Below are 56,825 nucleotides of genomic sequence, written 5' to 3' on the forward strand. Positions count from 1 at the left end.
ATCTCAAGGTTTGCCAGCCACCAGTTGCCGTGTTCGTTGTTCACGTCGTTCGAGCCATCTTGCAGGAAGATGCGTAGCGGTTTGTTCGGCGTCTTCCGGATCAATGCGTGATAGACATGGCCGCCGCGGATGTTCGTGAAGCTGCCGACGTGGCTTAGCACTTTGCGAAACGCGTCGGGCCGTTCCCAAGCGACCGTGAACGCGCAAATGCCGCCCGACGAGATGCCGCAGATCGCTCGCTGGTTCGGATCGTCGGTCAGTTTGTAATCCTTGCCGACGGTGGGGAGGATTTCGTCGAGCAAGAATCGCGAATACTGATCGCTGAGCGTGTCGTATTCAAAGCTACGATTGTTCGCCTGCCACGGGCTCTCGGATTTCAGCTCGCCCTTATGACCGGGATTGATGTAGATGCCGATCGTCACCGGCATCTTCCCTTTCGCGATGAGATTATCGAACACAATCGGCGTGCGGAACTCGCCCTTCACATCGGCGTAGGCATTGCCGTCTTGAAAAACCATCACGGCCGCGGCTTGTTCGGGTTTGTACTGCGCGGGAACGTAAACCCAGTAGTAACGCTTCGTACCTTCGAAGACTTTGCTCTCGTGCTCGTAGCGCTGCAGCTTGCCAACCGGCACATCGGCTTGACGCTCGGAATCAGGGCCGAGTTTGAACTGCTCGTCGGCAGCGAAGATGGTTGTGGTGAATAACGCGATGAACAGGCAGCAGAGGGAGCGAAGCATGATGTTCTCCAGTGAATGTAGGCCGGAACAAGCGGCACTCCGCGCAGTTCCGGCAGGAAGCTGCGATCGACGTCCAACTGCTCAAATGCCGGAACTGCGCTGAGTACAGCTTGTTCCGGCCTACCGCTATTAAACCTTTTGCAGAATCGCGTTTGCATCGGTGCACAGCTTCGCTGCCGCGTCGGCTGTCGGCGCTTCGGCGATGATGCGCACGATCGGTTCAGTATTGCTGCCGCGGATGATCAGCCAGCGGTCGGGCCAGTCGAGTCGCAAGCCGTCGAGGCGATCTGCGGTCGCTTCGGCAAAATGCTTTTGCAGCGCAGCGTACGCGGCGGGAAGTTTTTCCGCGGCGAGGGGCGTCGTGGTTTTGTGAATGTGATAGCGCGGTAACTCGGCGACGAGCTCGCTGATCTTTTTGCCGCGACTGGTGATCGCGGCCAGGATCTGCGCCATGCCGACGAAGCTGTCGCGGACGTAGACGATGCGCGGATCGATCGGGCCGCCATTGCCCTCACCGCCGAAGACAGCGCCGACTCGTTTCATTTCGTCAACGACGTTGGCTTCGCCGACTGCCGATCGGCTGAACGGCGCTTGGTATTTTTCGGCAAGGTCTTGCGACATGCGACTCGTCGAGCAGTTGGTCACGACCGGGCCGGTCTTTTGACGCAGCACATGATCGAGGCAGAGAGCGACCGTGTACTCCTCGCCGATGTAGCGGCCTTGCTCATCGATCACGGCCAGGCGATCGGCATCGGGATCCTGACAAAAGCCGATATCGGCGCCGGCGGCGACGACTTTTTCTTGCACCGATTTCAGATTCTCCGCCGTTGGTTCCGGCGGGTGAATGAATCGGCCGGTCGGATCGCCGCCAAGAATTGTCACCTGGCAACCGAGATTTTGCAGCAAAGTTTTTCCCAGCAGGCTCCCCGCGCCGGCGTTGCTATCGAGCAGCACCTTGCAGCCGCGGGCTTTGATGGCAGCGACGTCGACGGTCTCCAGCAGCAGTTTCAGGTGCGGGCCGGTGGTGTCCGATAGCGGCCGGATCGTGCCGATCTTGTCGTGCGGGGCCCAGGCAAAGCTGGCCGCGCGATAGCCATCGAGCACCTTTTTGCCCGCAACGGCGGGGATTACTCGGCCTTCATGGTTGAAGAGCTTAAGGCCGTTATAGGGGAGCGGATTGTGGCTGGCGGAAATCTGCACGCCGCCGACCGCGCCATAATGCCGGACTAACACACCTAAAGTCGGAGTCGATGCGACGCCGGCATCCCACACGTCTTTGCCGCTGGCGGCGAGGGCCGACTGAACAGCCGCTGCCAGCATGCTGCCGGTGGTGCGGCCGTCGCGGCTGACAATCACCGGTCCGGGCGGCAGCGTCGCCGCGAAAGCAGCCACATAACGGACGGCCAGGTCGGGCGTCAGACTTTCGCCAATCACTCCCCGCAAACCCGAAACACTGATGATTGGCTCTGCCACGATTGTCTCCTCCGTGTGACGACTCAAAAAGACTTCCCCCCCAACGGCCCCTTAGTATAGAATCGCGCCAGGCGGTTATTACAGCGGGCGCTCATGGAACGGTCGTCCTAAATACAGCAACGGGCAATAGGAACGGTGGGTCATGCAGAAGGTGTTAATGTTCTGGCGGCAAGATCCGGGCGTAAAGCAGCCGGCAGAAACGATCTCACAAGAGTTGAGCTTCGGTGAAGACGTCGAAGGGCTGGTCGACCTGCCCATCAAGGACGTGATCGACCGGATCAAAGCCGAGTTCACGGGCATCGACGAGAAGCCCGGCGTGTTGTTCGGCCGCGGCCATGCCGGCAAATTCGAAGTCAGCTGGAGCTGGCAGTTCTTCCGCATCGAAGGCCCGCACCTGGAAGAAGACGACCGCCAGAAGTTCCTCTCCATCGGCCGCGACTTCGGCTGCCAGGCGTATGAGCCCAAGCCGACGTTCCCGATGAAGAGCTAGTAGCGAATTGCTCCTGCGATCGCTGAATCTGTTTACAAATCAATCGCGTGCATCATCTGCACGCGATTTTTTTGCGCGCTGTAGCTGTAGCTGTAGGCCGGAACAAGCGGTACTCCGCGCTGTTCCGGCAGGAGGCTGAGATCGACGTCCCTCTACAAGTCATGCCGGAACTGCGCTGGGTACAGCTTGTTCCGGCCTACGTCATACGTTGCTGCAAGATTCTGGCGACTCCTCGGTATATCCCGGCAGATACAATCTGCCACAATCAACGGGAACGAGGAGAGAAGTCATGAACACTCAAGCACCAGTCGTCGTGATCACGGGCGCCTCGCAAGGAATCGGCGCGGGGCTCGTGCAGGGTTTTCTCGCCCAGGGCTATCGAGTGGTTGCCAATTCGCGCTCGATCAAAGCCGATAGCAATCCCAATGTGCTGACCGTGGCTGGGGATATCTCGAGCCCCACGGTTGCCGAGCAAGTAATCGCCGCCGCTGTCGAAAAGTTTGGCCGTGTCGACACGCTGGTCAACAACGCCGGCATGTTTCTCGCCAAGCCTTTTACCGAATACACGGTCGAGGATTTCAATCGCGTCATCTCGCTCAATCTGGGCGGCTTCTTTTATGTGACACAGCAAGCGATCGGCCAGATGTTGAAACAGGGTGGCGGCGGACATATCGTGAATCTCACGACGTCGCTCGTGCGGCAACCGATGAAAGGTGTCTCTGCCGCGATGGCTTCGATTACCAAGGGTGGTCTCGACGCGGTGACTCGCGGCCTGGCCATTGAATATGCCGACCAGAAGATCCGCGTGAACGCCGTCGCGCCGGGCATCATCGAAACCCCCATGCACGCTCCCGAAACGCACGACTTTCTCGCCAGCCTGCAACCGCTGAACCGGATGGGTTCGGTGCAAGAAGTGGTCGATGCGGTGCTGTATCTGGAGGGGGCAAAGTTCGTGACCGGCGAGACTTTGCATGTCGCCGGTGGAGCCCAGGCAGGGAAGTGGTGAGACGGCAATTGTGCTGGGCTCGCTTGTTTCAGTCTGCGTTACTGACGCGCCAAACTTCTTGACATGCCACCGCAGATTTTGTACAATTGAACAGTACTCATTGCCGATGAGCGTTACCAGCGGATGCACTTTGGGGCCATCGGCTGATGCGCTTGCGTTGATCTATTTTCGACGAGAATGATCGATCGTTTGCAAGTTGTTGTTGAAAGGATAATCAAGTGGTGAGAAAAGGTTGTGGTGCTGTTTTGGAACTGTTGTAATCACCCTCCCTTGAGGGATGAAAGTGTTGTGGGGATTTGGCGGTCGTTTTCGCTAAGTGATTTACTCAGAATGGTTTGTGGATTTCGCAGAACTGAAACAACTGTTGTGAGAAATCGAGCTCCATTTGCCCTCGCTGGTTTCTGCCGATGCCCTAAAATGACAGGCTGCTAGCAGCGACTGATTCGACCCGATTGGCCGATCTGTCTTCTCCCTTACTTTTGCAAGGATGCCCGCATGTCGCGCTCGTTCGTCCACCTGCATTGCCATTCGCATTACAGCTTGCTCGATGGCGCCTCGCCGATCGGCAAATTGGTGCAGCGGGCCAAGGACCACGGCATGAACGCCCTGGCCCTGACCGACCACGGCAATCTGCACGGGGCCCTCGAGTTCTATAACAAAGCCAAGGCCAAGGGGATCAATCCGATTCTCGGTTACGAGGCCTACATCGCCCCCGGCAGCCGCTTTGAAAAGAAGGACGCCGCGAACAGCAAGGAAGCCAGTTATCACCTCACGCTGCTCGCCCAGAATCGCGTCGGCTTTAAGAACCTGATCAAGCTGGCGTCGCACGCGATGCTCGAGGGTTTTTATTACAAGCCGCGCATCGACAAGGAAATTCTCGAGGCCCACAGCGAGGGAATCATCTGCCTTAGCGGTTGTGTGTCGAGCGAGTTCAGCACGGCGATTCTCCGCGGCGGCGACGGCGAGGAAGCCTTCAAAAAGGCAATGGAAACCGCGGCCTGGTTTCACAAGCTCTTCGGCGATCGCTACTTCGTCGAGATCATGAACAACGGCGTCGATATTCAACGGCTGCAGTTGGAAGGGGCCGTCGAAATCGCCAAGCGGATGGGCCTGCCGCTCGTCGCGACGAGCGATGCGCACTACGTCGACCGCGACGATGCCGAAGCCCAAGACGTGATGTTGTGTGTGAACACCGGCAAGTTCCGCACCGACAGCAACCGGATGAAGATGGAGAACGACTCGTTCTATCTCCGTTCGCCGGAAGAAATGTATGCGCACTTTCCGGGGCTCGAAGATGCCGTGGCGCGCAGCCAGGAAATCGCCAACAGCGTGTGCATCGATCTCGAGCTCGGCAAGCGGCACTTCCCGGTCTATGCGTTGCCGGAAGGGCGCTCGACGGCGGAGTATTTGCGCGAGCTGTGCATCACAGGTCTGAAGGATCGTTACAGCGACGATCCCGAAATGCTCAAGGATGATGTACTCGCCGATGTGGTCATCGCGCGTCTCGATCGCGAGCTCGACGTCATCAACAAGCTGGGCTTTCCGAATTACTTTCTCATCGTTTGGGACTTCGTTCGCGAAGCCCGCGACAAGGGCATTCCCGCCACGGCGAGAGGTAGCGGTGTCGGCGCGCTCGTTTGTTTTGCGCTGTATTTGAGCCACGTTTGTCCGATCAAATACGACTTGCTGTTCGAGCGGTTTCTCGATCTGAATCGTAAAGAAGCGCCCGATATCGACATCGACTTCTGCAAAGAACGTCGCGGCCTGATCATCAATTATGTGAAGGAAAAGTACGGCGAAGCCAACGTTGCCCAGATCGGCACCTTCGGCACGTTGCAAGCTCGTGCGGCGATCAAAGACGTCGGCCGCGTGCTCGGTTTGCCGATGGATCGCGTCAACAAAATCACGTCGCTCGTGCCGGACGTGCTGCACATCTCGCTCGAAGAAGCGCTCGAGCAATCGGACGAACTAAAGCAGCTCAGCAACAGCGATCCGGAAGTTGCCGAGGTGCTGAAGCTCGCGCAAAAGATCGAAGGCCTGGCCCGCAACATCGGCACGCACGCCGCGGCGGTGGTGATCGCCGACAAGCCGCTCACTGAGTACGTGCCGCTGGGCAAAGTCAGCGGCAAGAACGACATCATCACGCAGTGGTCGATGGGTGACGTCGAAGCAGCTGGCCTGTTGAAGATGGACTTTCTCGGCCTCCGCAACTTGACCATCCTCAGCAAAGCCGAGGAAATCATCCGGCAGACGACGGGCATCACGATCAACCCGTATAAGTTTCCGCTCGACGACAAGGCGACATTCGCTCTGCTGCAGCGCGGCGAAACGAAAGGCATCTTCCAGCTCGAATCGGGCGGCATTCGCGACCTGCTGCAGAAGATGAAGCCCGACCATTTCCGTGACATCATCGCGACGAACGCGCTCTATCGCCCTGGTCCGCTCGAAGGCGGTATGGTGCGCGACTACGTCGAAGTGAAGAACGGCCGGCAGCAAGCGAATTACATTCATCCCGTGTGCGAAAAGGTTCTCGGCGAAACGCACGGCGTGATGGTGTATCAAGAACAAGTGATGCGGATTCTGAACGAGCTCGGCGGCATCGAGCTCGCCAGTTCGTACACCTGCATCAAAGCGATCAGCAAGAAGAAAGAAGAGCTGATCGCGAAAAACAAAGATCAGTTCCTGAAAGGCTGCGGCGAGAAAGGTCTTGCCAAGAACGAAGCCGAAGATTTCTGGAACATGATCATCAAGTTCGCGGGCTACGGCTTCAACAAAAGCCACTCAACCGCCTACGCCCTCATTGCATATATGACTGCGTACTTGAAGGCTCACTATCCGGTTGAGTTCATGGCCGCGCTCCTTTGTGGTGATATCGAGGGCCGCAATTTCAAAACGAAGGATGCGCTCGTCGAGCATCTGGAAGATTGCAAGCGGATGAATATCGAGGTCGTGCCGCCGGATGTGAATAGCAGCGATGTGGAGTTCACGGTCGGCGACGGCAAGATTTATTTCGGCCTCTCTGCGATCAAGGGTTGCGGCGGCAACGCGGGCGAAGCGATTGCAACCGCGCGGAAGAAGGGTGGGCCGTTCAAGGACTTGTTTGATTTCTGCGAACGGGTGGATTCGAGCGGCGCGAGCAAGGGTGTGATCGAAACGCTGATCAAAGCCGGCGCGTTCGATTGTTTCAAAGCGAAGCGGTCGCAACTCGGCGCGATTATCGAACGAGCCATTCAGGCCGGTCAGAGCGTGGCGTCGGATCGCAAGAGCGGCCAGAAATCTTTGTTCGGCGCGTTCGGTGGCGACGAAGAAGCCAAGCCCGCCGTCACGATGCCGGATATCGCCGAGCTCGTGCCGAAAGAAATGGCGCAGGCTGAGAAGGAAGTCCTCGGCTTTTATCTGTCGAGTCATCCGCTCGATGAATTTCGAAACAAACTCGCCATGTATCGTTCGCATACGGTGACATCGGCGAAGACGCTGCCGGAAAAGCAGGAAGTGATTCTCGGCGGCATGCTCGCGGCGCTGAAGTATGGCAATTCGAAAGATCCCAAGCCGGGCATGCCGTCGCGCTGGGTGATGTTCGACTTGGAAGACGTCGAGGGTGGCGTGATTCGTTGCACGATGTGGCCGAGCACCTTTGCCGAGTACGGCCAACTCGTCGCTCCCGATGCCATTCTCATGGCTCGCGGCCGCGTCGATCGTCGTGGCGGCGAAGAAGCGAATCTGAACATCGACGAGCTCACCACGCTCACCGACATCGACGAGCGGAGCACCAGCGGCATTGAGATCCGTTTTGACGAACGGCAGCACGGCCCGGAAACGGTGAAGAAGGCCTACGAAATCATCCGCGGCTATCCACCCACTGGCGAGAAGCCTGGCGTCCTGAAGATGCAGGTCATTACCGAGGATCGCACGCTTGTCGATCTGCGAGTGAAGAATCGCTTGAGCATTACGAAAGAACTCGAAGCGCGACTGCAAGATCTGCTCGGTGCGGGTTACTTGCGATTGCTCAAGTCACCGCCGAAACCATCTGCCGACCGGCCCAAACCACGGTTCCAGAAAGCTGGCGCGCGGTAGGACTCGCGTCCCAAATGTGCCCAGCCGAAGGCGGCTGGGTTCCTCCGTAGCAATCCGTTGTCTCACCAGCGACAATCGACGTGACTTCTTCACGGAGATTGCTTCATGGCCAGCTGGCGGTATTTCGGCGCGATTGTCTGCGCGTTTTCACTCGGCGTTATCGCTGCGGCGCAAGAGGACGAAGAGGAACCCTTTCTGCCGGGGCTGATCGCGCAATTTCAACAAGCCAAGTCATCGCCGGTGCAGCGACTCGAAGCCGTCGTGGCGGCCCATTGGAATGCACGGCCTGATGAACGACTCCGGCCTGGCGAACTCTTTACCGTCACCTACCGCGGCGTGCTCGATGTGCCCGACGATGGCCAGTATCAGCTGCACTTGCACGGCAATGGCCAGGCCCGCGTGCTGCTCGATGGCAAGGAGTGGATCGCCGATCAAAAGCTTTCCGGCTGGGCCAGTTCCACGACTCGTCAGCTCACGTTCGGTCCACTGCCGATCGAAATTCAATTCATCGCCACCGCCTGGCCGGCGCAGATCGGCTTGTTCTGGTCCAGCGATCGCTTTGAGCGGGAACCGGTGCCGGCGCGAGCTCTTCAGCATGCGCGCGAGATGGTGGTGTCGGACTCATTCGAACGTGGCCAGGTTCTCGCGCGAGCTCTGCGCTGCGAAGCATGTCATTCTTCCGGCGAGCAAAACCGCGAGCCCATGCCGGCGCCGGCCCTCGATCAACTGGCCGGCAATCTGCAGCGCGATTGGCTGGTGAATTGGCTTCGCGACGATGGCACCCACGATCAGTTCAGCAACATCCGCAAGTCGCAGCGGCGGATGCCGTTTCTCAACATCGCCGCGGATGAAGTCGAGCTGCTCGCCGACTGGCTGCTCGCGGGAGATGGCAAAAAACCGAAACCTGTCGCCGAAAAACCACCCAAAGCCGATCCCAAGAAGAAGCCGCGCACCACGGCCGAGCTGCATGCGGCCGGCGAGAATCTGCTGCGAACCAAAGGCTGCCTCGCCTGTCATGAAAGTGGCGAGTTCGGCGAGAGTGGCCTCTATGGCGGCGGCGATCTGACCAACATCGCCGCGAAACGCCCTCCAGAGTTCTTCGCGCAATGGCTACAAAAGCCGGAGACGCTAAATCGCGATCATCGCATGCCTGTGTTCGATCTCACCGCCGACGAACGCGAAGCTTTGTCGACTTATTTGAGTAGTCAGGGAAAGGGAGCCGAACGGCGCGAGTCGCGAGATGAGGCAAAGGAAAGAAATTCGCGTGCGCGGGAGATCGCGCGCAAGTATCGCTGCGACGAATGTCATCGTTTGCCCGAACAAGAACAAATTGCGAAGCTGCCAGCAGCCAAGTCGCTTGCTGATTTAACGGCAACATCGAATTGGGAGAAGTCGTGTGTCCGTGAGACGGCAAAAGATCCTAGCGGCCAGCCGTTGTTCACGCATGCTGCGCCGGTCAGCGATGCGCTGAAGGACTATTTCTCGCAGCGAGTCGCGCCCGACAAGACCTCCCTTAACAAACCCGACGGCGCGCAACTCGTCATCGAAAATAACTGCCTCGCTTGCCACTCCCGCGAACCGCAACTCGCCGGCGTGCTGCCGAAAAAGTTCGGCGATAAGCTCGTGCGCCTCGCCGAGTCCGATCCGGAACTCGCGCCACAGATTCCCGCTCTCACGCCGCCGTCGCTCAACAGCGTCGGCGACAAGCTGACCGATGCGGCGCTGGCTGGAGCCATCACGCGCGCAGGTCCAGCGCATCGGCCTTATCTGCAAGTGCAGATGCCGAAGTTTCGCTTGTCGAAAGCACAAATCGAGCAAGTCAGCGCGCACTTCATCGGCAGCGATCGCATTCCCGATTACGAGCGAACCAAACATCCGGAGCCGCAGCCAGCGCAGCTCGCCGCGCGAGCGCTCGCCGGCAAACGACTGGTCGGCACCGACGGCTTTAGCTGCACTGCTTGCCATCAAGTCGGCAGCGTGCAGCCGGTGAAAGCGCCGCCAAACGCTCGTGGCCCGACCCTCTCGATGCCGCAGAATCGGCTCCGCAAAACGTGGTTCGATCGCTGGGTTCGCAATCCTGCGCGGATCGTCCCGCGGATGGAAATGCCCTCGGTACAAACGCCCGTTCGCGGCGTGCTGCAGGACAATCTTCACGACCAACTCGCCGCCGTCTGGCAAGTCCTCAGCACTCCCGGCTTCGAACCGCCGTTGCCCGCGCCGGTTCGCACGCTCCGTTTTTATTCCAGCGAAGACAACTCGCAGCAACAGCCGCTCGTCGTTACCGATCTGATCGAATACGAAGGCCAGATGCTGGAGCGCGCCGCGCTTATCGGTTTGCCGAATCGGCAGAACGTTCTTTTCGATTTCGCCACGCACCGGTTGCTCGCTTGGAGCCAAGGGGATCTCGCGCGGCAACGAACGAAAGGAAAGAATTGGTACTGGGAGCCGGCGGGAAGTGCGCTACTGACGACGGGAATCCAGGAATCGGAGTTGGCCGTGGAAATCGACGGCCGACTATACTTCGCAGTCGCTGACGGACAATGGCTCGCAGAGCCCGAGCAATTTCGATTGAGCAGCGATCAGGCCAGCATTAAGTACACTCTCCGTTTTCGTCGCAGCAAGGAAGATGCCCAGCCGCCGTGGACTGTTTCGCTGCGAGTGCGACAGGACTTGAAGCCGGATTTCAACGGGAATGGCTTGGTTCGCCACTTCGAACTATCCGGCGTTCCAGAGAACGCCAAAATTCATTGGCGACTGCTCGATGCCAAGAAACATGGCATCGAGCCGAGCGAAATGGAGACGAGCCCGCGCGGATTGAGTTTGAAATTGGCCAATTCGGGCTCGATCCAAGTCTCGGTCGACGGCCCGACGGAGTTTGGCTGGCTCAAATCGGACACAGCGACTATCGAGTTCAAAGGGCTGGCTCAAAGCAAGGTTTCTTGGAACGCGAGCTACCGTTCGCAGCTCCCTGCCGACGAATATCACGTGCCACGTTCACCGGCCGTTCCTTTCACGCAACCGCCAGTCACCATCGCGCCCGGCATGACCGGCGAGCGATTGACGCTCTCCACCGACATCATGCCAACCGCACTTGCATGGCGGCCGAACGGTGAACTCGTGGTCGCCTCGCTCAAAGGTCAAGTTCTCGCTTTTTCAACCAACGCACAAGCGACGGCGCAGCTGCAAGGAGAGCTTCTCGCCGATGGCTTGGCCGCCCCCTACGGCATTCAGGCAGGGCCTAATTATGTCGATGTCGTTGCGAAATATGGTCTGTTAAAAATCGTTCGCAATCGGGATGGCAGCCACGAAACGAGCCTGATCGCCTCTGGTTGGGGATACACCAGCGACTACCACGACTGGGCCGTTGGTTTGCCGAGTGACAGCAGAGGCAACTACTACATCGCCTTGCCCTGTTTTCAGGACAATCGTGCGGACGCGGCGAAACGGCTGCGTGGCTCGGTTCTGAAACTAACTCGGGCGATCGACGAGCAGCACCATCACAGGATGTACAATTTTGAAGTCCTCACCCACGGCCATCGGTTTCCGATGGGAATGGCACTGAATGCCGAGGATGAATTGTTCGTCACGGATAATCAAGGCAACTACAACCCGTTCAATGAGCTGAATCATGTGCAGCCGGGGAAGCACTACGGCTTTGTGAACAAGGGCGAGGAGAAGCCGCAGGAACTCACACCGCCGGCGATCGATATTCCGCATCCTTGGACGCGGAGTGTGAATGGCATCTGCTTTTTGAACACGCCGCGGACTCTGAATGACAAGCAGCTGACAGCAGTGCGCGGCAGTGTCAGCATCTTTGGCCCGCTCGAAGGACATCTCGTCGGCTGCGAGTACGACACGCGGCGACTCATTCGCATGAGTCTGCAAAAAGTCGACGGCGAATATCAAGGCTGCGCTTATCCGCTGACCGTTCCCACGCCCGCCGAAGAAGCGCCGCTAGGGCCGATCTGCTGCGAAGTGAGCCCCGCCGGTGAACTCTTCGTCGGCAGCATTCGCGACAGCGGCTGGGGCGCGGGAAACAACATCGGCGAAGTGATCCGCATCAAGGTCGATCCGGCTAAACTCGGTTCCGGCCTGGCCGAGATGCGGGCGATCGTCGGCGGCTTTGAACTTGAGTTCTTCGTGCCGGTTGAGAAGGAGTTGGCCGAGCAACTCGAGAGCTATTCCCTCAGCAGCTACCGCCGGGAATCGACACCCGCGTACGGCGGCAACGACATCGATCGACGAACGGAAAAAATTGCGAAAGTCTCGCTCAGCCCGGATCGCAAACGAGTGATCTTAGCGCTCGATCAACTAAGAACGGGGCACGTCTACGAACTCCGGATAAAATCACTGGCACCTGCCGAAGAGACATTCTTTCCCGCCGAAGCGCACTACACGCTGCGGCGAGTTCCCAAGTAGCAGGTTGCCATGAATTCACCATCGATTGCCCGTCCAGCACCGATCGCAGGCGAGGAGCTGCGCGTCCCGCTCTCGATGGCCGTTGGGATCATCGGCATGGGCTTTGTCGCCTTAATCTTTGGCGGCGGCATTGCGTTGCTCACTTGGCGGAGCTTTACGTTCGGCGGTCCAGCCGGCGAATATACCTTCACCGACTACGCAGGTTGGTTTGGCCTGTTCCTCGGCGTGTGTGGACTGCTGCTGATTCCCGCCGGCGTGCTGCTCCTCTTCAATCGCGGCGCTCTGGTGCTCGGTCAGGACCGGCTGCAATACGTCGTCAACCGTCGGAAGGTGATCACGCAGATTCCTTATCGCAACATCGCCCGCATGGAGATTGCCACGGACGAAATCGGCGCACGCTTCATCGGCATCGAACTAGCCAATCTCGCCGATCCGGAGACCTATCATCCTGACGCCACCGGCTGCCAAGATCTTTCCGGTTGGCACTACAAGATCGAGAACAACTCGCCGCGGTTCCCTCTGGAGCAGATCTATCAGCATATCGCGACTCAAGCGAACGCGACGCGACGGAGTTAATCGTAAGCCACCACCAGCTTCGTCTTGATCCCCGGCTTCTTGGCAAACGGCACGGCTTTCAGTTCTTCAATGTTCTTGATGATCGGCAACGGCTGTTCGACATCCGGAAATTTATAGAGCGGCGTCATCTCACCGGTCGCAGGATTGAAGATCGAACTCGCCGGCGCGGGGCCTGCTTCGCCGCGATTGAATTTGAGATAGACGAACTTCTTGCTGGCCGGATCGAAGGCCGTGTATTGCTCGAACCGCCGACCGCCGCCGAAGTTCACTTTATACGTGACTTCGTCTTCACCCTCGCCGCTGCTGATCACGTAGCCAGATCCTGCCGAGGCCACGTTCACCGCGAGCAGCGAAATCAACAGCCAAGCCGACGTGCGAAAGTAAGTCGCGTTCATGTGAGCTTTCCGGATAAGAGAAAACGGCCTCGCCGATCTGGCGAGGCATTTCGTTCTCAACCTCGAATATCCGGCCGTTGCATTTGAACGTCAACCGACCGCTTCCGAACGCGTCGCAATAATCGGCTCGCCGTGCGTGATGATCACCGTGTGCTCAAACTGTGCGGTGCGGTTGTGCGGATGACCAATCAGCGTCCAGCCGTCAGCGGCTTCGTTGACTTGTGTGCAGTGTGTGGAAAGAAACGGCTCGACGGCAATGACTTGACCCAGCCGCAGCCGCCGACGATCGCTGTGGTTGCAATAGCTGACGATCCCTTCCGGCTCTTCGTGCAACTTCCGGCCGATGCCGTGGCCGGCGAGGTTCCTGAGCACTTTGAAGCCGTGCGACCTGGCAACTCGTTCGATGACCCTGCCCAGCTGATTGATGGCAGCTCCCGCGCGAGCATCGGCCAGCGCGGCATCGAGTGCCAACTTCGTCGCGTGGCACAGCAGCGAGTTCGACTTCGCAGCCGGCGGCACCACCACCGTGCCGCCCGTATCGGCGAAGTAGCCAGCAAACTCGGCCGAGACATCGACATTCACAATGTCGCCAGCCTCGATCACTCGCGCCCCGGGAACGCCGTGCGCGGCTTCCTCGTTCACGCTGATGCAGGTGTGGCCGGGGAAACCATAAGCAATTCTCGGCGCCGACCTAGCGCCAAAATGCTCCAGCAACTTGCCGCCGATTTCATCCAGCTCGACCGTCGTCATGCCGGGCTCGACGGCTGCCAGCATCGCATCGCGAACCTTGGCCACGATCCGCCCAGCCCGCAAGATGCCGTCGAGATCACTTTGGTTTTCAATAGTCATCGATTTCTTCCTTGCTCGCCGTTCCGTTTCACCTAGTTTGTCCAACGATGCCTGAATTGTTGGGCGTCCCTCTATACTCGATCCTATCGAGCAACCTCCTACAACACTTCGGCCCGCAAAGCCGCAAATCGATGCCTGAACTGCTAGCATCGGCCCTTCGGTTCATCTAGGTTGCAATCAGTCGTTATGCTATTTTGGCCGTGAGCATTGATGATGTCCGATTCCGAAGACAGTCACCGCCCGCAGCGTAAACGGCGGACGCGCGAGCATGTGCTGGAAGATATCAGCGAGAATCACTTGGAGCGATTCGTTCTGCTGACAGGGCACATCCTGCGACGTCCCCGGCGCGACTATGGCGTCGATGTCGCGATGTTCCACTTTGCGAAGGATGGTGCGATCGAGAGCGGAGAGGTTCGTTTCCAACTCAAGGCGACCGATGCTTTGAATTTGATCCAGCAAGGATCTGTCATTTCGATGACGATCAAGACCGGAGACTTGCACTATTGGCAACTCGAAATTTACCCCTTCATTCTGGTCGTCTACGACGCGGCAGCCGACCGCGCCTTCTGGTTGCACATTCAAGAGTATGTCGGGCTGCATCCCGATTGCTTGGATCCTGACCAGGACTCCGTTCAGGTTCATATTCCAACTTCCAACCAGTTGACGATTGAATCCATCGCAGCTTTTCGCGAGATGTCACTTCGAATCGTACAAGAGCTCACAGGTTCCGAGGAGCGTCCCGATGACCGCCGAAAACCAAGATGAGCTGACGTTTGACGGACTCCAAAAGTTCTTGTTTCGCGTGGGTTTTGAACAACCGGCCAGGGTCAAACAATCGCTTGCCTTTCGTCATCCTGCGTCGGGCACGATCATTGTCCTCTCGATCCCAGCCGACAACCGAACGGTCCGCCCCGCAGACCTGCTATCAGTACTGATGCGGCTGGAGTACGCGGGTTTGGCGAGCGACGCTGAATTGCTGCAGTTTCGCGCAGGCAAATTGCCGCTGGCTTCTTAAGAACGGTTGCACGAAGTGCCTGTTGCGGACAATTAACGGCTCCGCGAGAACCACCCGCGAATGAGGCCGGCTTGATAAAACTGCACCGGCGCCGAAAACCAGCCGAGCTCGATGATCGACTCGATCGCCGCGGCGGGCAAAATCGCGACATCCTGGCGATAGGCTTCGCGCATCTTTTCAATCGTGGCAGGCGAGACTTCGGGCGTCGTCGCCATCATCCGCACCCACGGCCTCAGCAACTCTTCGAACTGCTTCGTCTCCGTCGCCGCCGATAGTTCGGTATTTACCAGCATGCCACCGGACCGCAGCCGCCGCGCGATCGAGCGAAAGAATGCGGTCCGCGCCGACGGATCGAGAATGAACTGCGAGACGAGGAAGCAGGTCGCCCCGTCGTAGGCCTCTGCGTCCGGCAGTGAATCGACGGTTCCTTCGTGAAAAGAACATCGCGCCAAGAACCCGCCGGCCTCGGCTCGACGACGGCAAGCCTCAAGCATGGCGCCCGACAGATCGAGCGCCATGAAATCCCAACCTGGAAATGCTCGCGCTAGATGCTCGAGCTCCGCACCGGTGCCGACACCAACGCAAAGAACCCTCGCCCGCGCAGGCAACTCGGCAAACAGCGACTCAAGCAGTAAGTGAAGCGACTCTCGAATCGGCGCCAGCTTCGCCCATCGCGCGTCGTAACCCGCTGCTTGTTGATCGAAGAGGTGTTTGAGTTGTTGGTCGTCCATGAGAAACTGTATCAGAGTATCAGAGAAAACAAACGCAATACTCAAACAGCAGGATAAGACACTCGCCCTTGTTGAGGATCGTACACGGCCAAGCCGTTTTTGTGGGCGAGTTGGGTGACGAAGCGTTGCACGTTCTCGGCTTGCGACCAGACACAGGCCATGATGACATGCCCTGGAGAGCGATCGAGCGCACAACTCCACGGACAATAGTCGTGATCATCAACCATCTCGTCCGAGATCGAATCGATTTCGGGATAACGCGCGGTTAACTCCTCATAGAACGCGTCGACCGCTGGATGCGGCGTCACGCCATCCCGCCGCTCCTCGCACAGGTCGGCATATAGTTTCTCGGCCTGCTTATCGGTCAGCCGCTTGGTGGTGTGCCAGACGCCGAGATCGAAGCTCATGGAAGGTCTCCAGTCTAGTGTGTTGCCACACCGAGCACTTTAACAACATTCCATACGCAAAAAACCCGGCTGATCTCTCAACCGGGTTTCGTATTTTTTTGATGGGAAGCTTTATTCGCTGCTCAGCCCCTCACCCCAACCCTCTCCCCGGAGTACCGAGGCGAGGGAGTTAGGAGAGGAGACCGAGCTTAATCGAGGAAGCCGACCAACTCTTGGCTGCGGCTGGGTTGCTGCAGTTTGCGGACGGCTTTGGCTTCGATTTGGCGGATGCGTTCGCGGGTCACTTTGAAGATGTGGCCGACTTCTTCCAGCGTGTAGCTGTAGCCGTCGCCGAGGCCGTAGCGGAGCTTGATGATTTCGCGTTCGCGGTAGCTGAGTGTTTTCAAGACTCGGTTGATGCGATTGCGGAGCATCTCTTGCGAGGCGCCGGTGGCGGGGCTTTCGGCAGTGCCGTCCGGCAGCAGGTCGCCGAAGTGGCTGTCTTCGCTGTTGCCGACAGGGCGATCGAGGCTGATCGGGTAGCGGCTCATGGCGAGGACGCGGCGAGCTTCGTCGACGGTCGTCTTTGCACGGCGGGCCGTTTCTTCGATCGTGGGCTCGCGGCCAAGCTCTTGGAGGAGCTGGCGCGAAACGTTGCGCACGCGGCTCATCGTTTCGACCATGTGCACCGGAATGCGAATCGTCCGGCTTTGATCGGCGACCGCACGGGTGATGGCTTGGCGAATCCACCAGGTGGCGTACGTACAGAACTTGAAACCGCGGCGATATTCGAACTTATCGACGGCTCGCATCAAACCGGCGTTGCCCTCTTGGATCAGATCCAGGAACGACAAACCACGGTTGCGATACTTCTTGGCGATCGACACCACGAGACGCAAGTTGCCTTCCGACAGTTCGCGCTTAGCTTGCTGATATTCGGTGTAGACCACCTTCAGCAACTTGACGCGAGCCTTCAAGCTCGAGGGAGTTTCTTGAGCAGCAACCAGGATGCTGCGGAGTTCGCTCTGCCACGGCTTGCGGTCGGCGGCGGGTCCCTTTTGCAATTCGTGAGCATGAATCTTGGCGCGAAGTTCTTCGACGCGAGCGTGGAAGTCTTCGAGCGTGCGAATCATCTGTTCAATGCGTTGGGTACGTAAACCCAATTCTTCGACCAGGCGAACGCACTTGCGACGGCGACGGCTGAGGCGAACCCAGGCAATCTTGCGCTTGGTCTTGGGGGCCGATTTGCTCATGGCGAGCAAATAGTCCTTGCGATTGCGCTTCAGCAGGATTTCGAGGCACTTCAGGTTGTGGGGCAACCGGCCGAGGATTTGATCCTTTTCGAGGCGGTCGGTCACCGAGACCTGCACGGTGCGGTCGAAGGGCAATTCGCCTTCGTGCACGCGCTTCAGCACCTTGTAGGCTTGTTGGATCACATAGTCGCATTCCAGCAGTTTGGTGCGGAAGCGGCGACGGGTGACTTCGATCTTCTTGGCGAGATAGATTTCCTGCTGCCGGGTGAGCAGTGGAATTTCGCCCATTTGGGTCAGGTACATGCGAACCGGGTCGTCCGACCACGATTCGGAGTCCTCACCCAGGCTCATCAGTTCTTCGTCATCCAGCTTGACGGGCGCATCGGCATCGGCGGCGCCATCGACGACATCCAGATCCGCAGTATCGTCATCCAGTTCGAGTTCGGCGACGGCTTGTACGGCAAAGCCTTCGTCTTCTTCCGGAGTACGGACTGCGTCGTCATCAAATTCATCGAGCATTGCGTCGAACAAGGGGAGTGCTCCTACGGCGTTTCAAACGGGCGGCTACGAGTGAGGGGAAACAGTCGCAGTTACCGCCAGAGTGTGTTCAAAAATACTGTGTGCGAATCAGCCAAATTGTTTCAGGCGAATCAGTGGGTCAGGGAAACAGGTTGAAAACTCATTCGGTGATTGGAAAGGTACGCATCGAATTGTACGCAGGCGACAGGTGTCTGGATTGCTGCGAAAAGTTGATTTCGCAAACGGAAGGGTGGCGGACTAACGCCAAGGCCGGTTTCGACTGGCAATGTCGACTTGCGACATAGCCAATAGAAAAGCAACGGGCCGATCTTCCCACAATGCAAACAAATGTAACACCGATTCGAATCGAGGCTGCCTCACGTGCTGAAATGGAAGGAGATTGCGAAAGGGTAAACTGTAGTGGCTGTGTTTTGCTGCGAGTACGCAGGAGGTCTTCTGCATCCCTCTCAACTTAACTCAACCGATCAGCCGTACGTCTTACGCAGGCCCACCAGTTTCGGCACGAGGAACATTTCTCCAATCTGGACCGAAGCTTCAGGATCACTAACCGACATCCAATAAAGGAACACCGCGGCTCGGCTGGGCTCGGTTCAACGGGTCTGAGTGACTCAGACGACGATGAACAGGAACGGCGGAGCGGGATTCTACTTGGGTTGCTCAGCAACAGGCTGTCGTTCAGTGGTGGGTCGCTTCAATCTCGAACGGGTTGAGTGATGGAATCAGGCACGTCCTCTCGGCTGGTTGTGGTGGCCGTCGGATGCTTCGCCGAAGGAAAATATCGAGCGAAACAAACGAACAAGCAGTTAACCCACAACTTGGCCTAAGAACATGCCCCCGAGTGCCTTCTGTTCCCATCCTCAGCCACGCAAGCTGCCTTGGCAGCGCCAGCCTGAGCGATGAATCCACATTATTGGTGGGAAGGGATATCAATCGCGGCTTGGCCGTGGCTTGCCTAATTCTAACTACGGTAAGTGCCAGGGCTAGTAGCGATGATAAGGAAAAGGACAGAAATCTGACGTAGGGGGTTCGGAGTGAGTTCCCCGCATTTTCGGGCGAAAAAGGAGGTTGCGGATTGACGCGGCGCATGTGCGGAAGTGCTAGCGGCTGGGCAGAGAGCATGCAGATGTGAGAAGACAAAACGCAGAACCGAAAGGCGAAAACCGGCAATGGAAAATTAGCCTACGTTAGCATTCCGTTTACGCAACTCAACTTCGCCTCCTTGCTCCTGAATTCTGCTTTCTTCGTTCTGCATTCGCCTCGTCTTCCGCCTCCCGTCCTTCACCTCCTTCCCCCCGTCGTCGCCACAGAGCAAAATGAGCCAAACTCCAGTCCGCAAACCACTTTGAAGAAAACGTCCGCCATGTCTGCTGTTGATCTGAAGGGGCAAGTCGCCGTCGTCACCGGCGCTAGTTTGGGAATTGGCGAAGCCACGGCTGTTGCTCTGGCGCGGGCTGGGGCCAGCGTGATCGTCAATTACCGCTCGCATCGCGAACAGGCCGAAAAAGTTGTCAAAGAGTGCGAAGCGGCAGGTGGACAGGCCGTTGCCGTCGCGGGCGATGTCGCTGAACAAGCGGCCGTCGAGAATCTAGTGGCCGAAGCGGTGAAGAACTTCGGCAAGCTGACGATCGCCGTCAGCAACGCGGCGTTCAGCGATCGCGAGGTTTTCTATCAGGCCGACATGGCTGGTTTTAAGCGGACAGTTGATGTGACGATGTGGGGCGCGTTCTACCTGATGCGGGCCGCCACTCAGCAGATGATCAAGCAGGGTGAGTCTTCGCCGGGAGTACCCGGAGGCGGCTCGATCGTGCTGGTCAGTTCGCCGCACGCGTTCATCCCGGCGCCGCGGGCGATGGCTTACAACATGTCGAAAGCCGCTGTCGAGCACATGGCCCGGACCGCTGCGATCGAGGTTGCTGAGCATCGCATTCGGATCAACGTCATCCAGCCCGGCTGGACCGACACTCCCGGCGAACGAAAGTTCGCCAGTGAAGACACATTGCAAACGGCCGGCGCAAAAATTCCGCTCGGCCGTCTCGGCACCCCCGCCGAAATGGCCGAAGGAATTTTGTTCCTCGCCGATCCGAAGAACACGTATCTCACCGGCGCCGCACTCCTCATCGACGGCGGCATCAGCTTACCGTGGTGGGCGAACCGGGGCTCGGCAGCACCTGGCTAGTTGGGAATGTAGAATGCAAAACGCAGAATGCAGAATGAATTTGCATTCCCTCGTCTCCCATCTCTCGTCCCTCATCCCTTTGGCCACTCATGCAACTCTATCTCGTCCCTTGCCACTGTGGTCAGCAGGTTCGCGTCCGCCCGAGTCAGGCCGGCGAACAATTGACTTGCCAATGTGGCGCGACCGTCTCGGTGCCGACGATCCGCGGCCTGAAGCAGTTGAAGACGGTCGACGATGAGCAGGTGCAAACGGCTCCTGCTGCGCCCATGTGGCAAGGCCCCGCTTTCGCGATCGGCTTGCTTGCGCTCTTCGCGGGCGCGATTGTGCTCGCCGCCAATGCAATTTATGTCCCGGCTGAGTTGGCTTACCAACCACAGCACCTCGGCTTGACCGAAGAAGATATCAAGCGAGCCGAAGTTCCCGTGGCCGACCTTGGCATTGACGATCTGTATAAAGAATTCCGAGCACTTGCCACGCATGGCCGAAATGAAAACAGCGAGTACCTGGCCAGTCAGGCCGATCAAGCGCGCCGCAGTGTGCGACAACGGCAGACAACGGGCCTGGCGTTGACCGCCATGGGAGTGTTGTTGACGATCGCGGGCCTCGCGCCGCTGTTGGTAGGACGGACCAGTAGTCCGGCTCGAGCAGCGAAGTAAGACGCGTGCTTTCACGGAGTGAAAGCCGACAGTGCGACAGCAGTGCTGGCAATAAATTACGGTCTATCGCGAAGTTACGGCCTCTAGGGGTGCTGCTGAATCTGCCGATGAACTCAGCATGCCCGCCTTTCATTGCCCACCTCTACCGTCGTCGTTCCGCCACGCCCTGCGCGCAACCGCGCTCGGGCTGGGTGGCTGTTTGCTCGCAGCAACTTCGTTTGCGCAGCAGCCGGTGAATATCAGGCCGGTAGCGCATCAAGAGCAACCGCCGCCGGCGGTGCATCAGCTGCCGCCACAGGGGCAACTCGCGCCGCCGCAACCTCATGCGGGGCTCGCACTCGAGCAACTCGAGCAGATGGCGCTGCACAACAACCCTTCGCTCGGCCGTGCTCACGCGCAGGTGCAGATCGCGAAAGGGACCTGGGTGCAGGTCGGCTTGCCGCCGAATCCCTCGGTTGGTTACTCCGGCCAGCAGCTCGGCAGCAACGGACTCGCCGAACAACATGGCGTGTATGTGACGCAGGAAATTGTTCGCGGCGGCAAACTGAATCTCAATCGTCAGGCCGCCGCGCATGAAGTGGCTCGGGCCGAGCAGGAGTTGGTCGCGCAGCAATATCGCGTGCTCACCGATGTCCGTACCGCCTACTATCGCGTGTTGATCGCGCAGCGGCAGATCGATCTGACTACCGATATTGCCCGGATGTACAGCCAGGCACTCGACACAACCAACAAACTGCTAAAGGCCCAGGAAATCAGCCGGCTCGATCTGCTCGATGCTCAACTCGATTTGGAAAATGCCCGCGTCGCGCTGCAGAACGCGCAGTACAGCCATTCGTCCGCCTGGCGCAGTCTGACTGCCGTGCTTGGTCAACCCGATTTTCAACCGCAACCGTTGGCCGGCGATGTGACAGTCGCGGCCAAGAAGCTCAACTATCAGGAAATGCTGCAGCGAATGCTGACCGCAAGCCCCGAGATCGCCGCCGCGGCGAGTGAAATCGAACGGGCGCGCTGGGCCTATCAACGAGCGCTGGTCGAGCACAAAGGCAACGTCAACCTGCAAGCGCTTTACAACTGGCAAGACAACGGCATTGGCGGCCGGCCCGACGGCGCGCTCATCGTCGACATGCCGATCCCGATCTGGAACAAGAATCAGGGCGGCATCGTGAAAGCGCAGGGCGAAGTGACCGTGGCCGAGCACAAGATGGCGTTGCTAGAGCTGGATATTCAGCAGCGGTTAGCACCGGTCTTCGAGCGTTACGAAAGCTCGGCCAACCAGGTGGAGCGGATGCAAGGGACGATTCTCAAGCTCGCGCAGGAGAACGTTGACCTTTCGCGCAAAGCTTATCAGGCCGGTGAGCAGACATACCTGGAAATGCTCGACGCGCAGCGTAAGTACTCAAACGCACATTCGATGTATCTCGATGCCCTCCGTGATCTGCGGTTGGCCGAAGCCGAGATGGAAGGTTTCTTGTTGCAGAATAGCTTGCAGGCTAAGTAAACGCCGCCGTGTCATCCGCGACTCGCCTACGCTTCGTGTATAATACAGACTCGCCTTGCTGCCGCTGACCTGCGCGGCGCTCTCTCTTCCGGCAAGCACGCGAACCTATGTGTTCGACAGTTTTTGATTGGTCATGTGGCCGATCTCAGCCGGCGGTCCACACTTCATGCTGATCAAAGTTGGTTACGAGATTGCCTTCGTTTCGCCACAGCCGGCGCCGATGGTGCTGATGCTCTATTTGCATCCCACGCGGGCGTTGACTACACGTCAGCCCGATCGACTGGCCATTCGGCCGCCGCTGCCGGTGGCCGAATACCACGACTTGTACGGCAACAAATGTGGGCGGATTGCCGCGCCGGCCGGTCGCGTGGTGTTCCGCAATGAAGCCCTGGTTGAAGACTGCGGCCTGCCCGATTTGCAAGCACCGCAGGCCACGCAGGCGCAGGTGCAAGATCTGCCCAACGACGTGCTGCTGTACTTGCTCGCCAGTCGTTACTGCGAAGTCGATAGCGAACTCAAGGATGTGGCCTGGCGGCTATTCGGCGAGACTCCGCCGGGTTGGGCTCGCGTGCAGGCGATCACCAACTTCGTCCATCGGCACATTCGGTTCGACTATCAAAAGGCTCGCGCCAATCGCACGGCGCTTGACGCCTTTCGCGAGCGTGTGGGAGTCTGCCGCGACTTCATGCACCTGGCGATCACGTTCTGCCGTAATTGCAACATTCCCGCCCGCTACTGCACGGGCTATCTTGGCGACATCGGTGTGCCGGCGGTGCCGAGCCCGATGGATTTCAGCGCGTGGTTCGAAGCCTATCTCGGTGGCCAATGGTATGCCTTCGACGCCCGCAACAATGTGCCGCGCGTCGGCCGCGTGCTGATGGCCCGGGGTCGAGATGCCGCCGACGTGGCTCTTACGACGACCTTCGGCGTGAATACACTGGAGTCGTTCAAGGTCTGGACCGACGAAGTTCGCGGAAACTAAGCGTGCGTGACGATGCCGATCAGTGGTACTTCGCCTACGGCAGCAACTTGCTCGCCGCGCAGATGATCGAGCGGACCGGGCCGATTCGCACCGAAGAAGAACAGCCTCGTCGTGCGCGGCTGCCGAATCAACGCGTGGTTTTCAACATGCTCGGCAGTGATGGCGAAATTTACGCCAACATCGAGCCTGCCGCTCACGACGTGCTCGGCGTGGTCTATCGAATCGGGCCGCCAGGGCTCGCTAGTTTGGATGAGTTCGAAGAGGGCTACGAGCGGCGTCAGGTGATCGTAATCACTGACGACGGCGTTGAACTGGCAGCGATCGTGTATGTCTCGCTGCCAGAAAACGTAACCGCGCCGCGGCAGCCGAGCGAGGAATATCTAACGCGGATCATTACCGGCGCGCGCGAGCAAGGCTTGCCTGGCGAATACATCGAAACGTTATTGGCGAACCTAACAGTTACTCATCGCCAACGGTAACGTTGATCGCATCGCCGGTCGGCCTCTGCGGTGTTGTCCTTTGCGCACTCGGATTCACAGCTCCCTTGCGCATGTATTGCTGAGTTGTCGGCGGCGAAGTCGAGGGTTGATTGGCCGGCTTATTCCAGCCGTCGCCACCCATGGGCCACCAAGGCATCGGTTGGAGGCCACCGTTGGGCGACAAGCAACCGGTGGCAGTGCTGAGGGCGGCAATGACGATGATCGAGAGTCCGATTTTTTTCATGGCTTTATTCGTTGGGTGACTTGGGCTGCTCATCGCGAGAGCATGAATCTGCAATCTGAAGTTTGAAATCTGCAATTCCTACTGATCGCTGTAGACCCGCGTGCTCTCTTCGCGCGTGACTGGCGTGGGCCATTCGGCGCTGCTGATCTGCACACGGATGATGAAGTCGCCCGCTTTCTGAGCGTTGGCTTGAATTCGGAAGACGGCTTCTTCTTGTGGATTCAAACGAGCGAGAGGTTCGAAGATGACGCGCGAGCCATCGTTGGCGGCCCGCGTCGGCCCTTCGCCGGAAAGTGCCTTTAGTTCCGCCGGCAGGAGCGCGGCCAGGCGGATGTTGGTCGCCGTTTTGGTGCCGACGTTGCGAACTCGCACTTCGTAGGTCGTGTCGCCGCCGACTTCGATCGGATCCGAGAGATCGGCGATCGAGTGGACGAGTTCCGCCGAGGCGTCGACGCTCACCACTTGTTCGAACGCGGTGTTCAAGCCGAGATCCGCACGGCCTTCGATGCGAAGCTTTTGATCGCCGACTTCCAGCGGCACAGCGGTCAGCTTTACATTGCCGGCCTTCGTGGCCGGAAGTTCTTCCAGGCTCCAGAAGACGGCGTGTTGCTGAGCGTCGTATTGTCCTTGCGCGTCGGTTTCGACGAACTTCATGCCGCGGGGGAGATAGGCGACGAGTTCGACATCGCGAGCTGCCGCGGTGCCGGGGTTGCTGATCGACAGTGTGTAAGTCGCCGGCCGTTCGAGGAAACGCTTCTTTGGGCCGTTGATGCCGACCTGCAGTTGCGGGGCGACGACTTCGATATTGATCGCATGCTGGGCCGCGAGATTTCCATCGCCACGAACGACGATCGTGTTCTTGATCACGCCGGCCTTGTCAGCGCGGAGCGTGAGTTCCAGTCGCTTTGACTCGCCAGGGCGCAGCGTGCCGATTTCGTATTCCAGTTCGTTGCCGGCGACATGGGTCAGCCCCTGCGGCACGTCTTCTTCCACGACGATGCCCGTCGCGGCGCCGGTGCCGGGGTTGGTGACGGTGATCGTCATGTTGAGCGATTCGCCGATGAGCAGTTTCGCCGGAGCAGTATGTTCGATCTGCAGCATGGGCCGCGTGCAAACCGAGCGGGCCGTAGCCGAGGCGGCGAACGACACCTGGGCGACGCTGCCGATTTCACCTTCTTGCTGCGGCATCACCTGTAGTTGAATGACTTGTTCGTCACCGGCCTGCATCGTGCCGAGCGGCCACACCAGCGTGCCATCGGCGGCGCGTTGGAATTGCGGCTTCGATTCGACGAGTTGCGTGCCCTTCGGAATGTGATCGGTCACTTGCACTTGCTGAGCCGCGATCTGACCGACGTTTTTCACGCGCAGTTCAAAGGTCGCCAGTTTGCCGATTTGAATTTCCGCCGGCGCGATCTTCTCGAGCGTCAGCGCGGGAGTTTGTGCGCCTTCGAAGTGACGTTCGCCAGGCGTTCCTTTGCCGGTGGCTTCGCGGCCGGCCGTCATTTCGCTCGTCGAAGGATTCGCTGGTTGGCCATAACCACCGAGACTGCGAGGCGGTGACGACAACGATCCAGCCGACGGACCAACTGGACTTGGTGACGACGGTTGATATTGTTCGACCGGCGCAGCTGCCGGCGGCGGACTGGCAAAGCGATTGAGCGGCGCTGGTGCGGCGTAAGACGGAGCCGGGGCTGGCGCTGCATAGGACGGAGCCGGGGCCGGTTGCAGGTGCGTTGGCGCCAACGAAGTCGGCGGGCCGAGCGGTTGCGGCGGCCCCAGTTGTTGTGGCGGTGCTGTTTGCTCTGGCTGCGCGTAAGCATCGGCCGGCGGTTGCTGCGGGAACGGCGCGGGCTGTTCAGCGGCCGGCTGTTCGGCCGGATCATTGTCGGCCACGCCAAAGCCACGGATCGGATTGACGGGAGCTTCAGCCGTATTTGTTTCAGGCTGCGTAGCATCTGGCGGCGGACCAAACGCGGGCGCTGGCCCGGCAACCGGCGGTTGATACGGCGCGGTGTGTCCACCGTCGCCGTACGCAGGCTCCAGCGGCGCGGGGGGCGCGCTCGACGGCTGACCGTAAGTCGGGTTGTTGTTGAATGCGAACGGCTGCTGTGCGGTGGGCGGCGGCGGCGGTGCGTTCGGATCGAAGGCCGGCGACTCGGCGGATAGCTGGGCGACTTCGCCATCGCCCACGCCGGTGACGACTTTCTTCGGTTCTGGCAGCGGCGCCTTTTTGCTGAAGCGCGAGTACGCCGCCCACGCCGTGAACACGCCAGTGCTCATGACGACGAGGATGAGTGCGAGCTTGATGCTCACCTTTGCACGAACCCACTTGAGCATTCCCCATACGCGGTTCATGTCAGTACGCCTCTGGCCCTGGGCCCAAACTTGAGTAATTCCGCCGACGAGTTCGCGCAAAATCGCGATCCGGCGGGTAATTAGCAAAACGAGGCGAAGCCGGAAAGGGCAAAGGAAGGCAAGAACTAAGAAGTCAGAACGCAGAATGGAGCGATGAACGCTAGCGATTTGACTTTTGCCTATTCAGTAATTTATCGCGGCGAAATCTCCCGCGGCTGAAAATCGACGTATGTTTTAGATGGGTTTGGCCGCAGCAACTGTCGCTGGTTTGCTGCGGTCGCGCTCGCCACTTGCTTGCACACACAACGCTCTCGCGTTTCACCGCGCGAGGGTAGTTGTGTGGGCGGCAGACCTGAACCAGGGGCGCCAGCGCTCCCTCCCCGAATCGAGGCCGTCGCGTATCCGCTGCGCGACGGCCTCTCTTTGTTTCTTGCCTGGGCCCGACTTATCGCCTTACTTGGCGGGAGCTGGTTCCGGCGGCGGAGCATTTTGATCGACGGCCGGAGCCGGTTCGGCCGCAGCCATGTTTGGATCGGCCATGGCTCCGTTGTGATAGCCGTTCACTTGGCAGCCGGTCTGGCAACCATAATGTTGGGTCGCGCAGCCGTTGCCACAGCCGCGGCGCGATTGACGGCCGCCGCAACGACGACCAGCTTCGGCGTCGAGCGAGGTTAACAGGGTAAACGTGCCGACCAACGCCAGCAGGAAGAGGTTCTTCATCTCAATCACTCCAAAGTATTTGTGCCCTACGCCGGCTAAGAGAGGCCGGCTCGGCTCGCTGGTAAAGCAGATGCGATGCCAAAAGATGCGCACGGCAAAATTGGTGAGCAGACTGCCCCATTCAGCGGAGAGCGGCAGTGATTCAGAGCCGCGCTATGGATGAGAAGATGGAGATGGATTGATCCTTTGCCGTTCGGCTTGAGCGCGCGCGAACCATTTTCTCTGCACCGCCTGCGAGCTAGCAGCGCATTCCTTAGAATGTGCCGCAGCAACCTCGAATCCTCTCACTGGAGCACGACACATGGCAGATTGGCTTGAAGAAGGCACCAAGGCCCCGGCCTTCACTTTGGCGGACGACAACGGCAACAAGGTGAAGCTCGCCGACCTCAAGGGGAGCCCGGTCGTTCTCTACTTTTATCCCGCCGACGACACCCCCGGCTGCACGCGCGAAGCCTGCGCCTTTCGCGATCAACAAGCCGAACTGAAAAAGCTCGGCGCGAAGGTGCTCGGCGTGAGCCCCGACGATGTCGCCAGCCACGGCAAGTTTCGCGACAAGTTCAAACTCAACTTCCCGCTCCTCGCCGATCCGGATCACGCGGTGGCCGAAAAATTCGGCGCTTGGCGCGAGAAGAATATGTACGGCAAAAAGTCGATGGGCATCGCCCGCTCGACGTTCTTAATCGACGGAACGGGTGTCATTCGCAAAGTCTGGCGCGCGGTCAAAGTCGACGGCCATGATGCGAAGGTGCTGGAAGCGCTTCAGGCGATGATCGAAGAGTAACTCTCTTCGTAGGACGGACGATTGGTCCGTCCAAGAAGCGGGTACTTCGCCCATCTGACTGCCAGAGCCACTCTAGACGGACCAATGGTCCGTCCTACGGATCGGGTCGCCGATCAATAGTTAATCCACCCCAGCTGATACCAATATTCAAACAGCCACGGCTGGGACCATGGATTGAGCGCGGCGTAATTCGCCGAGAAGACGCTGATCGCAAAACAAATGACGGCGGCGATTCGGCCCCAGCGTGAATTGGCGGTGGCATCGGCGGCGGGGATGATCGCGAGCAGCCACAGCGGAATCAGCCAGAACAACCACCTCAGGCCACTCGTCACACCGCCGTAGTTACGATCGATGAGCGGTCGGCTGAAGTAAAAGGCCAGCACGACGAGCGTCAGTAACGTGATCGCCGCGGCAAGAAACCACCGCGCGTCGCGTGGGCCGCGCAACCACAGGAACAAACCCCACACGCTGAAGAGCCAAATCGGTGTGAGGGAAAACAGGCCGTGGTGACCAATCAGGCAATTGAAAATGTAGACCGCGACCGACGGCTCGCCCTTATCGACGCCCTGCAGACGATCGGCAGTCCAATATGTTCCCTCGTAGTCATACCAGTCGTCCCACGCGCGGATCTCGATCTTGTCGGGCTTCACCAATTGCACGGCCAGGCGGTCGTGGCCATCTTCATCCCAAATCACCCACCGCTCGCCAGCAGTGCGTGGTTCAATGATCGTCTTCGGCGAGAGCTCGATCCCCTTGGCTTTTACTTCGCTAATGGCAACCGGCGGCAGCTGACCCGCTTCGAATTTTGCGGCCAGATCGGCCGGCAGTTGTGCGAGGACCGGGCCGTCTTTGTAGCGATGGGCGTAGGCCGGTTTCAAACTCTCATGCGCGAGGTAGTTCGTGCCGAGGGCGGCGGCAAATACAATCACCGCGGCAGGAGTGAACGCCACGAGTGTTTGCAGCGGTGCTCTCCACAGAATCACCACCGCGAGCATCGCGAAAAAAGCCAGCGCCGGCAACTCGCAAGTTACGGCAAAAGCCGCCGCGAGGCCTGCGACTACAAATCGCCACCAAGCCTTTGAATCGTTGGAGAAAACGGGCCACAGCGCCGCGAGCGCGACGATCACCGCCACGGCAGCGACGACGTGGTTATTGAGCGTGATGGCAAACGTTGACAAAAAAGTCGCCTGCGTTGCGCACGCGACGACAAAGATCCGGCCCCATTGGCTCGTTCCCAACTTCTCGGCAAATAGCGCCACCAACCACATCGCTCCGATCAGCGGCAGCACATGACTGAGCAGCAGCATGAGTCGCGCGACATAAAATGTCTGATGCTTGTTGCTCAGCGACGCCCCGGTTGTGTTTTTGATCAGCCAATACTCGCCCGCCATCAGCGTTGGCAGGAGCGTAGGCTTGCTGGAATAAAAATGTTCCTGGCTGTCGCGGCCGCGATGCTTTACGAGGTCGATCGTGTGCCACGCCCGTTGCCGATCTCCCTTGGCATTGAAGATGACATCGTCGATTGCATACGTTCCTTGATCACCGAGTGAGCGGATCGTGCACCAGCGACTTCGGTCGTTTGCACTCAAAAACGGCGAAGGATCGGCGATGCTCGTCGAGCGCACCTGCATCAACCGCGACGCCATTCCTGCCATCGCTACCGCGATCAGCAGCGCATACACGCCCCAGCGAATGGGTTGCCACTCATCCTTTTTCAACGCCGCCGTTTCCGCCATGGCCGTTGCCGTTCCTTCGTTAAGCCCGTTCGTCCGGCTTCGTTGCCGCGATGCCGATCCGATCCTTGATCGAATACTGATTCACATTCCGCCCGTAATATGCCGTGATCAACTCGGCGAGAAAACCCATCGAGATCAACTGCGCGCCGAGCAGCAGCGCTCCCATCGAATACATCACGGCAGGGCGGTTGTGCAGGTCTTCCATTTCCCAGGCGGGAAAGATTTTGTCGACGATCCAATACACAGCCAGGTAAAGCAAACCCATGCTGCCGATGAAGAACGAAAGGATACCGAGCGTGCCGAGCAAATGCTGAGGCCGTTCCTTGAAACCGGTGAGAAAGTAGACCGTCAGCAAATCGAGAAAGCCCTTTACGATCCGCGACACGCCGTATTTGCTATAGCCGAACTTGCGAGAGCGGTGATTCACGACCACTTCGCTCACGCCCCAACCTTTTGCCGCGGCGAGCACCGGCACAAAGCGATGCAACTCACCGTAGATCCGAACTTCCTCGAGCACCTCGCGGCGATAACACTTGAACCCGCAGTTGTGATCGTGCAGCTTCACGCCGGTCAGGCGGCCGACCAGCCAATTGAACACGCGCGACGGCCCGACTTTGTGCCAGGGATCATGACGCACTTGCTTCCAACCGCTGATCACGTCAAAGCCCTTGTCGAGCTCTTCGATAAACCGCGGCACTTCATGCGGATCATCCTGCAGATCGGCATCGAGCGTGAAAACCAAATCGCCCTTCGCCGCTTCGAAGCCAGCCGACAGCGCTGCCGCCTTGCCGAAGTTGCGCCGAAAGCGAATGCCGCGAACGCGCTCATCCTCGGTCGATAGCGTCCTGATCAAGTCCCACGAGCCGTCCTTCGAGCCATCGTCGATGAACAGGATTTCCATCTCGTATTTTTGTTCCGCCGAAACCTCGCACAGCTCTTTGTGCAATGCGCGCAGGCTCTCGACTTCGTTGTAAACCGGAATGACGAACGTCAGCATGGCGGGAACGAACTTGGAGGGAGTAACTCGGAACTGCAGATACGATAATCCAAATCCGCTCCGCCCGTGAGGCTCGGCCGGCCGCAGCGGGCTGCGTACGTGGCCATTCAAGCGGCGCTTCTGACCCACGCTCGCGATTGCTGCGACCACGAGCCTTGTACCAGCGATGAAACGCCCCCTCTTTCGTACCCCCAGAATATAACAGGCAATACAAGCCACCATTTCTTTCGCAAGTCGTTTCTGCGAAAGACTTAGAGACATAAATCGTCTGCAATATCGCCTCTCGAATATCACACTTTATTGCCGCTAATTCGGGTGGCTGGCAATGGGCTGGTGGAGAGCACGCCATCTGCGCACGAGGCCGTTGGCCTAAGTGCCGCCCTGATGGTTGTGCGGTTTCGACCGTTCCATAACGGTTTGGGAACGAACTACTGGCGGCAAGTCGTTCTGCAGATTGGCTTTCAGAGCGCGCTATTCGCGGCAAGTCGCTGAAAACGGGTTGTTGCGAACTGTTGTGAGAAAATGCCGGTCTGGAGCCAGAATTTCGCACAAGCCTCAGTAGAGTCGAGACTTAGAGAAGCTACGAAAAGCGCGCACAAGTGTTGTGAAGCTCACCGGCGCGCGGAGCTAAGGGATGACGTCGGCCGGAACCTGTGGTTCCGGTTGATTTAGAGATTGACGTCGCTTGGCCTGCTTGCCGGAACTCCGCGGTACCGCTTGTTCCGGCCTACCGTCATTACTGAGCGGCTTGGCGGCCGGCTTGTTGAGCTTCCAGGTCGGTCTTGTAGGCCTTCATCGCCGCGGCTTCACGCTGCAGCTTGAATTCCGGACCCGGCGGGAAGTATTGAATATCGTCTTGAATGTAGTACGCGCTCGGGAGGGTTTGTCCCGCTTCCACGACCTGGCAACCAGTGTTGGCCAGGGCCAATACCGCGAGGCTCGAAGCAGCCAGCGTCATCGTCAGCAGGCGGTGAGAAGAATTGTTCATCGCAGTCGTCTCCAGTCGCAATACCAGCGGTGCTAGCGAAGCAGCACTTAAACTTCCAGCCGCCGGCAGACCTTGCGCCGCCGTTACAACCGGAACGTGTTACAGCAGTCAGTATCGACGTGCTGGCTGGCAAACTTTGACGAAAGGAAAGGCTTTTCGGGGAAAACTGTAGGACGGACCATTGGTCTGTTCCAAGGCCGGTCTGGCAACCAGATCGGCGTGGTACCCGATTCTTGGCCGGACCAATGGTCCGGCCTACGCAGTTACTTCTTGCCCTTGGCGAGTCCGCGGTCGACGATCTTTTTCACTTCGTCGCCGATGTCGATTTTGAATTCCTCGTCGGGAACTTCGGCTTCGTCGGCGAGTTCCTTGGCGCCGGCGATGAAGGTTTTGATCTCTTCATCGGTCAGCGTCGGCTTGATTTGCTTCTCGCCCTTCGGGCCGTCCTGCTGCAGCGGGGCGAGGAGCTCATCGAGGTCTTCCTGGTCGATTTTCTTATCCATGCCGCCGCGGACGAGTCGCTGCAGTTGCTTGCGGGCGTCGGCTTTTTCCTCGGCAGAGAGCCCCGACTTGTCGAGGTATTGCTTCTCGATGCCGAAGCAGACGAAGAGCGGAATCAGCGGCGACTCTTGCAACTCGTTGAGGATGTTCTCGGCATCCTTCTCGTTGATTTCGCCCTTCCTGTAGGCATCGACCAGGCGATCGACTTCGGCGATGACTTGCTTTTTGTCCTCGGCAGTGAGTTCCGATTGCTCGATCCCTTGCACGACGACAAACCGCACGCCGCTGACCACCAGTTGCTTGGCTTGTGTGGTGACGTAGTACGCCCCGCCAACGCAGGCCACGATGAGCAACAGCAGGCCGATGAGCCCAGCGATCAAGCAGCCCCACAGACAGCCGCTTTTGCTTGCGGGTTGCGGCGGATTTTGATCCGGAAAGCCTGGCCCGCCATGAGGCATCGGCGGCTGATTGGGTTGCGGATAAGGGTTTTGATAACTGCCGGATTGCTGGGGATAAGACATGTATTCTCTCAGTAGGCCGAAACAGCTGTACTCAGCGCCGTTCCGGCATATTTGGCAAAGGTCTGTTGATGATCAGTTTATTTGCTCTTCGGCGGCACGTCGCCGATCTTGGTGAATGCGGCAAATTGTTCGTCGATGCTTGTTTTATCCTGCAGACCGCCATGCACCCAGTAGCCATAACGAAGCTTGAGCTTGTCACCCACGGCGAGCGAGCGCGGCGCTTCATAACTCAAGCAAGCGCCCATCCAGCCGTCGTCACGCACGTGGAAGTGCGAGGGGTAACTCGGATTCATGGGATGATCAAAAAGTGTGACGCCGCCTGATTCCGTTTTCGTCAGTGGGCCGCTGTAATCGACCCACTTGGCTTGCTTCCAAAAGACGCCCGCTTCATTCACGCCCCCTTCGCTGTTCAGAATCCGGCCGCCGCCATCATGCACGCCAATGGTCTTTGCCATTCGCACGCCCGTGATGCCGAACGGCGTTTTTCCAAAGGTCACGCCCTCCTTCGCCGCAGCGCCGGGAGCGAGCAGCAGATCGATCACCAGCAGCCATTCACCGTTCTTCTGCGGCAGAAACCGCATCGCGCGGGTCTCTTCGAGCAGTTTGTTATTGGCTTCGTCGACCCAAGTGTTTTCAACTTCGATCAGCGCCTCGGCATCGGTGTCTTCAAATCGGCTCACGCGTTTGTGAACGATGCGGCCCTTCGTCGAGTCGTTCCAAAAGCCCACGCCGTTCACATCGTGATGGCTAATCCACAAGCTGTTGTGATGGCTGTGGCTGTTAGGATCGCGAGGATGCCCCATCCGCGTGTGCGATTTGCCGCTCGGGCCGATCAGCGGATAAAGAAAGGTCCGCCGATTGTCGGCGCCAAAGTAATACCGGCTGATCTCTTTGCCATCCCACTCGACCGCCGCCTGACTCTGCGGCAACGGCAACACCTGCATGGTAGGAACGGGCTGCGGACCTGCGGAAGCTTGGCTGACGAGAGCGATCGACATCAAAAGCGGTAGCAACATCGATCGCTCCTCGATTGCAGATGGCAGATGGCAGATGTCAGATTGAGGACAAATACCTTCGCTGCTTCGTTCGCTCCCGCCTTTTTTCAGTCTGCAATCTGCAATCTCAAATCTGCAATCCCTTAGTCATCCAAAAAGCTGAAATCGATTTTCAGGACTTCGAGTTCATACGAACCCTTCGGCGCGGGGATCTCCGCGGTCTCGCCGATTTTTTTGCCGAGCAAGCCTTGGCCCAGCGGGCTGGTGACCAGAATCTTGCCGGTGTCGTAGTCTTCTTCGCCGCTGCCGACGAGGGTGTAGACCTCTTCCTCGTCCATGTCGACATCGCGGACGGTGATGGTCGCGCCAAAGCAAACCTGATCGCGCGGCAGCGTGGCGGGATCGATGATCTGGGCCCGCGACAGTTCGCTCTTCAGATGGTTGATCTTGGCCTGCAGCAAGCCTTGCGCTTCGCGCTGGGCGTGGTACTCGGCGTTTTCCTTGAGATCGCCTTCCGCCCGCGCGGCAGCGATCTTTTCGGCGATCAGGGGCATTTCGACGTTATCGAGGCGATCCAATTCGGCCTTCTTTTTATTGAAGCCCTTCTTGGTCATTGGTACGTATTCGACCATGTCAGCAATTCCACTAGCAGAACGAGCAAACCGATAGAAACAAAAAAATCGCGACCTTCCTGCGAAGGCCGCGGCAGTGAACTAAGTTGAGCGAATTAGTTGAGATGTTATTCTGTGCCTTGCAGCCGCCGCTGTAAAGCAGAGTTCGGGCTTAACGGTCGCGCGCTCTAGGCGCCCTTCGATTCCAGCTTCAGATCGAGATGACAGCAGCCGAAGTTGATTTGAGCTTCGCCCTCGGCTGAGGTTGCGGCTTGCACCTCGGGATGAATCGAGTACTGAATGAACCGCCCCTGCCGCGTGGGCAGCACGATCTTGCTCCGCCGCAGAATCGAGAGGTGATGAGACACCTTGACGATGTCCTCAGACAACTGCTCGGCGATCTGACCGACCGTGCACGGCCCCCGAAACAACACTTGCAGAATTCGCAGCCGCTCGGGATCGGCGACGGCTTTGAGCCGCTCGGCACAGTTTTGAAATTCCTCGGGCTCTTTCATCGATTCCCCACTGCCAGCCGATTTCCTGCAGTCAATCTAGCGGTTGCCAGTCTAACCCGGCTTGCAGTTTCTCTCTATAGCGCTGGGGATTGCTTTGGCGCTAGGGAGCATCAGTAGGTCAGGCACTTCAGTGCCTGACCAGCGCCAACTCTTGATTTCACATTGCCTTCGCCTATGCTGCCCAAATCTTCCCTGCCCACCTCTGCTCTGTCTTATGTCGGACTATCGTCGATACTTCGTACGCGGAGGCACGTATTTCTTCACGGTGGTTACCGAGCGCCGCGCGTCGCTTTTCGCAGATGAAAAAGCTCGCGAAATCCTGGGTAACGTCTTGCGCGAGTCTGTCATTTGGCGGCCGTTCAAAGTCTTGGCGATTGTCCTGTTGCCCGATCATTTGCATGCCATTTGGCAACTACCAGCGGGCGACGACAAGTACGACATCCGCTGGAATTGGATCAAACGCCAATTCACCATGCGCTGGCTGCGGACCGGCGGTCGCGAACAGCGTCGTCGTCGATCTCGCATCCGCGAGCGCCGCCGAGGAATCTGGCAGCGTCGGTATTGGGAGCATTTAATCGACGACGAATATGATCTGGAGAACCATGTCGACTACATGCACTACAACCCCGTCAAGCACGGCTACGTGAAGCGGCCGCGCGACTGGCCAGAGTCGTCATTTCACCGCTGGTCAATGCTCGGTCACTATGACCTCGATTGGGGAAGGTCGTACATACCCGTGGAACTGCCAGGCAATGCTGGCGAGTAGCGAGTAGGTCAGGCACTTCAGTGCCTGACCGGCGCCGTCGACCGACTCCCTCGTAACCCCCGAGTCCATTTCGTCAGGCACTGAAGTGCCTGACCTACAAATTTTCTAGTACCGCAATATGTAATCCGCCGTAAACCGGTGCTGCATCACACCGCGCTCGTCGGTCAACGGCAATTCATAGGCGAGACCGATTTCGTTGAGCAGGCTCGGTTTGAATTTGAGGCCCAGCGCACCTGTGACAATATCGGTGCCGGCGACCCCCGTCGCGCCAAAGTTAAAGAAGTCACCACCCTGAATGCCATTGAACGCCACGTTCGTGCCGTTGCTCAGCCAGTGATACCAGGTGCCTTCGGCGAAGACATACCAACAGCTGCAGTTCAGCTGTCGATCGACGTGGGCCGACCAGTAAAAGACCTGATTCTCGGCCGAGCGATCGACAGGCAGACGAAAGCCAGCCGCCGTGATCAAGTGATTGGCATCGCCAAACAGGGCGCCATAGGTGGCGAAGACGTTGAACTCGCCGTCGCCGTTTCCTTGCAAGGCTTGCGTGCTGCCGGTGGGAAGTTCGAAGGTCGCTCCCACGCTCAAGATCCGCTGGCAACAGCAATCCTTCCACAGATTGTATTTGAGCCCCAGCGACAGATCGGCCCAACCATCATCGAGCGGCGCACCGGCCGACGGAAAGATGAAGCCATCTTTGGTCGCGATCAACGATAAGTCTTCCGTGAGCGCCGCCCGCAACTGCACCGCGAGCACCTGCAACCGGCTGGCCGGAATTGCGCCTCCGGCCAGCGTGGGAATCTGGTGATCGATGAAAATGAAGCGGGCTTCGGTCAGCGTCCGCGGGTCCTCGAAAAACACGGGGTTCGTCATCGGGCTGATGAAACCAGCCCACGACGGATCGGTCGCCTGAATGAATCCGAGCAGGGCCGGCTGACAACCATCGTCGCAGGCAGTGCAGCCCGAATCGACGCCGTGGTATTCGGCCTCCTGGGCCGCCGCCATCCCGGTGACGAGCACCGATACCCCGAACATCAACACTGCGACGAGGCCGCTCAATCGAGTAGGCATGGCAGGCTCCTTCCTGGCTTTATGATTTGCTGCGTATCCGTAGCAACTGGCACTGCGTGGAGCAGTGATATCAATGCATGCGTAGCATGCTGCAATGGCTATCGGCGCGTAGCGGAACGGCGCACAGGCAAATATGCGCACTAGGGAATGTCCTTAGTCCGCAAAGCCGCACATTCGTTAAGGCTCAATGCCGCAGTAGGAATTCGCTACCGTTGAGCAGCGCGTGTTGCAGATCTTGCAGCCCCGCCGCCAGGTCAGGCTGCTCCTTAAGATAGTCCTCTGCGATCTTTTGCTCGCGCGCCGTGGGCCGGCGACTGAGAGTGGCGAGATAGAGTTGCTCGACGATCAGCGGTTGCGATTGCTTTGCCGCGACGGCGAGGCCGATGCGACTCTTGTCCGCAGCGAGTCGCTTGACGAGGCTGGGATTATTGAGGAGATGAATCGCGCCGGCCAGATCGGCGTCTTCTTCGCGGGCACAATCGCAAGCGGTGTCGCGAACCGGGCGCGAGGTAGCCATCAGAAAGTGATTTTCAACGGCCCCTTCGGCGAGTTCACCAGCTCGCGTGCCGACGGGATAACCCGGATATTCATCGGGCACGCCGATGGCAGAACTGATCGCATCGAGCAGTTGCTCGCTGGTGATGATCCGCACGTGCGTGTGCGTGAAGTAGCGAGCCGGCGCGGCTGCATGTTTGGATTGCTGCGGCGTTTCGGCAGCTAGTTGATAGGTCTTCGACCGCAGAATGAGCCGCAGAACCGGCTTGATTTTGAAGTCGCCTTTCACGAACTCCGTCGCCAACGCATCGAGCAACTCCGGATGCGATGGCGGATTCGTATCGCGAAAATCATCAACCGGCTCGACGATGCCGCGGCCCAGCAAGTGATACCACAAGCGGTTCACGGTCGAGCGGGCGAAGTAGCGGTTGTCGGGCGCGACGAGCCAGGCCACGAGCGGTGCGCGGCGGTCGTCTTCGGGGCCAACCTTCTCCGGCGTGAAGCCAAAGACAGCGGGCTCAAGATTCTTGCGTGTGAGCGGATGCTGTACGTCGCCGTTGCGCTGCAGATAGACGACTTCATCGTCGAGATTGAACTGTTTCCCCTTGAGCTTGACTCGCGCGAAGAACGCCGCCAGTCCGTAGTAGTCACCTTGCGTGATCGCTTCGAACGGATGGTTGTGGCACTTAGCGCAGCCGATTCGCACTCCCAGAAACAGCTGACCAAAACTCTCGGCTGCTTCTTCTGGATTGCGCGCCACGCGATAAAAACTGGCGGCTGGATTTTCGAACGTGTTGCCGCGGGCGGTGAGAATGTCCTTCGCCAATTCGGTCATCGGCCGATCTTCGGCGAAATGGTCGATCAGATACCGATGCAGGCGATGCACGCCGCGGAGCGAGATCGTCGTTCGGTTGCCGCGCATCACATCGGCCCATTTCAGCGCCCAGTAAGTGGCGAACTCGTCGCGCTCTAGCAATTCGTCGATAAGTTTCTCGCGTTTGTCAGCGGCCGGCGAATCAAGGAACCGCGCGGCCTCTGCAGGCTGCGGCAAAATACCCAGCACATCGAGGTAGGCTCGCCGTAGAAAAGCTTCGTCGTTACAAACGGCGGCCGGTTGCAGCTGCAGCGCTTTCTGCTTCGCAAAGATTTGCTCATCAACAAGGTTCGCCGGCGCCGGCCCTTTGAATTGATAGTCCGGATCGGCTTCGACATAGGTCAGCTGCACGCTGCGAACCTGCTCGAGATAACGCACCAGCACATTGGCTTCTGCCGTGGCAGTGAACTCGACGAGGCCGTTCGCAGTGACGCTCACGGCTTCGTCCATGGGGACGCTGAAGACTGCTTCGCCGGTGACGTCGACGATCGAACCATCGGCGAACTTAGCGAGCGCGACGAGTTGTTGCTGGCGACTGCCAGCAGCGAGTCGGCGCGAACCGGGAAGGACTTCGAGGCTGACGAGTTGCCGCGGCGCGGTGGAATCGGGACAGCCGGCGGCAATCCAATCACGCAGCACCAGATACGCCGTGTCAGTAGTTTGAAATCGCACGCCGCCCTGATGCGGCATCCGGCCAGAACCTTTGCGGAGAATCAAACTCTGCTCGGGCTCGAACGGATTCGTGCGGCGACTTGAACCTTCGCGGACCAGGGTTTGCAAATCGCCAACTGGATCAAAGCCACGCAGGCTGAGGCGAAAGCCACCCTTACCCTGCGGGGAACCGTGGCAGGCGCCCTGACTGCAGCCGGCGCGACTTAGAGCTGCCATTACATCGGTGCGATAATCGATCGGCTTGGGCTTCGCGAAATCGGCAACGATGATCGTCGCCGTCGCTTTGCCGCTCGCGGTTGTCGCTGTGATCGTTGCCGTTCCGTCACCAATTGGTGTTACGATGCCTATCGTGGAAACAGTCGCGATCTTGGCATCAGACGACTCGTACTTGGCCGTATGAGTTACGTCGGCGCTGTTGTTTTCGGAGACGAGGAGTTGCACGTGCGAGCGTCCGCCGGTGAGCGTGAACTCAGCGGGTGCGATCGCGATATCCGCGGCGGCTGAGACCGCGGGAACGAGCGCGATGACAATCAGGAAAGGAGTGAATCGCATGGTTACTTCTTCTTCTCCATCGGCGGAGCTTTCACTTCCAAGTCGAATTCCTTCGGCCGGGGCTCTTCCTGAAAATTCCCCACCTGACCGGTCGCAGTGAAGCGGAACCGGTGGCGACCTTGGCGGAAGTCGTCGGGAATCGTGACGGCAAATTCCGTGCTGTTTGCTTCAGCGGCAATCGTCAGTTTCTCGGGCAACTGCAAGCCAGAAATCGGCTGCACTTCGATCTCTACCGGGCCGGCGAACGACGGCAGGCGTTGCAGCGCCAGGCGCAAATTGAAATTGCTGCCCGGCGGCAACGTGGTCGGCGGCGGCGGATCGATGGTCACCTCAAAACCAGGCTTCACGATCAACTGTAGACTCCGCTGTAGCGTGACCGTTCGCGGTCCTTGCTTCGCCACGGCAGTGACGTCAATTCGTTCGCTCGCGTCATTGGCCAGGCTGCGCGAAATGAAGAGAGCGGGAACACTCGCTTCCTCTTTGGTCGCATTCGCGATGCGGGCAAAAACTTGCTTGCGGCCTTGCTTCTCTTCGCCACATTGACCGCCGATCGCGGTGAAGGAAATCGGCTCGGCGAAGCCATTGTCGCGCGTGGTGACGATCGTCGCCGTGGCTTGTTGATAGCGCGGCAAGACCAACTCCGGCGCGGCGAGCTCCACGGTGAACGGCACGGCGGGTGTGATCTGCAGCGCGATGCTGCGCGTGCAGGTTGCCGGCAGCCAACGCTGGTTTTCGCGGAGGGCATGTTTGATGAGATCGACGTTGATCAGTTGCCGATCGACGAGTGGTTGAACGGTGAGGGCGGCGGTGATCTCTTGTTCGCCAACTTTGGTTTTGGCGAGGACTTGGATGGAAGAGAGACCGAGCGGGGAGTTATTGGCTGCGCGGAGTTTGCAGTCGAGGGAGTTGACGCCTTCGGGGATGGTCGTTGGTTCTAGAGTGACTCCTGCCGGTGCGTTCACGAGAGAGAGTTCAATGAGGCCGGGGCACTCGGTGCGAGTGACCGCGAAGGGAAGGCGTTGATACGAACACAGAGGCACAGAGAGCGCAGAGATTTCGGATTTGAGTTCTAGTTTGGGTTGTTGGGGAGCGATGTCGATGCGGTAGGCGTGCGCGGGACTGCCACTGCCGCTCAGGTCGCGGACTTGGATGTAATACAAACCGTCGTCGCCAACGTTGAAGTTGAACGCGGCTTCTTCGAGGGCGCCGCCGGGGAGTGTCACGTCGTCCATGCGCTGCATCTCGCGGCCTGTCCGGTCGAGCAGAATGACTTCTAGATCGGCCGCAGATTGAATCGTCTTGGTCTCGGCCCGCAGCGACAGCTTTTGCCCCTTCGTCAGATAGAGCGTGAAGCAATCTACATCACCAGCCGGGTTCAGCACTCCTTGCAAGCTTGCAGGAATCGTGGCGACATGCGTGGGACTATCGCGAGTATCGTTCGGTTCGCTCTCGACGATAGCGGCAATAGCCGAAACCGTCAGCGGCAACCAAGTTGCAACGGAATCGTCTTTTCGCTTCACAGCTGGAAAGAAATTGCCGAGAGGTTGATCGGCGGCGGTGGTTACTTCCACCTCGCCGTTGATTTCAGGCAGCGCGATCTTCGTCGCGACACCCGGCAGAATCGTCGACGGCAGTGAAACGCGCGCGGCCGCGAATTTGCCGATGCGCAGCCAGTATTGCCAGTGAGGCGAACCGAGATAACGACTGTCGCGAACTTCAAGCGTGTAGGTTCCCGCGGTTTTGAACGTGTGTGAGAACACACAGTCGTAAAAGATGCCCGGCGAGTTGTCCTTTTGCACAATTCGCTTGCCGTGCTCGTCAACGATCGTCAGCAGCGGATCGGCGTCGCTGCCGAAACGACTGCAGACGATGTCGAACGAAATCTGCTCGCCCGCCGCTGCCGTGAAGCGAATGCGGTCGACCTCGGCGGCTTGCAGATCACCGGCAATCGCAACTGGAAGTTTCTGCAGCGGTTCGTTCGTGGCTTTCGTCGGCGGCAGTTCATCGACGGCGAAGAGTTGCAGATTGCTCAGGCCATCTTCGGTTGCGAGCCGCAGACCATAGATTCCCAGTGGGCAATCGGCGGCGACGTTTACTTCCACTTCGGCGCGAGCCAAGGCGCTCGACTGCACCTTGATCTGAAAAAACTTCTCCGGCAGCGAAAACCATAGTTGCTGAGCCCGATCGAGTTCGCTGCCGACAATCGTCAGTTTATTGGCCTGGCCGCGAGTGAGCGCCGGCGGCTCGAGATGCTCGATGAACGGCTCGGCCTGGGCGGTGGAAGCCAAGGCAACGGCCAGCAGCGTGAAGATGAACAACCTCAAGTGCATCGCGGTCACTTTCGGCGGTGGCAGGTCAGGCACTTCAGTGCCTGACCTACAGCGGGAGGGGAGGTAAGGTGGGGCGAAATTGAGTCTCATCACGAGACTAAAACCGACTGCAGATAAATCTTGCGGCCAGCCGATGATTTCGTTAGCGTTAATATATCAAGAGCCAGTAATGGATGTCACGCTGATTCCCGCCTACGATAGTCATCCCGCCTGAATTCACGATCCCCACCTTCCACAGGATCCCGCCATGCTGCGACTGATCGGCCCTGCTGCCTATCCGGGCGAACACGTAAGCCGCCGCGAAATGATCCGCATCGGCGGTTTGCTGGCCGGCGGCGTTGCGCTGCCGCAGTTGCTTGGTTCGCCGATCGCCCGCGCAGCCGGTCAGCCGAAGTCGTTCGGCATCGCCAAACGTTGCATCATGCTCTACCTGTCGGGCGGCCCGCCGCAGCACGACACGTTCGATCCCAAGCCGGATGCCCCGGCCGATATTCGCGGCGAGTTCAGCACCATTCAATCGTCGAACGGCGGCTACCGGATCGGCGAGCATTTGCCACTCACATCGAAGTGGATGCACGAGGTTGCCCTCGTTCGCTCGATGCATCACACGCACAACGATCATGCCCGCGGCTCGTACTGGATGTTCACGGGCTATCCGTTTCTCGGCGGCGTCCCCGAAGCCGACAACATGACCCGCGCCGACATGCCGCACCTCGGCAGCGTCATTGCCAAGGTCGCGCCGCAAGGTTCGCTCCTGCCGTGGGCGCTCGTGCCGCAGCGGATGGATGTTGCCGGCGGTCGCCGTGTCGGTCAGTTCGCCGGCATGCTCGGTTCGAAGTACGATCCGCTGCTGCCAGGCGGCGATCCGAACGATGACAACTACAAGCTCGAGCAAATTCCGCTCGCGCCAAATTTGCCCGCCGATGTCGCGCGTCGCCGTTTAAAGCTCGTCGATCAACTCGATACACAAATCGAATCGCTGCACAACAGCGCACAGGCTCAAGCCCTCCGCGCCAATCAATCTCGCGCGCTCGATGTCGTCAGCAGCGATGCGGTGCGAAAAGCGGTCGATCTTTCGAAAGCCGATGCTGCCGATCGCGAACGCTACGGCCGGAATCTTTTCGGCCAGTCGGTCTTCCTCGGCCGGCGGTTGTTGCAAGCCGGCACGCGACTTGTGCAATGCAATTGGCAACGGTCACAAGGGAGCGACGGCTTTGCTTGGGACACACACTGGAACAACTTCTCGGCACTGAAGGACTATTTGATCCCGCCCTTCGATCGGGCGTTTCATGCCCTGATGACCGATCTGAAGCAAACGGGCGAACTCGACGAAACGCTCGTCATCGTCGCCGGTGAATTTGGCCGTTCGCCGAAGGTAACGCTCAAGAACGCCGGCCGCGAACACTGGCCCGATGTGTACACCGTGCTGTTCGCCGGCGCCGGCATCAAACCGGGCGAAGTCTACGGCAAGAGCGACAAGATCGGCGCGTACCCAGCCGAATCGCCGACCACGCCCGCCGATTTCGTTGCGACCATTTATCACCTGCTGGGCATCGACCCGCACCGCGAAGAACATGATCAGGTCGGCCGGCCCTTCGCGCTATCGAAGGGGGATGCGATCAGCGGGATCATGGTTTAGTTGCTCCTTCGTTGGCCGGACCATTGGTCCGATCAATGCCGCGACTGGAGCTAGATCGGCTTGGTACCCGATTCTTGGCCGGACCATTGGTCCGGCCTACGCGGTTCTATTCCGGCCGCAGCTTTACCCACACCCAACCGTCGCGCACTTCCACCTGATGCGCCGCGGTGTCTTCGGTCGCCGGCATCGTCAGGGCCTTGCCGTTGCGAATGTCGAACTTCGCACCGTGGCGCGGGCAAGCAATCGTATGATCATCGAGGCGGCCGTCGCTCAACGGCCCGCCGTCGTGCGTGCAAACGTCGTCGATGCAAAAGAACTCTCCGCCGACGTGAATCAGCACCACGACGCGATCTTCGATCTCGAGCAACTCGCGGCCTGGATCGGAGAGTGAGTTGACGGCAACGGTTTTGACAAAGTCAGACATGGAGTAAATCACAGGGCGATGATTGGATGAGTGCTTGATTCTAGCAGTTCAACTCCTTTCGCGGAGCACAGTCGCCTTTCACTCCGTGAAAGGCGCGTCTTCGCTCGGTCGCGTGTCGAGCCACGTTCCACTCGCCTCGAAAATGGAAAGACGCGTCCTTTCGCGGAGCGAAAGGCGACTGTGTACAATCCGGTTCGCCAATTCATCCATTCTCTGCGGATTCAAATCATGCATCGATTTCTGCTGGCAGCCATTTGTCTCGCCTGGTGCAGCGTCAGTTCCGCCGCCGATCTCCCAGCCGGTGTCGTTGCGGAAGAATTCATCTACACCGAGCCACCGCACCCGCAGTGCCATGCATCGACGATTGCAGAAACGAAGGATGGCTTGGTTGCGGCTTGGTTTGGCGGCACGAAAGAGGGAGCGAATGACGTCGGCATTTGGTTTTCAAAGCAGACAAAAGTCGGCTGGAGCAAACCGGTTGAAGTTGCCAACGGCAAGGATGAAGAAGAAAAGCAGTTGCCGTGTTGGAATCCCGTGCTGTTCGACATGCCTGCCACGACTGCGCGCAAAGGTGAGTTGCTGCTGTTCTACAAGGTCGGCCCAAGTCCGAGTAAATGGTGGGGCATGTTGATTCGCAGCAGCGATCAGGGGCAGACGTGGAGCGAGCCGGAAAAACTGCCGGAGGGAATCCTTGGGCCGATCAAAGACAAGCCAGTGTTGCTGAAGGACGGCACGTTGCTGTGCCCGAGCAGCACCGAGCACAAAGGTTGGCAGGTGCATATCGAATCAACGAAGGACGGCGGCCGCACGTGGCAGAAGACCGAGCCGCTGTGCGACGGCATGACGCAGCACGCCATTCAGCCGACCATCCTGCAGACAAAGTCCGGCCTGACGATTCTCTGCCGCACGCGCACTCCCGGCAAAATTCTGCAAGCGACCTCGACCGACAACGGCGCAACGTGGAGCAAACTTGAGCCGATGGATCTCGTAAATCCCAACTCTGGCATCGATGGTGTGACGCTTAGCGATGGCCGTCATTTGCTCGTCTATAATCACACGCAAAAGGGTCGCAGCCCGCTCAACGTCGCCGTCTCGACCGACGACGGCAAAACCTGGCAAGCCGCTGCCGTGCTTGAAACGCAGCCGGGCGAGTACTCGTATCCCGCCGTCATCCAAACTTCGGATGGCTTGGTGCATATCACTTACACCTGGAAACGGCAGCGCGTGAAGCACGTTACACTCGAGCCGGCGAAACTAAAGTTGCTGCCGATCGTTGAGGGAGTGTGGCCGAAGTAACCTTGACCAAAACAGCTCGCCGACGGTACAAGCCGCCGCATGTCGCAAATTTCACTTATTCTGGCCGATCTCGACCTGGGCGATGTCCCAGTACTCGCCTGTTCTTGGCTTGCCGAGAAAGGGGCACGTGTCGTGCAAGGCGATCGCTTGCTGGAAGTAGTCGCCGGAGAAATCTGCGTCGATCTCGAAGCGCCGGCGACGGGCCGATTGGTGCAACGTTGTGTTGGGCCTGAAGAACGGCTGACGATCGGTCAGGTGCTGGCCGTTATTTCAACGACTTAACTCGCAGTGTGAAACGGGCGCCACTGCCTCGTTCACTTTCGACTGTGATCTCGCCCTGATGCAACTCGGCGATTCGCCAGGCCTTGCACAAGCCGAGGCCTAGCCCGCGGCCTGCTTCGCGGCCAGAGAAGAACGGGTCGAACAAGTGACGGCGCACTTCCGGTGAAATACCCGGGCCGTTGTCGCTGACGGTGAATTCGAAATGCTCACCGCTGGCTGCCGCGACGAGTTGAATTTCGCCGCTGGTGCGTAGTGCTTCGAGCGCGTTCTTGATCAGCGCCGCGAGTGCGGCAGCGATTTGCGTTCGATCGGCAGAGAGCAGCGGCAGATCGGCTGGGACTTCGGCCAGGTGCAATTTGGTCTGCTGTTCTTTGGCGGTGGCCGCTTGCTGCGCGACGACTTCTCGCAGCAGTTCTGCCGCATCAAAGGCCGTCACATTCGGCTGCGGCGGGTGGGCAAAGAGCATGAGATCGGCCAGCATCTCGAAGGCGCGAAAGGCCTGGGCGTTGATGGCTTCGAGCGCGCGACGGCGATCGGCGTCTTTTTCGCTGGCAAGCAGCGATTGCGCCCGCATCGAGATATTGGTGAGCGGGTTATTGATCTCGTGACTCAAGCCGTAGGCAAACTGCTTGAGGGAGGCGAGCTTTTCGCGCTCGAGATCTTGGGCAAAGCGGGATTGAATGTCAGCATCAATCGGCGGCACGGCCCCTCACCCCAACCCTCTCCCCGGGTACGGGGCGAGGGAGTAAGAAATATTTGCTAACGCAAATAGACTAAGCGTTGGCCGCTCGTTCCATTTCGAGCATGTCGCACACGCGGTCGAGCAGCTTCTCGACAGTGAACGGCTTTTGCATGAAGTCGTCGGCGCCGGCGGCTTTCAGATCGGCGACCTTGTCTTGCTCGATCATACCGCTGATGCAGATGACCTTCACCGATTCCAGCGTGCTATCGCTGCGAATGCGTTGGCAGACTTCTTTGCCGTTGATGTCCGGCAGCATGATGTCGAGCACCACGATGTCCGGCAGAAATTCCTTGACCATCATGCCGGCATCGAAGCCGTTATTGGCGACCTTCACCTCGAAGCGGCCGTCGCGGAGGAACGAGTCGCGGAGGAGTTCGCTCAGTTCCACGTCGTCGTCGACGACGAGCAGCTTGCGTTTGCCGCTCTCCAGGGCGTCGGTCGGAATGCCGTTGTCGCGCATGAAGTTGAACAGTTCATTGCGCGGAATGCGGCGAAAGCGGCTGCCCGGCACGCGGAAGCCCTTGAGGGCGCCGTTGTCGAAGCAGCGAATGATCGTTTGCTGGCTCACCTTACAGATCTTGGCGGCCTCGCCCGTGGTGAACACCGTCTTCAATGACATGGCTGTGAACCATCCTTCCCTTACGATGGTTAGACCGGCTGGTTGACCTCGGCAGAGGGCTCCCCGCTTCCGCGACGACTCGAACGAGCCGCTGCATCATGCGCCGGTGATGACTCCGTTTGACTGAACAGCTGCCCTTGGCAAACTACGCCAGAACCGTAGCCGTTACAGTTGACTCGCTTACTGCAAATCACAGGAACGGCTAACCTTTCCAGGCTTACCAACCTTTCCTGTCGTGGGCATTATAGCGGCGCGACCTAACCAGTCAAGATTAGTTTTTTTGTCGCAAAGCATTACCGCGTAATCAGTTGCAGCCTAACAGTCGAATTGGTGCGAGAATTTGGATAAGACACGTGGGAAGGGGATGCCGGGGAGGGAAAGCATGGTGCGGGCACACTGATAGTCCTATTATTGTCCAGCATGGAGATGATCGAACCGAGAGAGGTCATTCGCGAACATTTGCGCCGGTTCTTCGCCGGCCACTCATGTGACGAACATGTCTGGACGCTCGGGCCGGCGCTAGACGAGTTGCCGAGGCTATTCGTCCTGGAATTTGCTCCAGGACCGCAGTCCCGCTTGTGGACTTACGTAACGGTCGGAGCCTGGGAAGTCCGCGCTGAACCGCGACTTGAGTTCATGATTGCGGCGCCCGACCAAGACCAGCGGCACGTCGAACTCCTGTTCATGACCGCGTGGTATCACGGCAATAGAGGCCTGGGCACTGGTCATACCTTGCCCATCGGTGAGTCTTGGCTACCCGGTTCGAAGTGTGACTTCTTCCTGGTTTCGTTGCCCTACCCATTTGGTCCGCAGTTGGAAATCTGCAACTTGCCGGACTGGCATCTGCATGTGCTTTGGCTACTCCCGATCACGTCGGCTGAGCGCGAGTTCAAAGTGCGTGAAGGGCTCGAGGCACTTGAACAGCGGTTCGACGCGGCTGCGATAGAATATTGGTCGCCGAATCGGCCGTCGGTGGTGTAGGGACTCAGAAGAAATTGCACTCCGTGAGGCGCTCGTCAGGGTTCAGTGGTTACCTGCGGCGCTCCCAAATCGAATCGATCCGATGCTGGCTACTCATATCATCGCTCGCTATCACCGCCCGCAATCCTTCCGCCACTTTCCCATTCTCTTTTTCCGGAACATTCCTCACGTTCGTTAGCGTCGATTGCCGATGCTAACGCCAAGCTCGATAGTCCGCCCCCAATTTGGATTGCGCAGAGGGATTTGCCATGCTCGTCATCGTTAGCGACTTGCACTTGAACGATGGTACCACCGGCGCGTTGCTCGATGCGGGCGCTGCGGAGTTGCTTACCGACCGCGTTTGCGATCTGGCTTACCGTGCGTGCTGGCGGGCCGATGGTAGCTATCAACCCATTCAACGTGTCGACCTCGTCCTGCTAGGCGACGTGCTCGACATCATCCGTTCGCAGCGCTGGCTCTCCAGCGACGTCCGGCCGTGGAGCGATCTGCATTCCCCCGCCGGCGTCGAAATGGTTAGCGGCATTACCAGCGAAATCCTTCGCAAGAACGTCGAGATCATTCGCCAGCTGCGGGCTCTCGCGACCGAAGGGATCGTCACCGTGCCGCTTGCCGGCAGCGATGGCAAACCGCTTTCGCATCACGAAGAAATGCCGGTCGCGGTTCGCACCCACTACATGGTGGGCAATCACGATTGGCCGTTGCACTTGCCCGGCGCTAGCTACGACTTGCTCCGTCACAAGGTCGCTCATCACCTGGGCCTGGCCAGTCCGCACAACAAACCGTTCCCGCACGAAGCGGCTGAAAGCGAAGAACTCGCCGATGCCCTCCGTCGTCATCGCGTGCTCGCTCGCCACGGCGACATTTTTGATCCACTGAGCTTCTCCGACGATCGGGCGGCCAGCAGCATCGGCGACGCGCTCGCCATTGAACTGATCGCGCGCTTCCTGCAACGGATCGAAGCCGAACTCCGCGGCGACATCACTCCCGCTGCAATGGCTGCCATACAAGAGGTCGATCAAATCCGGCCAACGTTGCTGGCTGCCAATTGGATCGAATGCACGCTCGAACGGCACGTGCCGCAGCTGGCCATTCGCAACATCGTTAAGCGACAGTGGGACAACCTGGTCGACGATCTGCTCCAACTCGAAGTCATTCGTCATCACAGCCGCTGGACGCCAGCCGATGTGATCGATGGTCTCGCCGGCGCTTTGAAGTTCAGCAAGCGCGATTCGTCGCAGTGGATGAACCGCACGCTGGCCTGGCAAAGCGAACTCCGCGGCGCCAGCAGCGAATCGTACGTCGCTCACGCTCTCGCCGAAGCCGATTTGCGGAACCGCCGCGCCCGGCACATCGTGTATGGTCACACGCACAACCACGAAGCCATTCCGCTCGATGCGAGCCATGCTGATGGTTATGTGCTGAACCAAACCTACGTGAATGCCGGTACCTGGCGCCGCAGCTATCGCGCCACGCAAGTTGCCGCGGCCACGCAAGAGTTCGTCGCCAGCGAAAGTTTCTCGCTCCTCGCCTTCTATCAAGCCGATGAGCGGAGTGGTCGCAGCTACGAAACCAGCCATGGTTCGCTCGCGCCGAAGAGTGCGTACGTCAGTGCACCGCCGGCAGCACCGGTCGATACGACCTTCGGTACGCATCATCTGCGGGCTCCGCACTTCTCGCGGCAACAAAGCCGCAGCCGAGTCTAGCTGTAGGTGAGTCACTTAGTGACTCGCATACACTATTAAGCTTGGATCACTTCCAGCAACCTCGACACATCGTCGAGGTTGTTGTACCCGTGCAGACTAATTCGCACTCCGCCGCCACGGCAACTGACAACCACGTCGGCGGCGAGAAGTTTCTCGCGCAACTGCATTGGTTCGCTGCCAGGCATGTTGAAGGTAATGATGCCTGAACCGTGCCCCGCTACTTCCGCGCTCAAGATCTCCGCGTTGCTCTTGCGTAATTCATGGCGGGCATGAGCACTAATGGCATCCACTTCAGCGCCAACTGGTGACGCCTGCGGAGTGACGCCCAGTTCGCGAAACATGGCCAGACTCGCCGCGAAGCCGATCTGGCCGACCATGTTCGTCGAACCACCTTCGTAGCGCGCAGCGACTGGCCTGAGTTGAAAATCGAGATTGGCAAAGTCGTATTGTCGCTGCACACTGTTCCAGCCGACGTGCACTGGGCGAATCAGATCGAGATGTTCCCGCCGCATGAACATCACGCCGGCGCCTTCAGGACCCAACAGCCACTTGTGACCATCGGCGGCGAGAAAGTCGACGTGCGTGCGGCGGACATCGAGCGGATAGACGCCGAGTCCCTGAATCGCATCGAGGAAGAAGAGAACATTCCTCCGCCGACAAAGCTCAGCAACCTGATCGAGATCGAGGCGATAGCCGCTGGCATAGCCGACCCAACTCACGGAGAGAATTCTCGTCCGCTCGTCGATCGCGGCTTCGAGGCGATTGAGATCGACGATTCCTCCCGGCGCGTCGACCAACCGGCATTCGACGCCCAACGGGGCTAGGTTCTGCCAGGGATAGACATTCGACGGAAACTCGTTGGCCAGGGTGACGACATTATCCCCCACCTGCCACGGCAGGCCCTGAGCGATGTAGTTGATCCCCGCCGTAGTATTCGGCAGGAGGGCGATTTCGGCGGTTTCGGCCCCGATCATGGCTGCGGCGTGGGTTCGGCCTTGTTCGACCTGCCGGTTCCATTCGGGCCAAACGGTGTCTCCCAGCTCGGTCGCCTGCTGCAGCCAGCGGGCAATCGCGGCCTGGGTGGGCTCCGGCAACGGCCCCACGGCGGCATGGTCGAAATAGGCGAACCGCCGGGCAATCGGCATCTGGCGACGGAAATTTTCGCGGGTAGATATAATCACGGTTGTATGACCATTGCAGAATGGTCCGTTTTGAGCGACATTTTGTGGCTTGTTCCGAGCGGTTTCAGCCGCCCGCGCGCAGGTGACTTCGCGGCGGCTGGAATTATACTAGGACCCGACCGGCGGATTGTCTGCGTTTGCAACAAGTCTGCTGGCGGGCCCTTCGCCATGAGTTTGCAGCTTTGCAGAAGTAGGGAAGTCGGGAATGCCAAAGGTATTGTGTATCGCCGGGATGGTCGTCGCCGTCCTCGTCGCGATCCTGTTCATTCTCGACCTGGCCCTTCCCGCCATGATGTTTCGCCGCGCCTACATCATGATGGACATTGTGATGATCATCTGCGCGCTCGCCCTGGGCGTGGTGAGCTGGCTGACGCTGAAGGAACAGAAGTAGGGCAGGATATTTCGCAGATTCTACGGTGCCTGGGATCCCAGAACGCGATAAAATGCAGTGAACGGTTGATCCCAGGAACCAACACATGACTCAGACCTTTCTGGCGACTTACGAAGACGGCGTGCTGAAGCCGCACGAACCATTGCGGTTGCTACCTCAGTCGCAAGTCCGAGTCGTTATCGAATCAGTTGACACACCAACAGACGAAGAACGTGCTCAAGCCTGGGAGTCTGTTCAGCGATTGTGGAAAGAGTCACCAATTGACTCCGGCGGAGATCGTCTGACGCGCGATCAGCTGCATGAACGGCGTTGATACGAATATCCTGATTTATTCGGTAGACGTGAACGAGCCGATCAAACAGCTGAAAGCCCAACAGCTACTTCAGCAGTTGGCTCGAGGCCCAGTCCCCACTTTGCTGCCATGGCAAGTCATTGCCGAATTCTTGCAGCAACTTCGGAAGTGGAAATCGGCGGGCAAAATCGATCACGCCAAATTTGTACAGCACATCCAAACGTATCGATTGCTTTTTCCTTTGGTATTTCCCAGAGCGGACATAATCGATCGCTCGTTGGCCCTCTCCGAAAAATATAGCTTGTCACACTGGGACAGCATGATTCTGGCTGCTTGCCAATCCGCCGGCATCACCACGTTGTACACAGAGGACATGGGAGCGCCGCGTACGATTGATGGCATTAGCCTAGTCAATCCGTTTTGATGCTGCGCTACTCGCTCAGACTGGGCCGCTCTTGTTCAGCAAAGAATCTCTTCCCAGCTGAATTTCACTGGCGAGGTGGACTTGATGTCCATTTTCGGTAGTTACTCGCGCGTTAATCATGTCGCCTTCGTTCGCAGTTCCGCCAGCACCCGGTACGGTTCTTCCACCATCACCACTTTCTTCGGCTGGCCCTTGGGTGGCAACTTCGGCTTCGTGGTTTCCGGCGCGTTCCAATACGGGTTCATTCCCAACATGCCACGCAGGATTATCGTGGTGACTAGGAACACGCAGTAGTGAATCGCTCCCTGGCCGAACTCGAGATCGAGGCTGGCATTGGCGCAGAAGGCGCCGATGACGACGACGACGGGAATCGCAAAGACAAAGAGAAAGCCGTTGGTCGGCGACACTTGAAAGGCGTCCATCAAGTACGCCATGACGTACCAGTACAAACCCCAGATAGCCGGATAGACCAGCGACGGCGCGATGAGCCGCAGGAGGAGTTCCTGCCGCGAGAAGGGGGCGAACTCGTCATTGCGCAAAAAGTGGTACGCGGCGTACGACAGCGGCGGCGCGAGCAGGAAGGCGCCGAGGATCTGTAGCAGCAGCGGCGTGGAACCATTTTTGAAAACAACCCGCAGCACTAGCGACACAATGAGGACGAGCACAATGCTCCCCACGATGCCGATGATCATCGGCCGGGAGAGTTTGGTTTCGGTGCGCGAGATCGGCTTGAGGACCGACTGCCCCTTGCTGTCCTTCGGGCCGGACATTTCCGGCGCATGCACCACCACCTGCTCCGAGAGCGTGGGGACGGTGATGATGGTTTTGCACTTCGGGCAGGGCCCTTTTTTGCCGGCGTATTTTTCGCTGACTTGAAAGCGGGTGTGGCATTTCCCGCAGGTAACATCAATGGGCATATACGGTCCGCGATGAGCAACCAGGGCCGAAAAGAGGCAAGATAAGTGAGCGAGGCAAGTATATCACCCTCTTTGGCGAACTGTTACTGCGAGTTCGCGAGCTCCCGGCAACTTGCTAATTAATCGCCCGATAAGCCCCGAAGTTTTTAGCGGCCAGTTCTTCGAGGAACGTGCTGAATCCACCGTCGGCGCCGATGCCGATGCAGTGGATCGTGGCCCGGCGGACGCGGTTGAGACTGGTGATCACCTCGACGATTTGCCGCGGATTGGTGATTTTGCCGACCGTCGGCGAGCCATCGGTCAGAAAGTAGATCGCGTCGCAATCTTGCTGCAGCGCGGTGTGCAGCGCTTCGTACGAATTGGTCATCGCCGCCGCCTGGCCGGAGGCGACAAACTTCGTCGCCGCTTCGCGCGATTGGGGCGTGACGGCTTGGAGTTCGCGTTTCCAGACGAAGACTTCGGAGTGGAACGCGATAACGTTGAAAGTCACGTCGCCGGGAAGTTGCGAAATCGTGGTCGTCAGTTCGCGCTGGGCGGCCGCGAGTTTCGGGCCCGACATACTGCCGGAGTAATCGGCGATGAACACGATCTTCGAGCCGTACAGTGGCAAGCCATAGTAGGACGGTTGACCGGCCTTGGCTGCATACTCATTGGGCTTCACGGGCCCTTCGGGAAAGACGAAGGTCGCTTGCTTGTCTTTCCACCAGGCGGCCAGATCGGGCCGATCCATCGGGCTCAAACCGCTCAGCTGCAATAGCCGGCGATCAATGTCGGCCCGCATTTCTCCGCGAGCCGTTTCTTGCATCTCGACGAGTTGCGTCACCGCTTCTTTGTCGTTGAGTTTGCACAGAGCTTGAATCAGTGCGCGACGCAAACCAGAGTGGCCGGAAAAGAGGGGCAACTTGTGAACCTGCAGCAGAATCTTGCCATGCTCGGGATTTCTCGAATCGCCGAGCTCATCAACGACATTGGCGACAATCAGCAAGCCAGCTGGCGATTGCCCGGCCAGATCGACAACCTCGGCCAAGCCGGTGCGGACTGAGGGAACGGTCGAGGCAAAGAGAACTTCCAGCTTCACCTTCGTGCTGGGATCGGCCTTTCGCAGTTTGAAATCGGACGTGGCGCTCGTCACCAGAAATTTGCCGACGGCTTCGGAGTCGGCAAACGATTGCAAGGTTTGCTGACAGCCGAGCGAGACATCGGGGAAGCTCGAGAGTGCGCCTTGCGTGAGCAGCAGATCGGCGCAATCGGCGACAGGATAATCGCGCAACTTGGCGATAGCGGCGGCGCGGATCTCGGGCTTGTTCGATCGTAGCTCGTTTAGAATCTTCTGCCGCGCGCCCTTGAACTTCACGTCCAACTCACCAGCGGCAACTCCACTGGTCAGGCAGGCAGTGAACGCGATCACCATTGCCAGTTGCAGAACCTGGGCACAAGCGCGACGGAAGTGATTCATCGGAGAGTCCCTCGTTAACTGCAGCCCACTGTCTCAACCATTCTAATCCCGCCCGGAGTTGCCACGCTAGATTTGCGGTCCGCTGCCAGTTGACGAAATTTGGCGAATCACACTCGTTATTCGCTGCTCTGGCTAACGTTGTCGTTATTTGCTGGGCCACCGTTTATATTCCTGATCGATTCCAAGTGACATTTGCAACGGTGCGAATTGATCCAGCAAGAAGTAAGCACAACGCTCAGGCGAGGCGAACATGTGGCAAATGACACTACTGTTGGCGCGAAATGAAGAAATCAATCAGTGGCTGAACGAACACCCGCTCGTGTTGGGTTTGATTTTCTTGGCGCTCGGCGCGCTGCTGGGAGGCTGGGGAATTCGCGAGCTGATGACCGGCGTCGCTCACGATAAATACGGCAACGCGATGACCGGCGGCATGGGGCAAATGTTGGCGATCGTGCGCATTGTCGGCGGCGTGGGATGCATTGGATTCGCGCTCTATAAGATTGCGTTCGGTTAGATTGCGGCTGCGTTCGTCTTGTCCTTCGATACAGGTTGCTGAAATCATGCGCATCACGCTGCTCTTCTGCTTTCTCTCGTTGGCGTTATTGGCCGGACAGACTCACGCCGCAGATCCACAGGCTGTGATCGACGCGACGACGCTTCACCAAAAAATACTCTGCGGCTATCAAGGTTGGTTTCGCTGCGATGGCGATGAATCCGGCGAAGGATGGCGGCATTGGAGTCGTAACTCACGGCGACTGACCACGGAATCGCTAACGTTCGAGATGTGGCCTGACCTGACGGAATACACAGCCGAAGAAAAGTTCGCCGTGCCGGGCTTCACCTATCCCGATAGCAAGCCGGCCGAGCTCTTCAGCAGCGTGCACGCCATGACCGTCGAGCGACATTTCGAATGGATGCGCGAGTACGGGATTGATGGTGTGTTTCTGCAGCGGTTTCTGGTGGAAGCGCGCAAGCCATCGAGTGCGCTGGTCCTCAAGAATGTACGCGCCGCGGCCGCCAAGACCGGCCGCACTTACGCCATGTGTTATGACCTATCGGGCGCTTCCGCCGAAAAGATGACGGAGACGCTACTCGCCGATTGGCAGAGGTTGGTTTCAGAAGACAAGATCACCGCCGATAAGAATTATCTTCATCACAACGGCAAACCGGTGCTGTTTGTCTGGGGCTTTTTCAGCGACCGCTTTTCCGCCGAGATCGCCAATCGGTTGATCGATGGTTTGAAAGGCCCAGACAACGATCGCGTGGTGCTGGTTGGTGGCAGTCAGTGGTATTGGCGACGCGAGAAGGATGCCGAGTGGGGAAAAGTTTTTCGGCGGTTCGACGTGATCAGTCCCTGGAACGTCGGCAATACGCAGCGAGTCGACGGCGCGAAACACGCGGCGACCGATTACTGGAAAGACGATCTCGCCGCCGCGAAGCAAGCGGGCATGAAATACCTGCCGGTCGTTTATCCGGGCTTTGGTTGGACGAATCTCAAGGGAGCCGCTGCCGCGAATCAAACCATTCCGCGCCTCGGCGGCGATTTCTTCTGGCGGCAGTTTCACACGGTGGCCAATCTCGAAATCGACATGGCGTATGTAGCGATGTTTGACGAGGTTGATGAAGCCACGGCGATTTTTAAAGTGACCAACGAGCCGCCGTCGCCGGGCAAGTTTCAAACCTACGACGGCCTGCCATCGGATTGGTATCTCCGCTTGATGGGGGCGGGGAGCCAATTGATCCGCGGTGAAATCAAAAACACGCGCGAGTTGCCGCTGCAGCGCTGAAAACCGGTGCATCAAAAAAAGCCGCCCCGCTGCTTCTATCCGGAGGGGACAAAGCAGCGGGGCGGGACTCAATACACTCGCAAACCGCCGAAGCGGTTTTTGTGGGGTGAGAATTATCTGCGGCCGGCAGACGAGTGCGGCGCTGGTTTGACGTGATTCGCAGAACAAACTGAAAACCAAGCCAATGACCGCACCATGGGGCCCCTGGAATTGGGTCCCAGGCAGACAAGCGGCGAAGACCGCTCGCAACCAACCCATCGGTCGCACGCGAGCCTCGCGCCGACGTCAGTGCTGGGGCGTTTCTCTCGGGGAACAGAGAAATAGACCGCAGTCGGGGAAAAAGGTTCACGGGCAACTGGCAATTGCCTTACCTCGGCCCCAGCCCATACCCTCGCCAACGGCACGCGATTCGCTACAATCGGTCGTTTGGCTGCCGATCCTCTCGAATGTCTTTGCCTGGTTGGGTCTGTAATGACGAACGCTGAAATTCGCGACGAAATCCTCGATATTCTCTCCGACATCGCTCCCGATGAAGATCTCAGCGGCGTGGTCGACGACAAGCCGTTCCGCGAGCAGCTAGAGCTCGACAGCATGGATTTTCTCGACATCGTGATGGAGCTCCGCAAGCGCCACCGCGTCCAGATTCCGGAAGAAGATTACGGCCATCTCGCCAGCATGGCGAGCACGGTGGCTTATCTCGAACCAAAGATGAAAGACATCGTCAAGAAGTAGCTTCGGGAGGGCGAGGCTCCTGCCGAGCCGCGCCGGTCGAAAGCAGTCGCCACCAGACATCATTAGTCCACCGTCGCGGCTCGGCGGGACCGGGAAGTCCCTTACACGCGAATCTTTCGCAGTAAGTGGCACAAGATGGCTGCGATATTCCAGGCATCATCGTGACCGCGGTGGTGCGTTCCTTCTAGCGGCATGCCGATTCGCTCGCAGGCTTCATCGAGGCCGATCCCACCGTTGTCACCATAGGCGACGGCAAAGAGCGTCTTGATATTCAGATGGCCGACGCCAAATGGGTAGGGCACGGTCTGTTCGCGGCACACTCGCTCGAACTGCCGCCGGTCGTAGTCGCCCCAGCTGGCCCAGAGCCGGTCGTGCGAGCGATATTCTTTTTTCAAAATGCCGACCGCATCGGCGAGCGTTCCCGCCGTGCGAAAATGCTCGTCGTTGAGCGTCGTTAGCTTCGTGCAGAACTCGCTGATCTTGCTCCGCACCGGCTT

The 56,825-nt window shown here is 58.7% G+C and carries 52 protein-coding genes (2 of these 52 only partly in view); 25 read left to right on the plus strand and 27 right to left on the minus strand.

Annotation, left to right across the window (positions count from 1 at the left end; translation table 11 throughout):
- Together M9Q49_RS03040 and glmM are read right to left on the minus strand one after the other, a co-directional pair.
- On the minus strand, positions 1–740 hold the 5' portion of the coding sequence (locus M9Q49_RS03040) for an alpha/beta hydrolase (RefSeq protein ID WP_254507173.1). 124 nt of this gene lie to the left of the window's left edge; only the first 740 of its 864 coding nucleotides appear in the window; the start codon lies at positions 738–740; the stop codon falls past the left edge of the window.
- 129 nt (positions 741–869) lie between these two features.
- On the minus strand, positions 870–2,213 hold the full coding sequence (gene glmM, locus M9Q49_RS03045; RefSeq protein WP_254507174.1) for a phosphoglucosamine mutase: 1,344 nt from the start codon (positions 2,211–2,213) through the stop codon (positions 870–872).
- A 142-nt stretch (positions 2,214–2,355) separates the two neighbouring features.
- Between glmM and M9Q49_RS03050 the strand changes: the two genes are divergently transcribed.
- From M9Q49_RS03050 to M9Q49_RS03070, 5 genes are all read left to right on the plus strand, one after another.
- On the plus strand, positions 2,356–2,703 hold the full coding sequence (locus M9Q49_RS03050; protein WP_254507175.1) for a hypothetical protein: 348 nt from the start codon (positions 2,356–2,358) through the stop codon (positions 2,701–2,703).
- Positions 2,704–2,992: 289 nt separating this feature from the next.
- Positions 2,993–3,709, plus strand: a complete 717-nt coding sequence (locus tag M9Q49_RS03055) for an SDR family NAD(P)-dependent oxidoreductase (RefSeq protein ID WP_254507176.1) — start codon at positions 2,993–2,995, stop codon at positions 3,707–3,709.
- Between the two features lie 495 nt (positions 3,710–4,204).
- Entirely contained in the window at positions 4,205–7,783 is a 3,579-nt protein-coding gene (gene dnaE / locus M9Q49_RS03060) for a DNA polymerase III subunit alpha (protein ID WP_254507177.1), read from the plus strand.
- 105 nt (positions 7,784–7,888) lie between these two features.
- A complete protein-coding gene (locus tag M9Q49_RS03065; RefSeq protein WP_254507178.1) occupies positions 7,889–12,202 on the plus strand; it encodes a c-type cytochrome in 4,314 nt (1,437 codons plus the stop codon).
- Between the two features lie 9 nt (positions 12,203–12,211).
- Complete coding sequence (locus M9Q49_RS03070) at positions 12,212–12,778, plus strand: hypothetical protein (RefSeq protein WP_254507179.1); 567 nt, start codon at positions 12,212–12,214, stop codon at positions 12,776–12,778.
- Here M9Q49_RS03070 and M9Q49_RS03075 read toward each other — a convergent pair.
- Together M9Q49_RS03075 and map are read right to left on the minus strand one after the other, a co-directional pair.
- Positions 12,775–13,173 (minus strand): hypothetical protein, encoded by a 399-nt coding sequence (locus M9Q49_RS03075; RefSeq protein WP_254507180.1) that lies wholly within the window; start codon positions 13,171–13,173, stop codon positions 12,775–12,777. The genes M9Q49_RS03070 and M9Q49_RS03075 overlap by 4 nt on opposite strands.
- A 90-nt stretch (positions 13,174–13,263) precedes the next feature.
- Positions 13,264–14,022, minus strand: coding sequence for a type I methionyl aminopeptidase (map, locus tag M9Q49_RS03080; RefSeq protein WP_254507181.1), 759 nt, complete (start codon positions 14,020–14,022; stop codon positions 13,264–13,266).
- Positions 14,023–14,235: 213 nt separating this feature from the next.
- On the opposite strand from map, the gene M9Q49_RS03085 reads away from it, so the two are divergent.
- The gene (locus tag M9Q49_RS03085; RefSeq protein WP_254507182.1) at positions 14,236–14,787 is read left to right on the plus strand and encodes a DUF4365 domain-containing protein; all 552 of its coding nucleotides are present in this window, start codon (positions 14,236–14,238) and stop codon (positions 14,785–14,787) included.
- Positions 14,765–15,037, plus strand: a complete 273-nt coding sequence (locus M9Q49_RS03090; RefSeq protein WP_254507183.1) for a hypothetical protein — start codon at positions 14,765–14,767, stop codon at positions 15,035–15,037. The genes M9Q49_RS03085 and M9Q49_RS03090 overlap by 23 nt, the downstream gene beginning before the upstream one ends.
- A gap of 32 nt (positions 15,038–15,069) precedes the next feature.
- Here M9Q49_RS03090 and M9Q49_RS03095 read toward each other — a convergent pair whose 3' ends face one another.
- From M9Q49_RS03095 to M9Q49_RS03105, 3 genes are all read right to left on the minus strand, one after another.
- Positions 15,070–15,768, minus strand: a complete 699-nt coding sequence (locus M9Q49_RS03095) for a class I SAM-dependent methyltransferase (RefSeq protein WP_254507184.1) — start codon at positions 15,766–15,768, stop codon at positions 15,070–15,072.
- A 41-nt stretch (positions 15,769–15,809) separates the two neighbouring features.
- Positions 15,810–16,175 carry a hypothetical protein gene (locus M9Q49_RS03100; protein ID WP_254507185.1) on the minus strand — a complete coding sequence of 122 codons (366 nt, stop codon included), beginning with the start codon at positions 16,173–16,175 and terminating at the stop codon, positions 15,810–15,812.
- A 188-nt stretch (positions 16,176–16,363) separates the two neighbouring features.
- Positions 16,364–17,938, minus strand: a complete 1,575-nt coding sequence (locus tag M9Q49_RS03105; protein ID WP_254507186.1) for a sigma-70 family RNA polymerase sigma factor — start codon at positions 17,936–17,938, stop codon at positions 16,364–16,366.
- A 1,369-nt stretch (positions 17,939–19,307) separates the two neighbouring features.
- On the opposite strand from M9Q49_RS03105, the gene M9Q49_RS03110 reads away from it, so the two are divergent.
- The 5 genes from M9Q49_RS03110 to M9Q49_RS03130 all read left to right on the plus strand — a co-directional run bounded on the left by M9Q49_RS03110 (position 19,308) and on the right by M9Q49_RS03130 (position 23,738).
- On the plus strand, positions 19,308–20,123 hold the full coding sequence (locus M9Q49_RS03110) for an SDR family NAD(P)-dependent oxidoreductase (RefSeq protein ID WP_254507187.1): 816 nt from the start codon (positions 19,308–19,310) through the stop codon (positions 20,121–20,123).
- Positions 20,124–20,212: 89 nt separating this feature from the next.
- On the plus strand, positions 20,213–20,779 hold the full coding sequence (locus M9Q49_RS03115; protein ID WP_254507188.1) for a hypothetical protein: 567 nt from the start codon (positions 20,213–20,215) through the stop codon (positions 20,777–20,779).
- Between the two features lie 118 nt (positions 20,780–20,897).
- Positions 20,898–22,277 (plus strand): TolC family protein, encoded by a 1,380-nt coding sequence (locus tag M9Q49_RS03120; RefSeq protein ID WP_254507189.1) that lies wholly within the window; start codon positions 20,898–20,900, stop codon positions 22,275–22,277.
- Between the two features lie 133 nt (positions 22,278–22,410).
- On the plus strand, positions 22,411–23,259 hold the full coding sequence (locus M9Q49_RS03125; RefSeq protein ID WP_254507190.1) for a transglutaminase-like domain-containing protein: 849 nt from the start codon (positions 22,411–22,413) through the stop codon (positions 23,257–23,259).
- Positions 23,260–23,261: 2 nt separating this feature from the next.
- Positions 23,262–23,738 (plus strand): gamma-glutamylcyclotransferase family protein, encoded by a 477-nt coding sequence (locus M9Q49_RS03130; RefSeq protein ID WP_254507191.1) that lies wholly within the window; start codon positions 23,262–23,264, stop codon positions 23,736–23,738.
- On the opposite strand, the gene M9Q49_RS03135 is transcribed toward M9Q49_RS03130, so the two are convergent.
- The 3 genes from M9Q49_RS03135 to M9Q49_RS03145 form a co-directional block, all read right to left on the minus strand.
- A complete protein-coding gene (locus tag M9Q49_RS03135) occupies positions 23,719–23,982 on the minus strand; it encodes a hypothetical protein (protein WP_254507192.1) in 264 nt (87 codons plus the stop codon). The two genes, M9Q49_RS03130 and M9Q49_RS03135, sit on opposite strands and share 20 nt — an antisense overlap.
- A 78-nt stretch (positions 23,983–24,060) precedes the next feature.
- Positions 24,061–26,337, minus strand: a complete 2,277-nt coding sequence (locus M9Q49_RS03140; RefSeq protein WP_254507193.1) for a hypothetical protein — start codon at positions 26,335–26,337, stop codon at positions 24,061–24,063.
- A 453-nt stretch (positions 26,338–26,790) separates the two neighbouring features.
- Positions 26,791–27,057: a hypothetical protein gene (locus tag M9Q49_RS03145; RefSeq protein WP_254507194.1), complete on the minus strand. Its 267-nt coding sequence runs from the start codon at positions 27,055–27,057 to the stop codon at positions 26,791–26,793.
- Positions 27,058–27,358: 301 nt separating this feature from the next.
- Here M9Q49_RS03145 and bcp point away from each other — a divergent pair, with 301 nt between their 5' ends.
- Positions 27,359–27,838 (plus strand): thioredoxin-dependent thiol peroxidase, encoded by a 480-nt coding sequence (bcp, locus tag M9Q49_RS03150; protein ID WP_254507195.1) that lies wholly within the window; start codon positions 27,359–27,361, stop codon positions 27,836–27,838.
- Positions 27,839–27,951: 113 nt separating this feature from the next.
- On the opposite strand, the gene M9Q49_RS03155 is transcribed toward bcp, so the two are convergent.
- From M9Q49_RS03155 to M9Q49_RS03185, 7 genes are all read right to left on the minus strand, one after another.
- Entirely contained in the window at positions 27,952–29,574 is a 1,623-nt protein-coding gene (locus tag M9Q49_RS03155; RefSeq protein WP_254507196.1) for an emopamil-binding family protein, read from the minus strand.
- Between the two features lie 19 nt (positions 29,575–29,593).
- Positions 29,594–30,571: a glycosyltransferase family 2 protein gene (locus M9Q49_RS03160; protein WP_254507197.1), complete on the minus strand. Its 978-nt coding sequence runs from the start codon at positions 30,569–30,571 to the stop codon at positions 29,594–29,596.
- Positions 30,572–31,307: 736 nt separating this feature from the next.
- Positions 31,308–31,559, minus strand: a complete 252-nt coding sequence (locus M9Q49_RS03165) for a hypothetical protein (protein WP_254507198.1) — start codon at positions 31,557–31,559, stop codon at positions 31,308–31,310.
- A gap of 263 nt (positions 31,560–31,822) precedes the next feature.
- Entirely contained in the window at positions 31,823–32,581 is a 759-nt protein-coding gene (locus M9Q49_RS03170) for a hypothetical protein (RefSeq protein ID WP_254507199.1), read from the minus strand.
- 77 nt (positions 32,582–32,658) lie between these two features.
- Positions 32,659–33,597, minus strand: coding sequence for a DUF6807 domain-containing protein (locus M9Q49_RS03175; protein WP_254507200.1), 939 nt, complete (start codon positions 33,595–33,597; stop codon positions 32,659–32,661).
- Positions 33,598–33,719: 122 nt separating this feature from the next.
- Positions 33,720–34,208: a transcription elongation factor GreA gene (greA, locus tag M9Q49_RS03180; protein WP_254507201.1), complete on the minus strand. Its 489-nt coding sequence runs from the start codon at positions 34,206–34,208 to the stop codon at positions 33,720–33,722.
- Between the two features lie 167 nt (positions 34,209–34,375).
- On the minus strand, positions 34,376–34,702 hold the full coding sequence (locus M9Q49_RS03185) for an ArsR/SmtB family transcription factor (protein ID WP_254507202.1): 327 nt from the start codon (positions 34,700–34,702) through the stop codon (positions 34,376–34,378).
- A 214-nt stretch (positions 34,703–34,916) separates the two neighbouring features.
- On the opposite strand from M9Q49_RS03185, the gene M9Q49_RS03190 reads away from it, so the two are divergent.
- Positions 34,917–35,468 (plus strand): REP-associated tyrosine transposase, encoded by a 552-nt coding sequence (locus M9Q49_RS03190; RefSeq protein ID WP_254507203.1) that lies wholly within the window; start codon positions 34,917–34,919, stop codon positions 35,466–35,468.
- 105 nt (positions 35,469–35,573) lie between these two features.
- Here the strand turns inward: M9Q49_RS03190 and M9Q49_RS03195 are convergent, their stop codons facing one another.
- From M9Q49_RS03195 to M9Q49_RS03205, 3 genes are all read right to left on the minus strand, one after another.
- Positions 35,574–36,539: a hypothetical protein gene (locus M9Q49_RS03195; protein WP_254507204.1), complete on the minus strand. Its 966-nt coding sequence runs from the start codon at positions 36,537–36,539 to the stop codon at positions 35,574–35,576.
- 184 nt (positions 36,540–36,723) lie between these two features.
- On the minus strand, positions 36,724–39,132 hold the full coding sequence (locus tag M9Q49_RS03200; RefSeq protein WP_254507205.1) for a DUF1549 and DUF1553 domain-containing protein: 2,409 nt from the start codon (positions 39,130–39,132) through the stop codon (positions 36,724–36,726).
- Between the two features lie 2 nt (positions 39,133–39,134).
- Positions 39,135–41,495 (minus strand): PPC domain-containing protein, encoded by a 2,361-nt coding sequence (locus tag M9Q49_RS03205; RefSeq protein WP_254507206.1) that lies wholly within the window; start codon positions 41,493–41,495, stop codon positions 39,135–39,137.
- Between the two features lie 214 nt (positions 41,496–41,709).
- Here M9Q49_RS03205 and M9Q49_RS03210 point away from each other — a divergent pair, with 214 nt between their 5' ends.
- A complete protein-coding gene (locus M9Q49_RS03210) occupies positions 41,710–43,101 on the plus strand; it encodes a DUF1501 domain-containing protein (protein ID WP_254507207.1) in 1,392 nt (463 codons plus the stop codon).
- Positions 43,102–43,207: 106 nt separating this feature from the next.
- Here M9Q49_RS03210 and M9Q49_RS03215 read toward each other — a convergent pair whose 3' ends face one another.
- Positions 43,208–43,525 carry a non-heme iron oxygenase ferredoxin subunit gene (locus M9Q49_RS03215; protein ID WP_254507208.1) on the minus strand — a complete coding sequence of 106 codons (318 nt, stop codon included), beginning with the start codon at positions 43,523–43,525 and terminating at the stop codon, positions 43,208–43,210.
- Between the two features lie 228 nt (positions 43,526–43,753).
- Between M9Q49_RS03215 and M9Q49_RS03220 the strand changes: the two genes are divergently transcribed.
- Positions 43,754–44,821: a sialidase family protein gene (locus tag M9Q49_RS03220; protein WP_254507209.1), complete on the plus strand. Its 1,068-nt coding sequence runs from the start codon at positions 43,754–43,756 to the stop codon at positions 44,819–44,821.
- 39 nt (positions 44,822–44,860) lie between these two features.
- A complete protein-coding gene (locus M9Q49_RS03225; RefSeq protein WP_254507210.1) occupies positions 44,861–45,103 on the plus strand; it encodes a lipoyl domain-containing protein in 243 nt (80 codons plus the stop codon).
- Here M9Q49_RS03225 and M9Q49_RS03230 read toward each other — a convergent pair.
- Together M9Q49_RS03230 and M9Q49_RS03235 are read right to left on the minus strand one after the other, a co-directional pair.
- Positions 45,087–45,806 (minus strand): sensor histidine kinase, encoded by a 720-nt coding sequence (locus tag M9Q49_RS03230; protein ID WP_254507211.1) that lies wholly within the window; start codon positions 45,804–45,806, stop codon positions 45,087–45,089. The genes M9Q49_RS03225 and M9Q49_RS03230 overlap by 17 nt on opposite strands.
- A gap of 70 nt (positions 45,807–45,876) precedes the next feature.
- Positions 45,877–46,464 (minus strand): response regulator, encoded by a 588-nt coding sequence (locus M9Q49_RS03235; protein ID WP_254507212.1) that lies wholly within the window; start codon positions 46,462–46,464, stop codon positions 45,877–45,879.
- A 426-nt stretch (positions 46,465–46,890) separates the two neighbouring features.
- On the opposite strand from M9Q49_RS03235, the gene M9Q49_RS03240 reads away from it, so the two are divergent.
- Together M9Q49_RS03240 and M9Q49_RS03245 are read left to right on the plus strand one after the other, a co-directional pair.
- Positions 46,891–47,445, plus strand: a complete 555-nt coding sequence (locus M9Q49_RS03240) for a suppressor of fused domain protein (RefSeq protein ID WP_254507213.1) — start codon at positions 46,891–46,893, stop codon at positions 47,443–47,445.
- Between the two features lie 248 nt (positions 47,446–47,693).
- The gene (locus M9Q49_RS03245) at positions 47,694–49,148 is read left to right on the plus strand and encodes a hypothetical protein (RefSeq protein WP_254507214.1); all 1,455 of its coding nucleotides are present in this window, start codon (positions 47,694–47,696) and stop codon (positions 49,146–49,148) included.
- A gap of 35 nt (positions 49,149–49,183) precedes the next feature.
- On the opposite strand, the gene M9Q49_RS03250 is transcribed toward M9Q49_RS03245, so the two are convergent.
- Entirely contained in the window at positions 49,184–50,329 is a 1,146-nt protein-coding gene (locus tag M9Q49_RS03250; RefSeq protein WP_254507215.1) for an aminotransferase class V-fold PLP-dependent enzyme, read from the minus strand.
- Positions 50,330–50,534: 205 nt separating this feature from the next.
- Here M9Q49_RS03250 and M9Q49_RS03255 point away from each other — a divergent pair, with 205 nt between their 5' ends.
- From M9Q49_RS03255 to M9Q49_RS03265, 3 genes are all read left to right on the plus strand, one after another.
- On the plus strand, positions 50,535–50,720 hold the full coding sequence (locus M9Q49_RS03255) for a hypothetical protein (protein WP_254507216.1): 186 nt from the start codon (positions 50,535–50,537) through the stop codon (positions 50,718–50,720).
- A gap of 85 nt (positions 50,721–50,805) precedes the next feature.
- Complete coding sequence (locus tag M9Q49_RS03260; RefSeq protein WP_254507217.1) at positions 50,806–51,033, plus strand: antitoxin family protein; 228 nt, start codon at positions 50,806–50,808, stop codon at positions 51,031–51,033.
- Positions 51,020–51,436 (plus strand): PIN domain-containing protein, encoded by a 417-nt coding sequence (locus M9Q49_RS03265; protein WP_254507218.1) that lies wholly within the window; start codon positions 51,020–51,022, stop codon positions 51,434–51,436. Before M9Q49_RS03260 ends, M9Q49_RS03265 begins: the two co-directional genes overlap by 14 nt.
- A gap of 116 nt (positions 51,437–51,552) precedes the next feature.
- Here M9Q49_RS03265 and M9Q49_RS03270 read toward each other — a convergent pair whose 3' ends face one another.
- Positions 51,553–52,353: a hypothetical protein gene (locus M9Q49_RS03270; RefSeq protein ID WP_254507219.1), complete on the minus strand. Its 801-nt coding sequence runs from the start codon at positions 52,351–52,353 to the stop codon at positions 51,553–51,555.
- 115 nt (positions 52,354–52,468) lie between these two features.
- Entirely contained in the window at positions 52,469–53,809 is a 1,341-nt protein-coding gene (locus M9Q49_RS03275; RefSeq protein ID WP_254507220.1) for a VWA domain-containing protein, read from the minus strand.
- Positions 53,810–54,068: 259 nt separating this feature from the next.
- Here M9Q49_RS03275 and M9Q49_RS03280 point away from each other — a divergent pair, with 259 nt between their 5' ends.
- The 3 genes from M9Q49_RS03280 to M9Q49_RS03290 all read left to right on the plus strand — a co-directional run bounded on the left by M9Q49_RS03280 (position 54,069) and on the right by M9Q49_RS03290 (position 56,328).
- Complete coding sequence (locus M9Q49_RS03280; RefSeq protein WP_254507221.1) at positions 54,069–54,323, plus strand: hypothetical protein; 255 nt, start codon at positions 54,069–54,071, stop codon at positions 54,321–54,323.
- A 46-nt stretch (positions 54,324–54,369) separates the two neighbouring features.
- Positions 54,370–55,596, plus strand: a complete 1,227-nt coding sequence (locus M9Q49_RS03285; RefSeq protein WP_254507222.1) for a glycoside hydrolase family 71/99-like protein — start codon at positions 54,370–54,372, stop codon at positions 55,594–55,596.
- Between the two features lie 471 nt (positions 55,597–56,067).
- Complete coding sequence (locus M9Q49_RS03290) at positions 56,068–56,328, plus strand: acyl carrier protein (protein WP_254507223.1); 261 nt, start codon at positions 56,068–56,070, stop codon at positions 56,326–56,328.
- Positions 56,329–56,429: 101 nt separating this feature from the next.
- On the opposite strand, the gene M9Q49_RS03295 is transcribed toward M9Q49_RS03290, so the two are convergent.
- Positions 56,430–56,825, minus strand: the 3' portion of a protein-coding gene (locus M9Q49_RS03295) for a 3'-5' exonuclease (protein ID WP_254507224.1). It continues 156 nt past the right edge of the window; 396 of the gene's 552 nt are visible here — the last part of the coding sequence; its start codon lies off the right edge, out of view; its stop codon occupies positions 56,430–56,432.

It is taken from the genome of Anatilimnocola floriformis, from assembly GCF_024256385.1.
Taxonomy (GTDB): Bacteria; Planctomycetota; Planctomycetia; order Pirellulales; family Pirellulaceae; genus Anatilimnocola; species Anatilimnocola floriformis.

Excerpts from the sequence above, each read along its gene's own strand:
- M9Q49_RS03225 (WP_254507210.1), top strand. The coding sequence starts at position 44,861 with ATGTCGCAAATTTCACTTATTCTGGCCGATCTCGACCTGGGCGATGTC.
- M9Q49_RS03050 (WP_254507175.1), top strand. The coding sequence starts at position 2,356 with ATGCAGAAGGTGTTAATGTTCTGGCGGCAAGATCCGGGCGTAAAGCAG.
- M9Q49_RS03280 (WP_254507221.1), top strand. The coding sequence starts at position 54,069 with ATGACACTACTGTTGGCGCGAAATGAAGAAATCAATCAGTGGCTGAAC.
- bcp (WP_254507195.1), top strand. The coding sequence starts at position 27,359 with ATGGCAGATTGGCTTGAAGAAGGCACCAAGGCCCCGGCCTTCACTTTG.
- M9Q49_RS03290 (WP_254507223.1), top strand. The coding sequence starts at position 56,068 with ATGACGAACGCTGAAATTCGCGACGAAATCCTCGATATTCTCTCCGAC.
- M9Q49_RS03265 (WP_254507218.1), top strand. The coding sequence starts at position 51,020 with ATGAACGGCGTTGATACGAATATCCTGATTTATTCGGTAGACGTGAAC.
- M9Q49_RS03260 (WP_254507217.1), top strand. The coding sequence starts at position 50,806 with ATGACTCAGACCTTTCTGGCGACTTACGAAGACGGCGTGCTGAAGCCG.
- M9Q49_RS03070 (WP_254507179.1), top strand. The coding sequence starts at position 12,212 with ATGAATTCACCATCGATTGCCCGTCCAGCACCGATCGCAGGCGAGGAG.
- M9Q49_RS03110 (WP_254507187.1), top strand. The coding sequence starts at position 19,308 with ATGTCTGCTGTTGATCTGAAGGGGCAAGTCGCCGTCGTCACCGGCGCT.
- M9Q49_RS03255 (WP_254507216.1), top strand. The coding sequence starts at position 50,535 with ATGCCAAAGGTATTGTGTATCGCCGGGATGGTCGTCGCCGTCCTCGTC.
- M9Q49_RS03215 (WP_254507208.1), bottom strand. The coding sequence starts at position 43,525 with ATGTCTGACTTTGTCAAAACCGTTGCCGTCAACTCACTCTCCGATCCA.
- M9Q49_RS03165 (WP_254507198.1), bottom strand. The coding sequence starts at position 31,559 with ATGAACAATTCTTCTCACCGCCTGCTGACGATGACGCTGGCTGCTTCG.
- map (WP_254507181.1), bottom strand. The coding sequence starts at position 14,022 with ATGACTATTGAAAACCAAAGTGATCTCGACGGCATCTTGCGGGCTGGG.
- M9Q49_RS03115 (WP_254507188.1), top strand. The coding sequence starts at position 20,213 with ATGCAACTCTATCTCGTCCCTTGCCACTGTGGTCAGCAGGTTCGCGTC.
- M9Q49_RS03170 (WP_254507199.1), bottom strand. The coding sequence starts at position 32,581 with ATGTCTTATCCCCAGCAATCCGGCAGTTATCAAAACCCTTATCCGCAA.
- M9Q49_RS03140 (WP_254507193.1), bottom strand. The coding sequence starts at position 26,337 with ATGAACCGCGTATGGGGAATGCTCAAGTGGGTTCGTGCAAAGGTGAGC.
- M9Q49_RS03145 (WP_254507194.1), bottom strand. The coding sequence starts at position 27,057 with ATGAAGAACCTCTTCCTGCTGGCGTTGGTCGGCACGTTTACCCTGTTA.
- M9Q49_RS03175 (WP_254507200.1), bottom strand. The coding sequence starts at position 33,597 with ATGTTGCTACCGCTTTTGATGTCGATCGCTCTCGTCAGCCAAGCTTCC.
- M9Q49_RS03095 (WP_254507184.1), bottom strand. The coding sequence starts at position 15,768 with ATGGACGACCAACAACTCAAACACCTCTTCGATCAACAAGCAGCGGGT.
- M9Q49_RS03195 (WP_254507204.1), bottom strand. The coding sequence starts at position 36,539 with ATGCCTACTCGATTGAGCGGCCTCGTCGCAGTGTTGATGTTCGGGGTA.
- M9Q49_RS03270 (WP_254507219.1), bottom strand. The coding sequence starts at position 52,353 with ATGCCCATTGATGTTACCTGCGGGAAATGCCACACCCGCTTTCAAGTC.
- M9Q49_RS03160 (WP_254507197.1), bottom strand. The coding sequence starts at position 30,571 with ATGCTGACGTTCGTCATTCCGGTTTACAACGAAGTCGAGAGCCTGCGC.
- M9Q49_RS03090 (WP_254507183.1), top strand. The coding sequence starts at position 14,765 with ATGACCGCCGAAAACCAAGATGAGCTGACGTTTGACGGACTCCAAAAG.
- M9Q49_RS03065 (WP_254507178.1), top strand. The coding sequence starts at position 7,889 with ATGGCCAGCTGGCGGTATTTCGGCGCGATTGTCTGCGCGTTTTCACTC.
- M9Q49_RS03235 (WP_254507212.1), bottom strand. The coding sequence starts at position 46,464 with ATGTCATTGAAGACGGTGTTCACCACGGGCGAGGCCGCCAAGATCTGT.
- M9Q49_RS03075 (WP_254507180.1), bottom strand. The coding sequence starts at position 13,173 with ATGAACGCGACTTACTTTCGCACGTCGGCTTGGCTGTTGATTTCGCTG.
- M9Q49_RS03210 (WP_254507207.1), top strand. The coding sequence starts at position 41,710 with ATGCTGCGACTGATCGGCCCTGCTGCCTATCCGGGCGAACACGTAAGC.
- M9Q49_RS03085 (WP_254507182.1), top strand. The coding sequence starts at position 14,236 with ATGTCCGATTCCGAAGACAGTCACCGCCCGCAGCGTAAACGGCGGACG.
- M9Q49_RS03125 (WP_254507190.1), top strand. The coding sequence starts at position 22,411 with ATGTGGCCGATCTCAGCCGGCGGTCCACACTTCATGCTGATCAAAGTT.
- dnaE (WP_254507177.1), top strand. The coding sequence starts at position 4,205 with ATGTCGCGCTCGTTCGTCCACCTGCATTGCCATTCGCATTACAGCTTG.
- M9Q49_RS03100 (WP_254507185.1), bottom strand. The coding sequence starts at position 16,175 with ATGAGCTTCGATCTCGGCGTCTGGCACACCACCAAGCGGCTGACCGAT.
- M9Q49_RS03155 (WP_254507196.1), bottom strand. The coding sequence starts at position 29,574 with ATGGCGGAAACGGCGGCGTTGAAAAAGGATGAGTGGCAACCCATTCGC.
- M9Q49_RS03135 (WP_254507192.1), bottom strand. The coding sequence starts at position 23,982 with ATGAAAAAAATCGGACTCTCGATCATCGTCATTGCCGCCCTCAGCACT.
- M9Q49_RS03185 (WP_254507202.1), bottom strand. The coding sequence starts at position 34,702 with ATGAAAGAGCCCGAGGAATTTCAAAACTGTGCCGAGCGGCTCAAAGCC.
- M9Q49_RS03120 (WP_254507189.1), top strand. The coding sequence starts at position 20,898 with ATGCCCGCCTTTCATTGCCCACCTCTACCGTCGTCGTTCCGCCACGCC.
- M9Q49_RS03190 (WP_254507203.1), top strand. The coding sequence starts at position 34,917 with ATGTCGGACTATCGTCGATACTTCGTACGCGGAGGCACGTATTTCTTC.
- M9Q49_RS03240 (WP_254507213.1), top strand. The coding sequence starts at position 46,891 with ATGATCGAACCGAGAGAGGTCATTCGCGAACATTTGCGCCGGTTCTTC.
- M9Q49_RS03200 (WP_254507205.1), bottom strand. The coding sequence starts at position 39,132 with ATGCGATTCACTCCTTTCCTGATTGTCATCGCGCTCGTTCCCGCGGTC.
- M9Q49_RS03275 (WP_254507220.1), bottom strand. The coding sequence starts at position 53,809 with ATGAATCACTTCCGTCGCGCTTGTGCCCAGGTTCTGCAACTGGCAATG.
- M9Q49_RS03055 (WP_254507176.1), top strand. The coding sequence starts at position 2,993 with ATGAACACTCAAGCACCAGTCGTCGTGATCACGGGCGCCTCGCAAGGA.
- M9Q49_RS03245 (WP_254507214.1), top strand. The coding sequence starts at position 47,694 with ATGCTCGTCATCGTTAGCGACTTGCACTTGAACGATGGTACCACCGGC.
- M9Q49_RS03285 (WP_254507222.1), top strand. The coding sequence starts at position 54,370 with ATGCGCATCACGCTGCTCTTCTGCTTTCTCTCGTTGGCGTTATTGGCC.
- M9Q49_RS03220 (WP_254507209.1), top strand. The coding sequence starts at position 43,754 with ATGCATCGATTTCTGCTGGCAGCCATTTGTCTCGCCTGGTGCAGCGTC.
- greA (WP_254507201.1), bottom strand. The coding sequence starts at position 34,208 with ATGGTCGAATACGTACCAATGACCAAGAAGGGCTTCAATAAAAAGAAG.